We start from the raw sequence: 57,262 nt of genomic DNA on the forward strand, positions 1-57,262 counted from the left end.
CGCGGGCCAGCGCGTTGGCGTGGTAGTTCGCCGACGCGGGACGCGCATCGTCGATCGGCGTCTGCTTGGTCCGGCGCGGCGTTGCGGCCACCTGATCTGCCTCCTGCTCGGGCGTTCGTGGGATGGGCGACGGTGCTTCCGTTCAGGGAAGCACCGTGCCGTCATTCTCCGGGAAATGACACGCGCTGGCGTGGCCATCGCCCGCTTGGCCGGCCAGCACGGGCGGATCGGTGGCGCAGATGTCGCGCGCCTTCCAGCAACGCGTACGGAACCGGCAGCCCGAAGGAGGGTCGCCGGGGCCCGGCACGTCACCGGTCAGCGTGATGCGCTCGCGCTCACCGCGCAACTCCGGGTCCGGGATCGGGATCGCGGACAGCAGGGCACGCGTGTACGGGTGCCGCGGTGCCTTGAAGATCTGGTCCCGGGTGCCGACCTCGATGATGGCGCCGAGGTACATCACCGCGATCCGGTGCGAGATGTGCCGCACGATCGACAGGTCGTGGGAGATGAAGACGTAGGCCAGCCCGAGCGTCTGCTGCAGGCGGCGCATCTGGTTGACCACCTGGGCGCGGATCGACACGTCCAGCGCGCTGACCGGCTCGTCCAGCACGAGCAGCTTGGGGTCCAGCGCGAGCGCGCGGGCCAGCCCGACGCGCTGCCGCTGGCCGCCGGAGAACTCATGGGCGTAGCGGTTCTCATAGCCGGCCGACAGGCCCACCAGGTCGAGCAGCTCACGTACGCGCGCCGGCCCGCCATCGCGGTAGCGGCTGTGCACCCGCAGGGGCTCGGCCACGATGTCGTGCACGGTCATCCGCGGCGACAGCGAGGAGTACGGGTCCTGGAACATGATCTGGATCTCGCCGCGCAGCTCGCGCAGGCGGCCGCCGCGCGCCGCGGACAGGTCCTCGCCCTGGTACAGGATGCGGCCGCTCGTGGGTTCGAGCAGCCGGACGATCATCCGGCCCGTCGTGGACTTCCCGCAGCCGGACTCCCCCACGATGCTCAACGTCTCTCCCGCGTCGAGGGAGAAGCTCACGCCGTCGACCGCGTGGATCGCGCCGTGCTGCCGGCGCAGTACGCCGCGCCGGATCGGGAAGTGCTTGGTGAGGTCCTCGACCCGCAAGAGCGCCGGGGCGCCGCCGGACCCGTCGCTCACCGCGGTCTCCGTCGCCGTGCTCACCCGGCCGCCTCCTCTGCTGAGAACAGGGCCGAGCCCTCGTCGAGCTCGTCCGCGAAGTGACACGCGCTGCGCCGGCCGTCGCCGAGGTCGCGCAGCTCGGGCCGGTCCGTACGGCACCGGTCCCGCGCCATCGGGCAGCGCGGGTGGAACGCGCAACCGCCCGGTGGGTCGATCATGTTGGGCGGGCTGCCCGGGATGGACAGCAGCTCGCCGTCCAGGTCCGGGCGCGGCACGCTCGCCAGGAGTCCCGCCGTGTACGGGTGCCGGGGCCGGGCGAACAGCGAGCGTACGTCGGCCTCCTCCGCCACCCGGCCGCCGTACATGACGACGACGCGGTCGGCGAGCTCGGCGACGACGCCGAGGTCGTGGGTGATGAGGATGGTCGCCGCCCGGGTCTCGCGCTGCGCGGTGCGCAGCAGGTCGAGCACCTGGGCCTGGATCGTGACGTCGAGCGCGGTCGTCGGCTCGTCGGCGATGAGCAGGTCCGGGTCGTTGGCGACGGCCATCGCGATCATCGCCCGCTGGCGCATGCCGCCGGAGAACTCGTGCGGGTACTGCCGGTAGCGCTGCTCCGCGTCGGGCACGCCGACCTTGCGCAGCAGCTCGACCACACGGGCGCGGGCGGTGTCCGCGCTCAGGTCCCGGTCGTGCAGCCGGAGCGCCTCGGCGATCTGCTGCCCGACCGTCATGACCGGGTTGAGCGCGGTCATCGGGTCCTGGAAGATCATCGCGACCTCTCCGCCGCGGATCTCGCGGAGGCGTTCGCCGCTGACCGCGCGCAGGTCCTCGCCGCGCAGCAGGATCCGGCCGTCCCGGATCACGCCGGGCGGGGTGCGGACCAGGCCGAGGATCGACATCGCGGTCACGCTCTTGCCCGACCCCGACTCGCCGACCACGGCGACGATCTCACCGGCGCGGACGGTGAGGCTCACGCCGTCGACGGCGTGCACGAGACCGTCGTCCGTGGCGAAGTCCACGACGAGGTTCTCGATCGACAGAAGCGGAGCTTCGGTCATGGGCGTCCTCCTCAGGTTCGCCGGGGGTCGACGGCGTCACGCAGCCCGTCGCCGATGAAGTTCACCGCGAGGACCGTGATGGCGACGGCGAGGCCGGGCGGAAGCCACAGCCAGGGCATCGTCTTGATCACGGTGAGACTCTGGGCGTCGGTGAGCATGTTCCCCCAGCTCGCGGCGGGCGGCTGCACGCCGATGCCGAGGAAGGACATGGTGGCCTCCAGGCCGATCGCCTGGGCCACCGCGATCGTGGCGACCACGCTCACCGGCGGCAGCGCCGCGGGCACGATGTGACGGCGCATCAGCCACAGCGGGCCCGCGCCGGCGGCCCGCGCGGCCTGGACGTACTCCTGCTCGCGTACCGAGAGCGTCACGCCGCGGACGAGCCGCCCGCTCTGGGGCCACTGGAACAGGCCGATGGCGACGACCATCGCGGTGACGCTGGGCCCGATGACGCCCGCGATCACCACCATGACCACCACGGACGGGAAGGACATGAACACGTCCGCGAGCCGCATCGCCGTCTGGTCGAACCAGCCGCCCAGCAGCCCGGACAGGCTGCCCACGATCGTGCCGACGAGGACCGACAGGAGCGCGGCGGCGATACCGACACCGAGCGAGATCCGGCCGGCGAACAGCAGGCGGGCGAGCACGTCGCGGCCGGTGGAGTCCGTGCCGAGCCAGTGGTCGCCCGAAGGCCCGGCACGGGTGGCGAACAGGTCGGTGGCGTCCGGGTCGTGCCCGGAGATCTGGCGGGCGAACACGGCCGCCAGCACGATCAGCACGAGCACGACCGCGCTGACCACGGCCATGCGGTGGCGCAGGAACCGGCGCAGGGCCCGCCGGCCCGGCGACCGGCGCCCCGTCTCGGGCGCCGCCGCTTCGAGCTCGATCGCGCTCATCCCAGCCTCACCCTCGGGTCGACCAGTGTGTACAGGATGTCGGCGAGCAGGCTGGACACCAGCACCATGACCGCGATGATCAGGGCGAACCCGATGATCACCGAGTAGTCGTGCCGGCCCACCGAGCCGATCGCGAGCTGTCCCATCCCCGGCCAGGCGAAGACCTGCTCGATGACGACCGCGCCCGCGAGCTGCTGCGGCACGTTCGCGGCGATGTAGGTGAGCACCGGGATCAGCGAGTTGCGCAGCGTGTGCCGCACAACGACGCGCCGGCGCGTCGCGCCCTTCGCCTCGGCGGTGCGGACGTAGTCGGCGCCCAGCTCGGTGATCATGCTGCTACGGACGTAGCGCATGTACGGCCCGGAGTTCGCGATCCCGAGGATGAGCGCCGGCAGGACCAGGTGCCGGAGCGAGTCCGCCAGGCCCGGCGCGGTCGGGTCGGAGATGCCCGACGACGGCAGGATGGGGAACTTCACGGTGAAGACGTAGATGGCGATCAGCGCCATGAAGAAGGCGGGGATCGACACCGAGCCCAGGCTGACCATGGTCGCCGCGTAGTCGACCCGGGTGTTGCGCCGCAGCGCGGCGATGATCCCGAGCGGGAACGCGATCACCAGCGACAGCAGCAGCCCCGTCCCCATCAGCTCGATCGTCGGGCCGAAGCGCTCGCCGAGCAGCGAGGTCACCGAGCGGCCGTTGACGAGGGAGTAACCGAAGTCGCCGTGCAGCGCGTTCACCAGCCAGTGCCAGTACTGCAGGATCAGCGGCTGGTCCAGGCCCAGCTCGTGCCGCTTGGCCGCGATGAAGGCCGCGCTGCCGGAGTTGAGCTGGTCCGCGGGCACCATCATGGCGACGGGGTCGCCGGGCGCCTTGTGCACCAGCCAGAAGATGACGACGGTGATGAGGAAGAACACCAGGACGTTGATCAGCAGGCGGCGCGTGATGTAGGCACCCATGGCACTCCCTTCAGCCGCTCGCCGGGCCGCACGGCACGATGACCGTGCGGCCCAGAGGGTTCGGCGCGTCCGTCACAGTGACCAGCCGGCCGGGTTCCAGAAGGCGCTGTCCTGCGAGCCCGCCGCCTGGAATCCCTTGATTCTCCTGTTCACCGCCCACAGCCCCGTGGGGTCGTAGAGCCACATCAGGTCGGCCTGGGAGTTCTCCTCCAGGACGGCCTGGTCGTACAGCGCCTTGCGCTGCGTGGCGTCCGCGGTGGAGTTCGCCTTGATCAGCTGGTCGTCGAGCTTCTTGTCGCAGAACCAGCCGATGTTGCCGCCCTTGGGGTACTGCTGGGCGCAGGCGGCGATGACGTTGACGTTCCACGAGTCGACGGCGTAGTTGCCGCCGCCGTAGAGCGTCATGTCGTAGGACTTCTTGTCGTAGGTTCCGGCGATCTGCGCGGCCTGGACCTGCTTGAGCTTCACCTTCACGCCGACCGCGGCGAGCTGGCTCTGCACGATGGTGGTGGTCGCGTCACGGTCGCGCTGGCCGGGCACCCACTGCAGCTCGACGGTCTGCCCGGGGTCCCAGCCGGCCGCCGCGAGCAGCGACTTGGCCTTCTGCGGGTCGTAGGCGTACTCGTTGATGCCGGGCGGGGTGTTCGCGGAGAAGAAGTCGGAGTTCTGGACCGTCGCCTTCCCCCCGAGGACCTTGTCGACGAGCGACTTGCGGTCGATCGCGTACAGGAACGCCTGCCGCACCCGTACGTCCTTGAAGTAGGACTTGGACTGGTTGAGCGCGATGCGGACGAACCCGGCGCCCGCCTTCTCCTGGATGGCGATCTTGTCGAAGCCCTGGACGGTCTTCAGGTCCGCCGGGGAGAACGAGGCGATGTCCATGCCGCCGTTGCCGAGCTGGGCGGTGGCCACGTCCGAGCCCATGGGCTTGAGGTAGACGTCCTTGATCTTGGCCGGGGTGGGGAAGCCCGGGTTGGCCGTCACGTGGACGTACTGGTTGGTCTTGTAGTCGACGAACTTGTACGGCCCGAGCGTCACCGTCGGACCGCGGAAGTAGGCGTTCTTGGCCACCTCGGCGACCGGCACGCCGCCCAGGACGTGCTTGGGCATGACGTACGCGACGCCGACCTGGGCGAGCAGCCCGATGTCGGGCTTGGACGCCTTGATGACGAAGGTGGTGTCATCCGGCGCGCTGAAGCCGGAGATCGTCTTGGCCTTGCCCGAGACGAAGTCGTCGACGCCCTCCACGGCAGAGTAGCTGCCCGCCGTGGCGCTCGTGCTCTTGGGGTCGGCCAGGAGCTGGTAGCTGAACAGGACGTCCTGGGCGGTGAAGGGCTGCCCGTCGCTCCACGTCAGCCCGGGGCGGAGGTGGAACGTGAAGGTCTTGGCGTCCGGGGACACGTCGTACTTCTCGGCGAGCTGCGGCTGCAGCTTGTAATTCGGATCCACGGCCAGCAGGCTCTGGTCGAGCATCGACATCACCTGGTTGTCCGGGCCGCTGGACGGTGCCAGCGGGCTGAAGATCCCGGCCGGCTCCTGGTAGAGGTAGACGTTGATCGCGCTCTTCGTGGCACCACCGGTGTCGGAGTCCGACGCCGGGCCCGTGCACGCCGCGGCCGACACGGCCGCGAGAACGGCCACGCCGAAGGCGCCGTATCTGAACCGTCTTGCCATCGCAACCTCACATAGTCGGTCTGGTCTTAAGGGGAGGGAACCGGGGGGCTCCGTGACATCCAGGTGCACATGGAACAAAATTTCATGTACACAATGGAGGCGCGGAGTCCCCCACGTCAAGGGGCATCGTGGCCGTTCAGCGGGTTTTTCGACCCGATCAGCCGGCCGGCGGCACCCAATACGAGTAGAGATCGGTACCGGAGAGGTGGAAGCGGAACTGGACCTGGCGGCCGGACAGCGCCGCCAGGGACCTGCCGCCCTTCCACCGGACCGCCGCCTGGTACTGGTCCCCCGTCACCGGGACGGCGTCCTTCGCCGTGTAGCCGGGGATCGGGTTGCCGTCGGTCGCGTCGAGCACCTCGACGGTGAGCGAGCCGTGCCCGTGGACGACGGCGTTCACCCGCAGCGTGCGGCCGTGGAAGACCACCGGTCTGGTGGTGACCTGACCGGGGTCACCGGACCCCGGCGTCGAGGCGTTGGTGAGCGAGACGAAGCCGTCGCGCCGCCAGGTGGCCATCCCGGTCTGGCCGAGATAGGTGTCCGGGTCCGGCGCGGTGGCGTCCTGGCCGCCGTGCCCGGCGTTGAAGCCGCCGTAGTACATGGTGATGGTCTTGTCGGTCACCAGCGCGTTGGAGGAGGTGTAGAGGGCGCCGTCGTCCCAGGCCCCGGGGTCGCCGGGCTTCAGGACGGGGTCGCGCACGGGGCGGCTCCAGTCGACCAGGTCGCGCGATGAGGCGACCTCCGGCAGCACCGGCCCGGCGCCGGCCGAGGACTGGGATCCCGTGGTGTAGTCGGTGGTGAGGAACACCCACGGGATGCCGATGTAGGTGCTCTCGTACGGCAGCACCGGCATGCCGTAGATCTGGCCTTCGAGCCCGTTCAGGGCCTCGGCGGCGCCGTCGTCGGCGTAGTCGCCGCCCACCGCGAGCTGGGGTGTGCTCCAGGTGAGGAAGTCCTTGCTGGTGGAGACGAACGCGGCGCGGTCGTAGATGCCCGGCGTTCGCGAGGTGAACATCCGCTTCTTGACGGTGGCGATGTAGAGCCTCTGACGCGGGTCCCACGTCACCTGCGAGACGTCGCCGTCGAGGAGCGCGGGCTTGTCCTCGCCCAGCGTCCACGTGTAGCCGTCGGGTGAGAAGTACACGTAGTAGCCGAGCGTCTGGTTGACCACGCCCGAGTGGAACTGCATCAGCGCGAAACGCCGGTCCGGGCTCGCGCCGGGGTTGTACGCGATGGTGCCGCCGCCGGCGATGATCAGGTTGGTCTTCGCGGCGGGGATGTCCTTGTAGCCGACGTTGCCCCGCCCGAGCGGCTTGGTCCACTTCCTGCCGTCGTGACTCTCGGCGTAACAGAGGTAGTAGCCCGGCGCGACGTCGTTGTTGCAGTCGTACCAGAGCCGGTAGACGCCACCGATCTTGAAGACCGAACCGTAGGTGTACGCCGCGCTCTCCCACGGCTTGTCGGGCCGGATGACCGGCTCGGGGAGCTTGTGCGCCGCGTGCACGACCCGGCCGACGTCCTTGGACGAGGCGATCCGGTAGTCGTCGAGGAAGAGCTCCCGCGCTCCCCCCAGGTCCGGGTCGTAGGCCTGCGGCGCCTCGGCGAGGTTCACCTCGTCCCAGTAGGACACCCCCGAGTCGCCCGCGCGGATCCGCACGGTGACGTTGGCGGTGCCGGCCGGCGCGGTGCCGGACACGGTGACGGTCCGCCAGTCCGTGCCGGACTCCGGCGTCGCCACGTGCTCGCCGAGGTCGGCGCCGTCGAACCCCGTGAAGTCGAGCGAGAGCGCGGCCGGCTTGCCGCTCTTGCCCTTCTCCTTCGCGCTCAGCCGGTACTCTCGGCCGGCGGCGGCGACGATCCGGTCGCTGGAGACCGTCACCGCGTCGCCGCTCTCGTCGACCTCCAGCGAACCGAGGCCCGCCGTACGGTAGGCGGACAGGTTGACGATGTTCGCGCCGGCCTCGTCGCCCTCGACGGACCAGCCGATCGGATGGCCGGCGCGGTCGCCCGCGTCGAAGCCGGCGTTCGGCACGAGCGTCGTGCTCTTGCCGGGATCGGTGCCGGGGGGCGTCTGACCGCCCGCCGTGAGTGGCCGGTACGCCACGAACGTGCCGAGCAGGACCGTCACCAGGACGGCCGGTGTGACACGCCGCCGTACGGCCGACCGTCTATCGCGTTGATCCATCCACGACCTCCCATAGCCGGAATCCGGGGCGCTCACTGTCGTGTGGAACTTCATTCCATGTCAAGGCTTCGAGGGTTGACATGGAATGGCTTTTCATGGAGAAACGGTGCACCCGGCGTGATCAAGGTCGCCGGGTTCCCCGACCGAAGCGCAGGTGAAGCATGGTGCGTACGTCCCGGACCTCCCGGATCGGCCTTGGGCTGGCGATCGTCTGTTGCTACGTCGCCGCATTACCGGCCACCTCCTCGGCCGCGTCCTGGACGGCGGCGCGGCTGGTCCCCGACGCCGGCTTCGAGGAGAGCTCCTCCTCGGCGGCCCGCTGGACGACCGAGGGTCCGGCCGGCGCCGTCTCCGTGGTCTCCTCGCCGGTCCACGGCGGCCAGGGCGCCGCGCGGCTCGCCGACACCTCGGCGACCGACGGCGTGAGCCTGCGCGGCGAGCACCTCGCGGCCTCCCCCGGTGAGGAGCTCACCGCGAGCGCCTGGACGGACCGGGTCTCCGGCCAGGGCGGTTACCTCTACCTGGAGTTCTGGAACGCCGCCGGCGCCCGCGTCGCCGCGTTCTCCACCGCCGCCGGGACGAGCACCGGCTGGCAGCAGGTGACCGTGCGCGGAGTGGTCCCGGACGACGCCGTGACCGCGACGGTCCTCGCGTACAGCGACGTCGCCGACCAGGGCACGACGGTCTGGGACGACGTCGCCGTCGCCACGCTCCCGCCGCCGTCGCGGCGGGTGCCGAACGCCGGGTTCGAGGAGCCCCGCGAGGGCACGCGCCCGACGGAGTGGACGGTCTCGGCGCCGGGCGGGTCGGCGACCGTGGTCACCTCGGGCGCGCACTCCGGGAAGCGTGCGCTGAAGATCGCCGACACGTCGTCGAGCGACGAGGTCTCCGCGCTCAGCCGCGCGGTCCCGGTCACGGCCGGCGAGACCGTCACCGCCTCGGCCTGGGTCTCCGGCACGAACGGCACGCTCTACCTGGAGTACCGCCGCTCGGACGGCACCCGCATCGAACCGCCGACGGCGGTGAACGTCGGCACGGCCGGCGGGTGGAAGAAGGTGACCGCCGCCGCGGTCGTGCCCTCCGGCGCGACCACCACGACCGTGCGGCTCTACAGCACCCAGACCGGCACGGGCACGACGACCTGGGACGACGTCGTCCTCCGCTCCAGCCAGGACCCGGGGTACGCCGAGGCCGTCGGCACCGGCCCGGTGCTGTTCGTCGGCGACCAGCGCGTCGAGTCCTCCACCGGCCTGACCCGTACGGTGCATCCCGGCACCAAGACCGGCGACCCGGCGCTCGCGAGCGTCGGCGCGGGCGTGGTCCTGGACGGCGGCTCCTGGGACAAGAACCCCCGGCTGAGCGGCACGGTCCTGCCCGCGCCGGGCGGCGGCTACCGGATGTGGTACACCGCCGCCGACACGGACTGCGGCTACTGCACCGGCTACGCCGAGAGCACCGACGGCGTCCACTGGGACCGGTCGGCGGAGACCCACTCGGTGTACTCCTACGCGCCTGGCGGCGTCGTGGCCGACCCCGCCCCGACCGGCCCGCGCTACTACATGCTTCACTCGCACGGCCCCGGCAGCCCCCAGTCGAACCACTACTACGCGGCGCAGTCCACCGATGGGAAGACCTGGACCGAGCTGAACTCCGGCAATCCGGTGATCAACGGCTGGGACGTCGTCAACGTGACCTACGACCCGGACACCTCCCGGTTCGTCGCGATGACCAAGCAGTATCCGGTCGACTACGCCGCGAACACGCGTCCCGCCGGGCCGCGTACGGTCTGGATGTCGACGAGCACCGACTTCGTCCACTGGACCTCGCCGAAGCCGTCCTTCGCCGCCGACCTGCGCGACGACGCGGCGATCACCGATCCGGCGCCGTCCGGGCACGCGCGCTGGTCGGAGGTCTACGGCATGCCGGCGATCCGGTACGGCGAGCAGTACCTCGGGCTGCCGTGGGTCTTCGACATCACCGACAGCCCGACGACGCTCGCCGACCCCGGCCCGGACAAGGGACGCCAGCACGTCGGGCTCGCCTCCTCCCAGGACCTGCTCACCTGGAGCCGGCCGAGCCTGGGCGACGTGGTCGCGCCCGGCGCGGCCGGCACCTGGGACTGGGGCTGGGACATGACCGGCACGACCCTGCTGACCGTCGGGGACCAGGTCCGGCTCTACTACGCCGCGTTCGCGGGCCAGCACAGCTGCTCCGACACCGACGTCACCGCCGGGCTGTGCACGAAGCCGTTCGGCAACTCCCGCGTCGGCCTCGTGACCTGGCCGAAGGACAGGTTCGAGTCCTTCCACGCGGGTACGGGCGGCGGCAGTGTCACGACGCGTACGCTCAGCCCGGCAGGGACCGGGCTGACCGTCAACGTCGCGCCCGGCTCGGGCTCGCTCAAGGTCGAGGTGCTCGACGCCGGCGGGAACCCGGTGCCCGGGTACACCGCCGACGACGCGACGCCGGTCACCTCGGACACGCTCGGCACCGCGGTGCGATGGGGCACCAGGACGACCCTGCCCGCCGGGCCGCTCCGGCTCCGGTTCGACCTCACGGCGGGCGATCTCTACTCCTACACGATCAGCTGAGGTGACCGCTGTGCTGCGCCCCGCCGGCATCGGATTCGACCCGGGAACCAGGACCTGGATCCTGCACACGCCGAACACCACGTACGCGTTCCGCCTGGCCGGCGGCCGGCCGGCGCACGTGTACTGGGGCGCCGCACTCACCGACGCGGAGGTGACCTCGCTGCCGGTACGGGCCGAGTCCGGCGCCCGGCAGCGGGGCAGCACCAGCTTCGAGGCCCCCTACGACGGGACCGAGGAGTACGCCTGGGACGGCGGCGTGCGTTACGGCGTGCCGTCGTTGCAGGTGCGGTTCGCCGACGGCACCCGCGGCCTCGATCTCGACCTCGTCGGCGACGAGGTCGCCGGCGACACGTCGATGATCCGGCTGCGCGACCGGCACTACCCGCTGGAGGTGACCCTGCGCCACCGCCTGCGCGCCGGCACCGACGTGATCGAACGCTCGGTCACGCTGGCCAACCTCGGCGACGCCGAGGAGATCGAGGTGCTGCGGCTCGACTCGGCCGCCTGGTCGCTCCCCCACCGCGAGGACTACCGGCTGTCCCACGTCATCGGGATGTGGGGCGCCGAGACCCAGCTGCGGCGCGAGACGGCCCCCGCCGGCGAGACCGTGTTCACCAGCCGCCGCGGCATCACGAGCCACCACGCGAACCCCTGGGTCATGGTGGACGACGGTTCGGCCACCGAGGAGCACGGCGAGGTGTGGAGCGCCGCCCTCGCGTGGAGCGGCTCGTGGCGGATGACCGTGCAGCGGACGCCGCTGAACCGGCTCGCCGTCACGACCGGCTTCGGGCACGACGGGATCTCCTGGCGGCTCGCCCCCGGCGAGTCGCTGGAGACTCCGGTGAGCGCCGGGACGTACACGACCGGCGGGTTCGGCGCCGCGAGCCGCGCCTGGCACACCTACGTCCGGGGGCACGTCCTGCCGCGGCCGGAGGAGGAGCGGCCCATCCTGTACAACTCCTGGGAGGCGACGTTCTTCGACATCGACGCCGGGCGGCAGGCCGCGCTGGCCTCACGGGCGGCCGAGCTCGGCGTCGAGCTGTTCGTCGTGGACGACGGCTGGTTCCGGCCGTACAAGGACGACCGGGCCGGCCTCGGCGACTGGCGGATCAACCCGGACGTCTTCCCCGAGGGCCTCACGCCGCTGATCGAGCACGTGCACGGGCTCGGCATGGCGTTCGGGATCTGGGTGGAGCCGGAGATGGTGAACCCGGACAGCGACCTGTACCGGAGCCGTCCCGGCTGGGTGCTGCACCAGCCGCACCGCGCCCGTACGGAGCTGCGCAACCAGCTCGTGCTGAACTTCGGCCGCGACGACGTGCGCGCCTGGGCCTTCGAGTGGCTGAACCGGCTGGTCGCGCCGGGCGTGGCGTTCCTGAAGTGGGACATGAACCGTACGTTCAGCGAGGCCGGCTGGCCGGACGCGCCCGACCCCGAGCGCCTGTGGATCGAGCACACGCGCGGCGTCCACCAGGTCATGGACCGGCTGCGCGCGCGGAACCCCGGGCTGCGCGTCGAGTCGTGCAGCGGCGGCGGGGGCCGGCTCGACCTGGCCATCCTGGCGCGCACCGACCAGGTGTGGGCCTCCGACAACACCGACGCCGCGGACCGGCTGCGGATCCAGCACGGCTACACCCAGCTCTACCCGCCGGGAACGCTGGAGGCGTGGGTGACCGACAGCCCCAACACGGTGACCGGGCGCCGTACGCCGCTCGCGTTCCGGTTCCACGTCGCGATGACGGGCGTGCTCGGGCTCGGCGGCGACCTGGCCGCCTGGACGGAGGCGGAACGGGAGGAGGCCGCCGAGCTGGTCGCGCTCTACAAGCGGATCCGCCCGCTCGTGCAGCACGGGCGGCAGTATCGCCTGCGCCCGCCGTGCGCCGACGGGCTCAGCGCGGTGCAGTTCGCCGACCGGGACGTCGTCGTCTTCGGCTTCCGCGAGACGCCCCGGATGGGCTTCGGCGTGCCGCCGCTGCCGCTGGCCGGCCTCCCCCGGGAGGCGCGGTATCGCGACACGCGGACCGGCGCGGTGCACGAGGCGGGCGTGCTCACCCACCACGGGCTCGCGCTCGACCTGCCGCGCGGGGAGTACGCGAGCGCCGTCGTCCACCTCGAACGGCTGGACTGACGCTCAGTCGTCGTCCTTGTCGCCCTTGTCGTCCTTCTCCTTGTCGGCGTGGGCGAGCTCCTCGACGGCGACGGCGACCGCGATGACCAGCGGCACGTCGGGGTGGTCGATCTCGATGCCGTACGTCTCGCGGATGCGGAACCACTTGCGCGAGGTGTGGGCGACCGTGCCCTCCTCGCCCTTGATCTCGTAGTTCTTCTCGATGATGTCGCCCTCGGCCTCCCACTCCTCGCCGCCGTCGAGCTCGACCACCATCTTGTGGCGGAGCGGGCTGAACAGCTTCTTGTGGACCTTGGCCACGGTGTCGCCGTCACGCTCGACGATCATCGTGTCGCGGACGCTGAGGACCTTCTTCTTGATGACGGCGAGGACCTCGCCCTCGGTGTCCTTCAGCTCGAACGTCTGGCGCAGCCGCAGCGCCTTGCCGTCGACCAGGAAGGCCCGGTCCCCGTTCTCATCCTCGATCCAGTAGTCGTCGCCGATACTGAACATTCGCTCACGCATCTGGAACTTCATGACCCCAGCAGACCGCACGCGGGGTGGAGCCGCAACTCACCCGGTTTCGGCGGAGGTGAGCGGGACGTACTCGATGGTCTGGTCGGCGATCCGGCGCGCCCGTTCCTCGTAGCGGCGGCGCAGCTTCATCAGTACCTCCTGCCCGCGTACGGCCGGCCAGTCGACGGGCAGCCGCTCGACCGGCAGCCGGGGGTCGGCGCGTACGAGCTGGAGCCACTCGGTGGTCGTCCAGAGGTAGCGGGTGAGGTCGTCCGGCGCGGCCGGGGCGGGGTGGGGGCGGTCCCAGCGCTCCAGAAACGCCCGGTAGCCGGCGGCGAGGGTGTCGAGGTCGAAGGCCTCGCGGATCATCCCCGCCACGTCCGTGGGCGCCTCGGCCGTGCCGGAGAAGACCTTGACGTGCTCGTTCAGGCCGAGCTCGGCGACGATCGGGGCGATGTCCACGCCGGACGGGGCGATCCACATCCCGTTGCCGAGCGACCCGAAGCCGGCCCAGGTCAGCCGGGCGCGCAGGTCGTGCCGTACGCGCTGCCAGGACTCGGGCATCGAGAACGTCAGCACGGTCCACCGGCCGTCCCAGTCGGTGTTGACCGCGCCGAGTCGCCAGACGCGCCGCTCGCCGTCCTGGAGGATCTCCTCCGAGCGCGGGGTGAGGCCGAAGTGCATGCGCCTCCCCCGCCGGTGCCGGGAGAGCAGGTCGCGGCCCACCATGCGGGTGAGAGTGGAGCGCACCGCGTGCTCGCCGACGCCGAGCCGGGCGAACAGGTCGATGAAGCTGCCGGAGAAGACCGCGATGTCGCGGCCGAGCACGTAGTTGCCGAGGACGGTGAGCATCAGCGACTGCGGCCGCAGCCGCGGGGACGGGCCGTCGCCGAGCGATTCGGTACCGGAGAGCTCACTCACCGGTCGCCCCCCATCTCGCCGGCGTGCCGACGTGTCGCGTGCGGCCGGTGCGTACCGGCCGCGGCCCAACCTTGGGCAGATTATTGACTGCCGTCATTAATAAGCATAACTTCATGGCTGTCTTCCCGACGCGACGGGCCTCGGGCGGCGCGGGGGCACCGGATGGGGCCCGGCGTGGACGTCCGGATGGTCCGGTCGCCGTGGCCGGACGCCGCCCCCCATCTCAGGAGGCCTCCTGTGCGCAGGCTCACCCCGCTCCTGGCCGCCGTGGTGCTGACCGCCGCCGCGTGCAACGGCGCCAAAGACGACTCCACGATAAAGATCGGCTTCATCGAGTCCCTGACGGGCAACTACGCTCCGCTCGGCGGCGAGGCCAAGAAGACCGTCGACCTGGCGGTCGAGCAGATCAACGCGGCGGGCGGCGTCGCGGGCCGCAAGCTCAAGCTGACGACGTTAGACGACCGGACCGCCCCCGACCAGGGCGTTCTTCACTTCAACAAGCTCCGGTCGCAGAAGGTCACCGCGATCCTCGGCTCGACGTTCTCCAACGTCGACCTCGCCGTCGAGCCGCTCGCCGAGCGCGAGAAGATCCCCTACATCTCGCTCGCCCCGGCCGACGAGCAGGTCAAGCCGATCCGCAAGTACACGTTCGTCGTCCCGGCGATCTCCTCGACGTACGCCGAGGCGATGCTGCAGTACTTCCAGGCGCACTCCATCACCCGGGTCGCGGTCGCCTACGACACCAAGAGCGCCTACTCCAAGGCCGGGTTCGCCGGGATGCAGCGCCTCTCCTCCCGGTACGGGGTGCAGATCGTCCGGTCCGAGCCGTACGAGACGACCGCCACCGACTTCAGCCCGGTGTTCACGCACGTGCGCGGCTCCGGCGCGCAGGCCATGGTCGCCTGGGCCAGCGGCGCGCCCGGCGTCACCATCGCCAAGCAGTACCCGACCGCCGGGCTCGGCATCCCGCTGTACATGACCGCCTCCCAGGCCAGCAAGCTGTGGCTCGCGCCGGTGGGCAAGGCCGGCGAGGGCGTGTACGTGCAGAGCTCCATCGGCGTGGTCGGCTCGTACCTGCCGGATGGGAAGCTCAAGCAGGCGATCCAGCAGATGTCCGGGCCGTTCATCCAAAAGTACGGGTACGAGCCACCGCAGTTCGCCCAGGACGGCTACTCCGGGGTCAAGCTGCTCGCCGCGGCGATCCAGAAGGCCGGCGGCACCGACCAGAAGAAGATCCGCGACGCGCTGGAGACGCTGACCCTGGTCACCCCGTGCGGCAAGTACACCTACTCGGCGACGGACCACTCGGGGCTGCGCGCGACCGACATCTCGATGAACCGTGTCAAGGACGGCAAGCTCGTCCCGACGGACTGGGCGCGCGAGCGGATCGCCCAGACCGCACGGGCGGCCGGGTGAGCCCCCTGCTCACGATCGACTCGCTCAGCCGGTCGTTCGGCGGCGTGTACGCGCTGCGCGACGTCGGCCTGACCGTCGCCGAGGGAGAGACCCGCGGCGTCATCGGCCCGAACGGCGCGGGCAAGTCGACCCTGTTCAACCTCATCGGCGGCCATCTCACGCCGGAGAGCGGCACGCTGCGGTACGCCGGGCGGGACCTGGGCCGCCTCACCCCGCACGTACGCGCGCGGCTCGGCATCGCGATCGTCTTCCAGGGCGCGCGGCTGTTCCGCGGCATGACCGCGCTGGAGAACGTCATGGTCGGCGCGCACGCCCGTACGCGGCACGGCTTCCTCGCCGGCGCGCTGCGCCTCCCCCGCCACCGGCGGGAGGAGGCGCGGATCCGGGCCGACGCGCTGGCCGCGCTGGAGCGAGTCGGCCTGGCCGGCTGGGCGGACCGCGCCGCCGACGTGCTCCCGCTCGGGCAGCAGCGCGCTCTGCAGGTGGCGCGCGCGCTGTGCGCGCGGCCCCGGCTCCTGCTGCTCGACGAGCCCGCGTCCGGGCTGCGCGCCGGCGAGCGCGAGGCGCTGGGCGGGCTCATCGAGGACCTGCGCGCCGAGGGCCTGACGATGATGCTCATCGAGCACGACGTGGCGTTCGTCGCGCGGCTCGCCGACCGGGTCAGCGTGCTCGACCTCGGCCGGCACATCGCCGAGGGCACTCCCGCGGAGATCCGCGAGGACGAGGCCGTCATCGCCGCCTACCTCGGGCAGGCCGCCGGATGAGCGGCCCGCTGATCGAGGTGACCGACCTCGTGGTCCGCTACGGCGCCGCGACCGCCCTGGACCGGGTCGGCCTGACCGTCGCCGCAGGTGAGTTCGTCGCCCTGATCGGGCCGAACGGCGCCGGCAAGTCCTCGCTGGTCAACGCCATCATGGGCATCGTGGCCCCGGCGTCGGGCAGCGCCGTCCTGCGCGGCCGCGCGGCGCTGGTGCCCGAGGGCCGGCAGATGTTCGGCGAGCTGAGCGTCGAGGACAACCTCGCGCTCGGCGCGTGGCGCCGCCGGCGCAGGTCCGGGGCGCGCGACACGGCACGGGTGTACGAGGTACTGCCCCGGCTCGCGGGCCTGCGGGACCGGCGGGCCGGCACGCTGTCGGGCGGCGAGCAGCAGATGGTCGCGTTCGGCCGGGCGCTGATGGCCGAGCCGGAGGTCATCGTCGTGGACGAGCTGTCGCTGGGGCTCGCGCCGATGGTCACCGCCGACCTCGCCGGGCACCTGCGCGAGATCAACGCCGGGCAGGGCGTCGCGGTGCTGCTCATCGAGCAGAACGCCCGGCTGGCGCTCGACCTGTGCGAGCGCGGCTACGTGCTCGAGGCCGGGCGGATCCGGGCCGAGGGCGACGCGGCCGAGCTGGCCGGCAGCGCCGACCTCGCCGCCGCCTACCTCGGAGGTGACCCGTGAGCGCCCTCATCGAGTACCTGTTGTCCGGGGTGGCGGTCGGGTGCGGTTTCGCGCTGGTCGCGAGCGGCCTGGTGGTGATCCACCGGGTGACCCAGGTGGTGAACATCGCGCAGGGCATGTTCGCCGTGGTCGCGGGGCTGACGGCCGGTTCGCTGCTGGCGTCCGGCCTGCCGCACGGTGTCGCCGAGGCCGCCGCGGTGCTCGTCGCGGGCGCGGCCGGCCTGCTCGTCGGCGTCGCGGCGACCGGGAAGCCCGGCACGGCCCCGCTGTCCGCGCTGATCGTCACGCTCGGGCTCGGCTTCATCGCGTACGCGGTCGAGATCATGGTGTGGGACGACAACCCGCACTCCTTCGCCGGGCTCGGCGGCGCCGTGACGATCGCGGGCGCCCGCATCCAGAAACAGTCGTTCCTGGTCATCGTCGTCGCCGCCGCGGTGTTCGTCCTGCTGGCGCTGTTCTTCGGCCGGACGTACCTGGGCAAGGCGCTGACCGCGTGCGCGGACAACCCGTACGCCGCGCGGGCCGTGGGCATGAACGTCACCCGGATGGGCCTGGTCGCCTTCGCGCTCGGGGGCCTGCTCGGCGGCACCGCGGGTGTGCTGCTCACCCCCCTGCAGCCCATCTCGTACAACAGCGACGTCCTGCTCATCACCAACGGGTTCGCCGCGGCCGTGCTGGGCGGGCTCACCCGGCCGGGCGTCGCGCTCGGCGGCGCGCTGACGCTCGGCGTGGCCGAGGCCCTGGTCGCCGGCTACTACGAGGCGTCCTACCAGACCGTCGTCGCCCTCGCCCTCATGCTGACGATCATGGTGTGGCGCGCCTCGCGCCGGACCACGCTCCAGGAAGAGGCCGCACGGTGAAACAGCCCCTGTCCTCCCGGATCTCCGCGCGGTTCGTCACCACCACCGTGGTGGCGGTGGCCGCGCTGCTCGCGCCCCTCGTGCTCACCGGGTCCCAGGTCTCGGTGTACGTCCTCCTGCTGCTCGCGGCGACGGTGGCCACCGGCCTCTCCATGCTGATGGGGTACGCCGGGCAGGTCTCCCTGGGCCAGGCGTCGTTCTACCTGATCGGGGGGTACACGGCGGCGCTGATGGCCACGCACGGGCTGCCGACGTGGCTGGGGCTGCTGGCCGCCCCGGTGGCCGCCGCCGGGATCGCCGCGCTGGTGGGCATCCCGCTGCTGCGGCTGCGCGGGCACCAGCTCGCCTTCGCCACGCTGGCCATCCAGCTCATCCTGCTCAGTCTGGCCGGCCGGCAGGAGTGGGCCGGCGGCGACATCGGCCTGCAGGGCGTGCCGCGCCTGGAGATCGCCGGGTATGAGTTCGCCGGCGACGTCTCCTACGCCTACCTCGCCCTCGCCGCGCTGGCCCTGGTCGTGCTCGTCACCCGCAACGTCGTGGCGTCGCGGCCGGGACGCGGCCTGCGCGCGCTCGCCACCAGCGAGGTCGCCGCGGCGTCGTCCGGCGTGCCGGTGCCGGCGTACAAGCAGGCGGTGTTCAGCCTGTCGGCCGGCTACGCCGGGCTGGCCGGCGGCATCTACGCCTTCTACATCGGCTACGTCGCGCCCGGGTCCTTCCCGGTGCTGCAGTCGTTCGAGTACGTCGTGATGGTCGCGGTCGGCGGCGCGGGCACGGTCTGGGGCGCGCTGGCCGGCGCGACCGCGATCACGCTGCTCGTCCAGGTGCTGAACAACGTCGGGACGATGGGCGGAATGCCCGCCGAGGCCCCGACCATCCTGTCGTACGCGGTCTACGGCGTGCTCCTCGTGCTGGTCGTGCTCTTCCTGCCCCGCGGGCTCGCGCCGAGCGTCGCCGGATGGTGGGGACGCCGCGCCGCGCGCCGCCGCCCGCCCCCGGGTGACCCGTCCGCTCCCGCCCCCGCCGATCTCACCGGCACCGCGATCACCTGAGAGGAACCCCAGCGAAATGACACAGCCCATCACCGTCGACCTGACCGGGAAGTCCGCCGTCGTCACCGGCGCCGGTCGTGGCCTCGGCCTGGCGTACGCGACGGCGCTGGCGCGGGCCGGCGCCTCGGTCGTGGTCAACGACGTCGACGGCGCGGCCGCCCAGGACGCGGCGAAGGGCATCCGCGCGGCCGGTGGCGAGGCCGTGGCCGAGGCCGGCCCGGTCGGCTCCGCCGAGGTCGCCGACCGCCTGGTCGCGCGGGCCGTCGAGGCGTACGGCCGGCTCGACGTCATGGTCACCAACGCGGGCATCCTGCGCGACCACGTCCTGTGGAAGATGACGGACGAGGAGTTCGACGCGGTCATCGGCGTGCACCTGCGCGGCACCTTCACGTGTGCGCGCGCCGCCGCCGTACGGCTGCGCGAGCAGGGCGAGGGCGGCACGCTCATCCTCGTCGGCTCTCCTGCCGGGCAGCGCGGCAACTTCGGCCAGACCAACTACTCCGCTGCCAAGGCCGGCATCGCGGCGATGGCCCGTACCTGGTCGATGGAGCTGGCGCGGGCGAACGTCACGGTGAACGCGATCGTCCCGGTGGCCGCCACGGCGATGACCGAGACGATCCCGGCGTTCGCCCCCTACGTCGAGGCCCACCGGCACGGCGCCGAGCTCCCGGACTTCCTGCGCAAGGGCGAGGGGTTCGGCACCGCCGAGGACTGCGCCGTCCTGGTGCCCTTCCTCGCCTCGGACGCCGCCCGCGAGATCACCGGGCAGTGCGTCGGGATCGGCGGCGACAAGCTCGCGCTGTGGTCGCATCCGCAGGAGGTGTCGATCGCGTACGCCGACGGCGGGTGGACACCGGAGTCCATCGCCGCTGCGTGGCCCACCTCGGTCGGCCGCGAGCCGGAGACCGTCGGCATCCCCGCTCCGGGGGCGTGAATGGACGTCGCCGGACTGACCGCGATCGACGTGCACACCCACGCGGAGGTCTCCTCTCGCGGCGGCGCGTCCCTCGACGACGCGCTGCACGACGCCTCCAGCGCGTACTTCAAGGTCGACAAGGGGGCGCGCAAGCCGACCCTGGAGGAGATGGCGGCCTACTACCGCGAGCGGAAGATGGCCGCGGTGGTGTTCACCGTGGACGCCGAGCACGCCACCGGTACCCCGCCGGTGCCGAACGAGGAGGTCGCCGAGGCCGCCGCCGCCAACCCCGACGTGCTCATCCCGTTCGCCTCGATCGACCCGTTCCGCGGCAAGGCCGGCGTACGGCAGGCGCGCCGCCTGGTCGAGGAGTACGGCGTCAAGGGATTCAAGTTCCACCCGAACATCCAGGGCTTCTTCCCCGACGACCGCCTCGCGTACGGGCTGTACGAGGCGATCGAGGAGCTCGGCGCGATCGCGCTGTTCCACACCGGGCAGACCGGCATCGGCGCGGGCCTTCCCGGCGGCGGGGGCATCCGGCTGAAGTACTCCGACCCGATGCGCGTGGACGACGTCGCGGTCGACTTCCCCGCGATGCCGATCATCCTCGCCCATCCGTCCTTCCCCTGGCAGGACGCGGCGCTGAGCGTCGCCACCCACAAGCCGACGGTGTACATCGACCTGTCCGGCTGGTCGCCGAAGTACTTCCCGCCCCAGCTCGTGCGGTACGCCAACAGCCTGCTGCAGGACAAGGTGCTGTTCGGCTCGGACTATCCGGTGATCAGCCCGGACCGCTGGCTCAAGGACTTCGCCGCGCTGCCGATGAAGGACGAGGTCCGTCCCAAGATTCTCAAGCACAACGCGGCACGACTGCTCGGCCTGCTCCCCGACCGGCCGACCTCCTGAGACAGGTACACGATGCGCAACCAAGGCCTCGGCTCGTGGCCCGTACGACGAGCCCGCAAGACCCCCCGTCACACCGCGCTGATCCAGGACGGCACGCCCCTCACGTACGCGGGGCTGCGCGACCGCGTCGTCCGCCTCGCGCACGCGCTGCGGGGGCTGGGCGTCGAGCCCGGCGACCGGGTCGCCTACCTCGGCTTCAACCATCCGTCGTTCCTGGAGACGCTGTTCGCCACCGGGATGCTGGGCGGGGTGTTCGTCCCGCTCAACGCGCGGCTGGCCGGCCCGGAGATCGCCTACCAGCTCACCGACTCCGGCGCGTCGGTGCTCATCCACGCCCCGACCCACGCCGAGCTGGTGGCCGGCGTGACGGGGCCGAGGAAGATCGCTATGGAGGAGTACGAGCGGCTGCCGTGCGCGCGGGACGGCGAGCCGATCGACGTGCCGGTGACGCTCGACGACCCCTGCATGATCATGTACACGTCCGGGACCACCGGGCGGCCCAAGGGCGCGGTCCTCACCCACGGCAACATCACGTGGAACGCCGTCAACGTCCTGATCGACCACGACCTGATCGCGGGCGAGGTCGCGCTCGTGTCCGCGCCGCTGTTCCACACCGCCGGGCTCAACATGCTCACGCTGCCGGTGCTGCTCAAGGGCGGCACCTGCGTGCTGACCTCCGGTTTCGACCCCGACGCCACCTTCGACCTGATCGAACGGCACCGGGTCACCTTCATGTTCGGGGTGCCGGCGATGTTCCAGGCCGTGGCGCGCTCCTCCCGGTGGCAGGCGGCGGACCTGTCCTCGCTGCGGCTGCTGACCTGCGGCGGCTCCCCGGTCCCCGCGTCGCTCATCGCCGCCTACCAGGAGCGTGGCCTGACGTTCCTGCAGGGCTACGGCATGACCGAGGCCGCGCCCGGCACGCTCTTCCTCGACGCGGCGCACGCGGTGTCGAAGGCGGGCTCGGCCGGCGTGCCGCACTTCTTCACCGACGTCAGGGTGGTCGGGCCGGACCTGGAGGAGGTGCCGACCGGCGAGCCCGGCGAGGTCGTGGTCAAGGGGCCGCACGTCATGCCCGGCTACTGGGGCCTGCCGGAGGAGACCGCGCGGTCCTTCACCGACGGATGGTTCCGTACGGGCGACGCCGCTCGCCTCGACGCGGATGGGTACGCCTACATCGTCGACCGGATCAAGGACGTGATCATCTCCGGCGGGGAGAACGTCTACCCCGCCGAGGTGGAGAACGCCCTGCTCGCCGACCCCGACGTCCTGGAGTGCGCGGTCATCGGCGTCCCGGACGAGCGCTGGGGCGAGACCGGCCGCGCCATCGTCGTGCCCCGCCCCGGTTCGGGGCTGACCGCCGAGCGCGTCCTCGGCGGGCTGTCGGGCCGGCTCGCCAAGTACAAGGTCCCCGCGTCGGTCGTCTTCGCCGACGCGATCCCCCGCAACGGGACCGGCAAGATCCTCAAGGCGCGCCTGCGCGAGATGTACGGAACGGAGCCATCATGAAGGTGCACATCGACGAACTCGCCGGGCTCGTGGGCAAGGATCTGGGCGACAGCAACTGGATCACCGTCTCCCAGGGACGGATCGACACCTTCGCCGACGCGACCGATGACCACCAGTGGATCCACGTGGACGCCGGGAAGGCCGCGCAGGGTCCGTTCGGCGGCACGATCGCGCACGGATACCTCACCCTGTCGCTGTTCATCCCGCTGTTCTCCGGCCTGCTCGACGTCTCCGGCGTCACGACGAAGGTCAACTACGGGCTCAACAAGGTGCGCTTCCCCGCTCCCGTGCCGGCCGGCGCCCGGATCCGCCTCACCGCCGTGATCGCCTCCGTGGAGGAGGTGGCCGGCGACGGGACGCAGGTCACGCTCGACGGCGTCATCGAGATCGAGGGCCGGGACAAACCGGCGTGCGTCCTGCAGAGCGTGCTGCGGTTCTACCGCTGAGGCCGCGTCAGGCCCTGGTCAGGGCGCCGGGCGGGCGCCGGCGCCGGTCAGGTAGGCGACGGTCATCTCGCCGACCATGGTCCGGTGCCGGGCGCGGTGCTCGGGCGCGGTCAGGTCGCGGCCGAACAGGGCGCCGAAGGTGTGCTGGTTGGAGATGCGGAAGAAACAGAACGAGCTGATCATCATGTGCACGTCGATCGCGTCGGCGCCGGTGACGAAGTCCCCGCTCGCGCGCCCGGCGTCGAGGATGCGGGAGATCAGGTCGGTGACGGGCGCGCCGAGGTTCACCAGGGCCTCGGAGCGGCGGAGGCGCTCGGCCCGGTGGATGTTCTCGATGCTGACCAGCTTGATGAAGTCCTGGTGGGCGTCGTGGTGGTCGAAGGTCAGCTCGGCGAGCGTGCGGATCGCCTCGACCGGCGCCAGGTGCTCCACGTCGATGGTCGCCTCCGCGGCGCGTACCTCGGCGTAGGCCTTCTCCAGCACCGCGACGTAGAGGTTCTCCTTGCCACCGAAGTAGTAGTAGATCATCCGCTTGGTCGTGCGCATGAGCGCGGCGATCTCGTCGACGCGGGCGCCGGCGTACCCCTGCCGCGCGAACTCCCGCCGGGCCACCTCGAGGATCTCCGCCTTGGTGCGGTCGGCGTCGCGGCGGCGTTCCTCCGACGCGGGAGTGGCGGGCTGGGAGGACATGGGACTCCACAGAGGCAGCGGGTCACGGGCGGTACATCATCCTATTCGCCCGGCCCCACCCCGGGTCAGGCGACGGCCAGCGCGCGGCGGAGGAACGCGATGGCCTGGCCGATCGCCTCCTCGGCGGCGAGGGTGTTCCGCAGCGGGTTCAGGCCGACGAAGTCGTGGATGATCCCGGCGTAACGCACGGTCGTGACGGGCACCCCGGCCTGGCGGAGCCTGGCCGCGTACGCCTCGCCCTCGTCGCGGAGAACGTCCGCCTCCGCGACGATCACGAGCGCCCGCGGCAGGCCGGCGAGCTGCTCGAGGTCCGCGCGGAGCGGGGACGCGGTGATCTGGGCGCGCTGGTCCGGGTCGGTCGTGTACTGGTCCCAGAACCACCGCATCGCCTCGCGGGCGAGGAAGTAGCCTTCCGCGAACCGCTCGTAGGAGCCGGTGTCGAACGCCGCGTTCGTCACGGGGTAGAAGAGCACCTGGGCGCGGAAGGACACGCCGCCCCGCTGCTTGGCGAGCAGGGTGGTGACCGTGGCCATGTTCCCGCCGACGGAGTCGCCGGCCACCGCGACGCGCGTGGTGTCGAGCCCGTGCTCCCCGCCGCTCGCCGCGATCCACCGGGCGACCGCGAAGACCTCCTCGATCGCCGTCGGGTACTTCGCCTCCGGAGAGAGGCTGTAGTCGGGGAAGACCACCGCGGCACCGGTGCCGGCGGCGATCTCCCGTACGAGCCGGTCGTGGGTCTGCGGGCCGCCGAAGACCCAGCCGAGCCCGTGCACGTAGAGGACCACGGGCAGGACGCCGATGGCACCCTCGGGCCGGATGATCCGCACCCGTACCCGCCCGCCGGGCCCGCCGGGGACGGTCAGGTCGGCGACGCCGGCCTTGGCGGGCGCCGGCTGCGGGTCGGCCTGCAACTGGTCGACGATCGCGCGGCCCTCGGCCGGGGTCAGCTGGTGCAGGAAGGGCGGCCGGGCGTTCGCGTCGGCGAACGCCCGCGCCGCCTCCTCGAGAACGACAGGGGCAGGGTCGGACATCTGACGACCTTTCGACGAATGGCTTGATCAGTGCCCTGACCAGCGAAGACGGCCGGGCTCACCAGCGAAGGTACGACACGGCGACGGCGCCCGGACGCCGATCGCCCGACGCCACGCGGTCAGCGCGGCCGGGGCAGCAGGCGGTCCGCGCGCGGTCGCGCCGGCGTGCCTCGACGCCTCCGCGTACGCGGCCTCGCCGACCAGATGGAGCGGCGTGCGTGTCGCCGGCTCGACGCCGGGCGCGCGAGCGGGGACTTCGTCGACGGACGCCGGCGCGATAGGCCGGACGCCGACCGGGCCCGGCGCCGCGATCCGCTCCCGGCCCGCCGGGCCGGTCACCGGGAGACGGTCGCGGCGGATCTTACGGATCCCGGCGCGGAGCAGGACGCGTGCTCGCGGGTTCTCCGCCAGGCGGGCCGATGGGAGCGGCTTGGCCCGGCGGCCCATCTCCGGGGCCGGTTCCGGCCGGGCGCCGGCGAGCGGTATCTCGCCACCGAGTGCGGCCAGATGGCCGGCGACGGCCGTCTCCTCCCGGTCCGCGCCGCCGGTGCCCGCGAGGTCTGGGCCGAGGCCGAGCGCCCCAGATGACGCACCGCTCCGGCGGCTCCTCGCCGAGCCGCGGCCACTCCCGCAGCGCGCCGACGTGCGGCAGATTCATGCCCTCGACCCCGGGGACGCGGACGAGCCCGCCGGTGGCGATCACGATCGCGCCGGCGTCGCTCTCCTCGGTCAGGCGGCCGCCCGCCTCGTCCCCGGCCGCGCGGGAGGACCGGCGGCTCCGCCGGTTCCTCCGCGCACCAGCCGAGGATCCGGCGGCGGACCGGGAACGCGGTCATCTTCGCGGCACCGCGGAACCACCCGCCGATCCACGGCTCCCGGTCGCCTGGTGCCGGTACTACGACGGCGGGCGCGTGGTTCACCGCGCTCGGGCACGGCGCGAAGGCCCACCCCGGCGGCGGCTCGGGCTTCGCCGGGGCGCCGCGGTTCCAGCACCTCCTCGTGGGCGGCATCGAGTCGGCCATTGGCGCCGGGCCCTTCCGCCGCTGACGCCCTCCGGCGGCCGGGCCCCGGCCGCCGGAGGCTAGAGCCCCAGGTAGATGCGCCGGACGCGGACGTCGTCGCGGAGTTCGGCGGAGGTGCCGGTCATGGCGACCTCGCCGTTCTCCATGACGAGGCAGTCGCTGGTGGCCTCGAAGGTGAGCTTGGCGTTCTGCTCCACCAGCAGCAGGCTCAGCCCGTCGGCGCGCAGGCGCTGCAGGACGCCGAGAATGTCCTCCACCAGCTTGGGTGACAGGCCCATCGACGGCTCGTCCAGGAGCATCAGCCGCGGCCGGGCCATCAGGGCGCGCCCGACCGCCAGCATCTGCTGCTGGCCGCCGGACAGCGCGCCGGCCAGCCGGCCGCGCATCTCGGCCAGCACCGGGAACAGCGCGTACACCTCGGCGAGGCCGTCGCGTGTCTGTTCCCCGCGCCAGGAGCGGGCGTACGCCCCGAGCAGGAGGTTCTTCTCGACCGTCAGCCCGGGGAAGACGTGCCGGCCCTCGGGGACGTACCCGATGCCGTGGCGGACCACGTCGCGCGCCTTCACCCTGGTCAGGTCGGTCCCGCCGAAGCTGATCCGGCCGCCGCTGCGCGGCACCAGGCCCATCAGCGCCTTGAGCGTGGAGGTCTTGCCCGCGCCGTTGGCGCCGATGATGCCCACCGCCTGCCCCGGGGCCACGGTGAACCCGATCGACCGCACCGCGCAGACCCCGCCGTAGTGCACCGACAGGTCCTCCACGGTGAGCGTGTCGCCCGTCGCGGACACCGGCTCCTCACCGGTCACGGCCGCCGGCTCGTTCACTGCGTCACCTCCGGCAGGGGCAGGTCGGCCATCGCCGAGTCGCCGAGATAGGCCTCGATCACCGCGGCGTCGCCGGCCACCTCGGCCGGCGTGCCCTCGGCGATCACCGTGCCGCCCGCCAGGACGGTCACGCGCTCGCACAGCGACATGACCAGGCCCATGTTGTGCTCGATGAGGACCACGGTCACGCCGCTGTCGCGGATCGAGCGCACGATCTCGGCGAGCTGGCGCACCTCCTCCCCGTTGAGCCCGGCGGCGGGCTCGTCCAGCAGCAGGAGCCGCGGCGACCCCGCCATCGCGCGGGCGATCTCGATGCGGCGCTGGATCCCGTACGGCAGTGAGCCCGGCGGCGCGCCGGCGAACTCGGTCAGCCCGAAGCGGGCGAGCAGGGCGTCCGCCTGGTGGTTCAGCCGGTGTTCCTGCCGCCAGATCGCCACCGGCCACAGCACGTACCGCCAGATCGCGTGGGCGCGGGTCCGGTCCAGCGCGACGAGCACGTTGTCCTTGACCGTCAGGTCGGCGAAGAGCCGGAGGTTCTGGAAGGTGCGCGCGAGGCCGAGCAGGGACAGGCGGTACGGGCGGACGCCGGAGACGGTGCGCCCGGCGAGGGCGATTCGGCCGCCCGACGCCCGGTAGAACCCGCTGACCACGTTGAACAGCGTGGTCTTGCCCGAGCCGTTGGGGCCGACGATGCCCCGGATCTCCCCGGGGTTCACGGTCAGCGACACGTCCTTCAGCGCCCGCAGCCCGCGGAAGTGCTTGCTCACCTCGCGGACCTCCAGCATCGGCGGCCCGTCCTCCTCACCCGCCCGCTCGGCGGCCTCGTACGGCTGGAACGGCCGCAGCGCCGCCCGCTCGGACGAACCGCGCCGCCGCTCCAGCACGCCGCGCACCCGCGCCGGGATGCCCGCCAGGCCGGTGGGCGCGAAGACCACCATGAGCACGACGACGACGCCGAAGCCGAGCTGGGCGTACGTCGGGTAGTCCACGAGCTGCTCGCGGACCAGCGACAGGCCGGCGGCGCCGATGACGCAGCCGACCAGGCTCTGCCGCCCGCCGATGACGACCATGGCCAGCAGCAGGAACATGTTGGCGATGTTGAACGTGTCGGGTGCGACGAAACGGATGAGGCCCGCGTACAGCACGCCGGCCACGCCGCCGTACAGGCTGGAGAGCAGGAAGGCGGTCATCCGCAGCAGCGGGATCTCCGCGCCGATGGCCCCGGCCGCGAGCGGGTCGTCGCGCATGGCCCGCATCCGGCGGCCGAGCGAGGTGCGGACCACGAACAGGCCGAAGGCCAGCGCGGCCGCGAACACCACGACCTCGAGGTAGTAGTAGAGGTACTCGCTCGACAGGTCGACGCCGAACATCGGGGGCACGGGGATCGCGGAGATGCCGTCGGCCCCGCCGGCGAGCCCGGCGTTCGTGGTCCAGTTGATGAAGCCGAGCGCCAGGCCGAGCGTCACGATGCCCAGATAGTGCGACTGCATGCGGAGCGCCGGGATCGCGACCAGCAGGCCGATCAGCGCGGCGGCGACCACGGCCAGCGCCGCCGCCGGCCAGAAGCCCAGGCCGTTGTGCGTCGTGAGGATCGCGGTCGTGTAGGCGCCCACGCCGAAGAAGGCGATCTGCGCCAGGTTGATCTGGCCGGCGATGCCCATGGCCAGGCCCATGCCGATGGCCAGCAGCGCGAAGACCAGCGCGATGTCGACGACGTGGATCGCGTAACCGCCCAGCCCGTACGGCAGCGCCCAGGCCGCGACGAGGAGCGCCACGAGCGTCGCGGGCCGTACGAGGCGGCGGTCCTTCAGGCTCATGCGCGGCTCACCGTCGTCTCGCCGAACAGGCCGGTCGGGCGGATCATGATGATCACGGTGAAGACGAGGAAGACGACCAGCTCGGAGTAGCCCTGGAAGTGACCGGCGGCGTAGGAGTCCAGCACCCCGATGGCCAGGCCGCCGACGACCGCGCCGGGGATGTTGCCGCAGCCGCCGAGCATGGCGGCGGCGAACCCCTTGATGCCGAGCGTGCCGCCCATCGTCGGGTTGACGTACAGCATCGGGCCGACCAGGCCGCCGGCGAGCGCCGCCAGCCCGGCGCCGATGGCGAACGCGATGGCGTTGCTGCGCCCCACATGGATGCCCACCGCGGTGGCCGCCTCGTGGTCCATCGCGACCGCCTGCATCGCGGCGCCGCGCTTGGTGCGCTGCAGGAACGCCACGAGCAGCACGACCGCGACGGCGGCGATGGCCACCACGACCAGGTCGTAGGTGCGGATCCGCAGACCGAGGAACTCCAGCGGAGCGGCTTTGACCGGTGACGGGACGGCCCGCCCGGTCGCGCCCCAGATGAGGATGGCGACCGCCTGCAGGACCATGCCGAAGCCGATCGTGCCGATCAGCATGAGGGTGACGTCCTTGTTCTCCAGCGGACGCAGCACCCGTTCGATGACGAGGCCGATCAGGCCGGTGACCGCGATGGCCGACACCATCGCGACCGCGAAGGGCAGCTTGGTGGAGGTGTAGAACGTCGAGGCGGTGTACGCGCCGATCATCAAGACGTCGGCGTGCGCGAAGTTGACCAGGCCCATGGTGCGGTAGACCAGGGAGAACCCCATCGCGACCAGGGCGTAGACCGCGCCGAGGCTCAGCCCGCCGATCAGTGTCTGAAGGAAGACCTGCATGGTTCTCTTTCTGCCGCGGGCCGGATGCGGTACCGGCCGGAGAAAAGGGCGGCGCCGCCGGACCCAGAGGTCCGGCGGCCGTGGTTCGTCCTGGGCACGGGCTCAGCTCTCGGCCTTGATCAGCTCGCCCTTCTTGATGATCCCGATGGAGGTGGCGGAGATGCCCACCCCGGTGGCGTCGAAGGCGAAGTTCCCCATCAGGCCCTCGTACTTCACCGCGCGGATCGCGTCGGCCAGCTTCTTGCCGGTCGCGACGCCGGAGTTCTTCATCGCGGTCAGCATGATCTGCGTGCCGTCGTAGGCCTTGGCGCCGTGCAGCTCCGCGTCCTCGCCGTACGCGGCCTTGTACGCGGCGGCGAACTTCTTGGTCGCGTCGCTGGTGTCGTTGCTGAGGTAGGGCGAGCTGACGATGGTGCCCTCGACGTTGGCCGTCCCCGCCGTGTCGCGGAACACCGGCGTGCCCTGCGGCGCCGCGCCGGCGAACGGCGCGCTGATGCCCAGGTCGCGGGCCTGCTTCACGATCAGGCCGGACTCGACCTCCTCCGAGCCGATGAAGACCGCCTGCGGCTGCTTCTGGCGGATCTTCGTCAGCTGCGCGCTGAAGTCCTTCTGGTCGGTCGTGACCACCTCGTCGGCGACCGGCGTGATCCCCCGGCCGGACAGCGCCTTGAGGAAGGCGTCGTGCTCGCCCTTGCCGTACGCGCCGTTGTTGCTGATCAGCGCGATCTTCTTCATCTTCTTGCCGTCGATGAGGTACTCGGCGAGCGTCTCGTCATAGGTCGTGCTGGTCGGCCCGTTGAGGAACAGGAACGGGCTCTTCAGCGCCACCATGCCCGGCGACTGGCCCGAGGCGATGTTGGGGATCTCCGCCTGGCGCAGCGTGGGGGCCATGGCGATCGTGACGGCGCTCTCCGCCGTGCCGATCATCGCGATGTACTTCTGGCTGTCGATCTTGCGGGCGAGGTTGGTCCCCACGGTCGGGTCGCCCTGGTCGTCGAAGACGGTGAGCTGGACCTTGCGGCCGTTGATGCCGCCGGCCTTGTTCCACTCGTCGACGGCGAGCTTGGCGCCCTTGTACTCCCACTTGCCCAGCGAGCTGAGCTGCCCGCTCTGCGCGTCGACGAGGGCGATCTTGATGGGGCCGGACCCGCTGGAGCCGGAGTCCTTGGACTCGCCGGGGGCCGAGCAGGCACCGGCGAGGATCACGGTGAGGACGCCGGCGGCGAGCGCGCCGGCACGGAGCCTGGGAAGGTCGGGCATTGGAGGTCACCTCTGTGGGGGGATCGGGCGGGGATCGGCTGCGGCGCGAGATCAGCGGTGGGTCACGCCTCGGGGAAGACACCCTGGTAGATGTCCTTGATGTTCCAGTGCCCTGGTGCCGGCACCGGTTCGTTGACCATCGGCACGTCGAGCACGGCGGGCCGCCGGCGGGCGATGGCCGAGCGCAGCGCCGGCAGCAGGTCACCGGGCCCGGCGACCGGGTAGCCGTCGGCTCCGCACGATTCGGCGAACGCGGCGAAGTCGGGGCTGTACGCCCGGCCGTCCGGATCGCGGAACTCACAGCCGTACGTGCCGCCGAAGTTGGCCGCCTGCAGGTCGGCGATGGTGCCGTGGGCGCGGTTGTTCATCACCACGAAGATCACCGGCAGGCCCCGCTCGACCGCCATGGGCACGGCGGGGAGCTGGGCGCTCATGCCGCCGTCGCCGACCAGGGCCACCACGACGCGGCCGGGCCAGGCGATCTGGACGCCGACGGCGGCGGCCGGCCCGAAGCCCATCGTCGAGGCGCCGCCGGGGGTGATGAACCGTCCCTCGGGCGGCAGCTCGTAGCACTGGGCGACGCCGTTCTTGTTCCAGCCGACGTCGGTGACCAGCACGGCCTCGGCCGGCAGCGCGTCGCGCAGGTCGTTCAGGATGCGCTCGGGGCGGAGCGGGAAGTCCCCGGCGCGGCCGCGTTCGCGGCTGCCGGCGAACAATGCGGTGCGGGCGGCGCGGATCCGGTCGCGCAGCTCGGGCCGGGCGACCGGGTCCGCCTCCCGTACGGCGCGGGCGATCGCCTGGACCGCGAGCGTCACGTCGGCGACCGCGCCGATCTCCACCGGGTAGTTGCGGCCGATCTCGGCGGGGTCGATGTCGATCTGGATGAGCCGCGACCCCGGCGCCTCCAGGTTCCAGGTGTGGCCCGGGTCCCAGGAGCTGGCATCGGTCTCGGCGAAGCGCGTGGCCAGCGCCAGGACGACGTCGGCCTCGCGCGCGTAGTCGTTGGTGGTCTCCAGCCCCCAGAACCCGGGCATGCCCAGCAGCAGCGGATGCCGGTCGGGGACCGCGCCCTTGCCCATCAGCGAGTGCACGATCGGGATGTCCAGGTGCTCGGCGATCTCCAGCAGCGCGTCGCGGCCGGCGCCCTCCCGCAGGCCCCCGCCGAGGTAGATCAGCGGCCGGTCCGCCCCGGCCAGCAGCGTCGCGATCCTCGCGGCGGACGACGCCGGCAGGTCCGGCGCGGGGGTCTCGGCCGGCAGCGGATGGGCCGTCCGCGCCACCGGGCGCGAGAACAGGTCCATCGGGACGTTGAGCAGGACCGCGCCCGGCCGGCCCGAGGTCGCGGTCCAGAACGCCCGCTCGGCGAACCGGCCCAGGTCCTCCGCGCGGTGGACGTGCCAGGCGCGCTTGACGAAGGGCCGGTAGATCGCGGCCTGGTCGGCGTCGGCGTGGAGGTTGACCTCCTGGTGCGGATGCCGGCCGTGGTAGTAGGACGGCACGTCGCCCGAGATCGCGACGAGCGGCACCGAGTCCATGGCGGCGGTGGCCACCCCGGTCACCGCGTTCATCATCCCGGGGCCCACGTGGGCCAGCAGCACGCCGGGCCGTCCCGAGGCGCGGGCGTAGCCGTCCGCCGCGTGCGCGGCGGCCTGCTCGTGGCGTGCGATGACGAAGCCGATCGAGCTGCCGCTCAGGGCGTCCAGCAGCGCGATGTTGGTGTGCCCGCAGGTGCCGAAGACGTACTCCACGCCGTAGGCCTCGAGCTGCTCCACGAGCGCGTGCGCCGCCGACACGGAGTGTTCGATCGAGGTGTCCACGCTCATGAGGCCATCTCCTCGGTGCGGGGCAGGCTGATCCAGGACTTGCCGGGGACGCGGGAGGCCTGGGCGAACGCGGCCGGGGCCTGGCTGAGTTCGAACCGCTCGCGCAGCACCCGGCCGGGCCGCAGGTCGTGGCTCCGCAGCATCGCGATCGTCTGGGCGAAGCCCACGGGGTGGTCGTAGATGAGGCAGCCCCGCAGGGTGAGCCGCCGCTGGACGAGGGTGAACGTGGGCAGGCGCGCGGGCCGGGTGCTCAGCCCGACCGCGACGAGGCAGCCGCCGTGGGCGACGCGCTCGACCGCGTCCTCGAACGCCTCGGGGACGCCGGAGGTCTCGATGACGGCGGGGAACGCCGTCCGCGCGCCGGCGCTCCGCGCGCCGACCTGTTCGGCGAGGGCCCGGCGGCCCTCGTGGGGCTCGATGACGTACGGCACGCCGCCGGCCTGGCGTACCGCCAGGCACACGAGCAGGCCCTGGGCCCCGGCCCCGACGACCAGGCACGGGTCGCCCTCGTGCAGGCCGCTCGCGTGGACCGCGCCCACCGCGACCGTGAGCGGCTCGACGCAGACGACGTCGGCCTCGTCCCAGGAGTCGGGTACGGGCCAGGTGAACCGGGCCGGCACCGCGACGCGCTCGGCCAGCAGCCCGTGCTCGGAGATGCCGGCGGCGCGGCGCGCCGTACAGCCGGCGGTGGCGCCGGACCGGCAGGGGCCGCAGGTCAGGCAGGCGTAGTTCGGTTCGACGACCACGCGCTGGCCCGGACGCCGGTCGGTGACGTCGCGGCCGGCGGCGAGGATCACGCCGAACGCCTCGTGGCCGAGCACCCAGGGCAGCGTGGGCACCGGGCGGCGCCCGGAGGCGACGGCCAGGTCGGACCCGCACAGGCCGACGCCGTGGACGGCGACGATCACCTCGCCGGGCCCGCAGGAGGGCTCCGGCCAGTCGTCCACGACGGCCACGGTGTCCGGCGAGACCAGGGTGACCGCCCTCACGCGCGGTCGCCCCACAGCGAGGTGCCGCGCAGCAGCAGCGTCTTGACCACCGTGTAGTCCTCGATCATCCAGCGCGGCGACTCGCGCCCGAAGCCGGAGTCCTTGACCCCGCCGAACGGCACGTGGTCCAGCCGGAAGTTGGAGGAGCCGTTGACCACCAGGCCGCCGACCTCCAGGTCGCGCCAGGCGGTGATGACGCGGTCGAGGTCGCGGGTGAACAATCCGGCCTGCAGCCCGAACCGGCCGGCGTTGAGACGGCCGATCACCTCGGGCATTTCGTCGTAGGCCAGCACCGCGACCAGGGCGCCGAAGACCTCGCGGGTGACGACCGCGGCGTCCGGCGGCGGCTCCGCGACGATGGTCGGCGCGGCCGTGGCGCCGTCTCTGGTGCCGCCGAGCACGACCCGCGCGCCGGCCTCCGCGGCCTCCGCGCTCCACCGTACGACCCGCTCCGCCGCGTGCTCGTCGACCATCGAGCCGACGTCCGTCCCGGGGTCGGACGGGTCGCCGACGGTCAGCGCGGCCGCGGCGGAGGTGAAGTGCTCCAGGAACTCGGCGAACCGGGAGCGGTGCACGTACACCCGCTGCACCGAGATGCAGCTCTGCCCGGAGTTGGTGTAGCCGGTCCGCGCGCAAACTCGGGCCGCCTCGGCGACGTCCGCGTCCTCGCAGACGATGGTGGCGGCGTTGCCGCCCAGCTCCAGCACCAGCCGCTTGGCCCCCGCGGACCGGGCGACGGCGTCGCCGGTCTCGGCGGCTCCGGTGAAGCTGATCACGCCGACCTCCTCGGCGGCGCACAGCGCGGCGCCGACCTCGCCCCCGCCGTGGAGCAGTTGGACGGCCTCATACGGCATCCCGGCCTCGACCAGCAGCGCGACGATCGCGGCGGAGGCGGCGGGCGCCTGCGGCGGTGCCTTGACGATCGTGGTGTTGCCCGCGGCGAAGGAGGCGCCCAGCTTGTGCGCCAGGAGGTTCGCCGGCGCGTTGAACGGGGTGATGGCCAGGGTCACGCCCACCGGCGCGCGGTAGGTGAAGGCGGTGTTGCCGACGCCCCGCGCCCAGCCCGCGACCGGCAGCGTCTCCCCGCCGATCCGGCGTGCCTCGGCCGCGCACACCGCGAAGGTGTCGGCGACCCGGTCGATCTCTCCGCGGCCGTCCTTGACCGGCTTGCCGAGTTCGAGCGCGAGGAGCCGGGCGAGGGCGTCGCGGTTGCCCGCGGCCGCCGCCGAGGCGCGCTCCAGGATCTCGGCCCGCGCGGCCGGGGACAGCCGGGCCACGTCCGGGGCGGCGTCCCTGGCGTAGGCGCGTACGGCGGCGATCTCCGATGGGCCGGCGACGGGAGCCCGGCTGACCGGGCGGCGCACGAACGGCCCGACCCGTTCGCTTCGCTCGCCCTCGGTGATCCACCGGCCGCCCACGAGCGCGGCGGCCCGTGTGACCGCGACGCCGGGCTCGAGGATCGTCTCCAGCATCACATTCCTCCCGGACCGTTCAGCGGTCCAGATGTGCTGCTGTACGGACTTCGGGTCAACGTACGGTCCCTCCGTGCGCGCTGGCAATAGCCGTCAACCGGAAGTTGTGCGCCACGCCGGACGGCGGTACTCCGCCACGAGCTCACATCGGCTCCTAATGTTCGAACCAGTGAGTTAGTTATAGGTGACGTGCCTCACAGAGGGGAAGCCCCTCACCGGACTTTTCTGGATCCCTCAGTCGGACCACTGAATGGACCGTCTCGACCGCTGTATGGACGCCGTGTAACGTACGGACCGGCAAAGAACTCGGGGAGTGACCACCAGTGAGTCCAGCGAACTCCAGATCCGGCTCCGCGCCCGACGCGTCGGGCGTGCGCAGCGTCCAGCGAGCACTGGACATCCTGGCGCTGCTGAGCGAAGAGCGGCCCGCGGTGTCGATCCGCGAGATCGTCGAGGCGACCGGCCTGGCCAAGACCACGGCCATCCGGCTCGTCCAGACGCTGGAGCAGAACGGCCTGCTGTGGGCGGCGCCGGGCGGCTATCTCGCCGGGCCGGGGCTGTGGCGCTGGGCGCACCTGGCGCGCAGCAGCTGGGAGCTCCCGCCCGAGACGCAGAGGCTCATGCGCGACCTCGGCGCGCGCCGGCGCGAGACCGTCAACCTCTACATGCTCCGCGACATCCACCGCGTGTGCGTGGCGCAGCAGGAGAGCCCGCAGCCGCTCCGCCACGTGGTGCACGTCGGCGACGAGCTTCCGCTCTGGGCCGGCGCCGCGTCCAAGGTCCTGCTCCGCGACGCGCCGGAGAGCCTGCTGACGCGGGTCGCCCGCAGCTCGCCGTACGGCGAGGGCCACGTGAAACGGCTGACCGAGTGGATCGGGGAGGCGGCCCACCAGGGCTGGGCGGTCAGCCACGGCGAGCGCGAGGACGGCCTGTCCGCCGTCGCGGTCCCGGTGACCGGGCGTTCCGGCGCGGTCGTCGCCGCGCTGTCGCTGAGCGGTCCCACCGTGCGGTTCTCCGACGACCACGTCGAGCAGTTCTCCGCGGACCTGCGGCAGGCCGCCCGGCAGATGTCCGAACGGGGCTTCGACCACCCTCTCAGCCCGGCGATCTGACACGCGGCGCGGACCCGTCGAAGGAGTCAACGAATGCAGGAACGACCGCTCAGCGGAGTCCGGGTCCTCGACCTGACCAACGTGCTCGCCGGGCCGTACTGCGGCTACCAGCTCATGCTGCTCGGCGCGGAGGTCGTCAAGATCGAGGTGCCCGGCCAGGGCGACCTGGCCCGGCGGCTCGGGCCGGACCCGGCGCTCAACGGCGCCGGGCTGGGCACGTCCTTCCTCGCCCAGAACGCCGGTAAGAAGTCCGTCGAGCTCGACCTCAAGGACCCCGCGGGCCGGGACACGTTCACCGACCTGCTCCGGGGCGCCGACGTGCTCCTGGAGAACTTCCGCGCCGGCACGCTCGCCCGTCTCGGTTTCGGCTGGCCGCGCCTGCACGAGATCAACCCGCGTCTCGTCTACTGCGCCATCTCCGGTTTCGGGCAGACCGGCCCGATGAGCCAGGCTCCGGCGTACGACCAGATCATCCAGGGGCTGTCCGGGATGATGAGCGTCACCGGGACGCCGGAGACGGCCCCCCTGCGCGTCGGGTTCCCCGTCTGCGACACGGTCGGCGGCCTGGCCGCGGCCCTGCACGTCGCCGCCGCGCTGGCCGGCCGGTCGGTGACCGGTGAGGGGACCTTCCTCGACGTCTCCATGCTGGAGGCCGCGATCTCGGCCATGGGGTGGACGGTCTCGAACTACCTGGTCAGCGGGGTCGCACCGGAGCCGACGGGCGACCAGAACGCGACGGCGGCCCCGTCAGGCACGTTCGATGCCGCCGACGGGCCGCTGAACATCGCGGCCAACCAGCAGCGGCAGTTCGAGACGCTCTGCGCGCTCGTCGGCCGGCCCGAGCTGGCAGCCGACCCGCGGTTCGCCGAGCGGGAGGCGCGCAAGCGCCACCGCGCGGAGCTCAACGACGAGCTCAACGCAGCGCTGCGCCTCCGGACCGCCGGGGAGTGGGAACGCATCCTCGTGCCGGCGGGGGTGCCGGCCGCCCGGATCGTCACGGTGCCGCAGGCGCTCGAACTCGACCAGCTCGGCCACCGCGGGTTCGTCACCGACCTGCCCTTCCCCGGCAGCCCCGCCCGTACGCTGCGCGTCGCGGGCAGCGGGGTGCTGCACGACGGCGAGCCGCTGCGCCCCGCCGCGCCGCCGCCGCTCCTCGGCCAGGACAACGGCGAGCGGGAGGCTCTCGTGGCCCGGTGGACCGCCTCCGCCGACGTCGTGAGCCCGCGAGCGGAGACCGCGTGAACGCGATCGACCCGACCGGAGCCGTCGCCGGCTGGTGGGCGACCTCCGTGTCCCGGATGGAACCCGGCGTCGTCGAGCTGCGCGGCCGTCCCGTACAGGACCTCATCGGGAACATCGGCCTCACCGCGATGATCTGGCTGATGCTGCGCGGGGAGATGCCCGCCCCCGCACAGACCGCCCTGCTGGAGGCGGCGCTGGTCGCCGGGGTCGACCACGGGCCGCAGGCGCCCTCGATCGCCGTCGCGCGGATGGCGGCGACCTGCGGGGTCGGCCTGAACAACGCCATGGCCAGCGCGGTCAACACGCTCGGCGACTCGCACGGCGGGGCCGGCGAGCAGTGCGTCGAGCTGCTCGCCGAGGTGCTGGAGGCGGAGGCCTCGGGCGTCGACGCCGAGACCGCGGCCGAGCGGGTCATCGCGTCGCGCCCGCGCTACCTGCCCGGCTACGGCCACCGGTTCCATCCCGTCGACCCACGGCGCGACCCGCTGCTGTCCCTGGTGGACGCGGCCGTGGCCGGCGGCGTCGTCGCCGGTGACCACCTGCGCGCCGGCCGCGCGGTCGAGACCGTGCTGAACCGCTCGCGCAGCAGGCCCGTGCCGATGAACATCGACGGTGCGACCGCCATCGTCTACGCCGAGCTCGGCTTCGCGGCCCCGCTGGCGCGCGGCCTGTTCGTCCTCAGCCGGAGCGTCGGCATCCTCGCGCACGCGTGGGAGGAGACGCAGCAGGGCACGCGCAACAAGGGCCCGATCCCCCGCTCGATCCTGCCCGCCCACATCCCCTGAGCGGCTCAGCCCACGCCGGGCCGCGCGTGCTGGGCGGCCAGGCGGATCGGCGCGTTGACCGCCCCGTACCCCTCGTATCCGCCGAAGCGCTGGACGATCTCGAAGAAGACGCGCCCGGTCGTCCGCGTGTAGAGGTGCAGGAACTCCCCGCGGTCGTCCCGGTCGTACAGCAGCCCGAGCTCCCGTAGCGTGCGGTGGCGCTCGGCTCCCAGGTCGTGGCGGGCCTCGAGGTCGTCGTAGTAGTTGTCCGGGATCGGCAGCAGGAGGTCCGGGGCGGCGCGCAGCCGGCGGGCGGTCGCGACGATGTCCCGGGTGCCCAGCGCGACGTGCTGCCAGGGCACATCGACGGCGCCGGGCCGCGAGCCGACGTAGGCGACGTTGAGCGCCACGCGTACGGCGCCGTCCGGGCTGGAGACCGCCCGGCTGCGGAGCAGGCCGTAAGGGTCGGCGAGTTCCAGGCTCTCGTGCGGCCGCAGCCCCAGCACGCTGCGGTAGAACAGCGACGCCTCGTCGAAGTAGTGCCACGGCTGGGTGAGGGCGACATGGTCGATGCGGGTGATCCCGGACGACCCGGCCACGTCGCCGGGGACCGTGGTGAAGTCGTCGCGCCAGCTCGGATGGTCCGGCTTGGCCGTACGGCAGAAGAACAGCTCCGTGCCGTCGGGCGCGGCGACCGCGTCCAGCGGCGCCTCGTGCGGGGCGCGCGAGCGCGGCAGGACCGGGGCGAGCAGCGTCTCTGCGCGCTTGACCGAGCCCGCCGGGTCCGGGGTCTCCAGTCCGATGGCGGACAGGGCCGGGCCGGCCGCGCTGCCCGGCCCGCCGGTGTTCAGCAGGATCCGGGCCTGGCCCTGCTCCCACAGCTCGACCGGCTTGCCGGGGTGTCCGCCCTTACGGGTGAAGCCGAGCGCGGTGAGCAGGCCGCTCAGCCGGCCGGTGTCGGGGGTGGCCAGCTCGGCGAAGGCGAACCCGGACGGGATCACCGGGCGGGGCGTGAGGGTCGCGTTCCGCGGCCCCGGCGGGAGGGACTCCTCCAGCGCGATCAGGGACCGCATGGCGTCCTTGGCGGTACGGGCGGCGTCGGCCTGGCGGAAGACGTCGTTGAAGACCTCCAGCGACAGCGGCCCGCGGTAACCGGCCGCCAGGACGTGGCCGACCAGTCCCGCCACGTCGAAGTCGCCCTGCCCCGGGAAGCAGCGGTGGTGCCGGCTCCACTGCAGGACGTCCATGGACATCGGCGGCGCGTCGGCGAGCTGGAGGAAGAAGATCTTCTCGGCCGGGATGTCCTCGATGCCGCGCGGGTCGGAGCCGCGGGACAGGATGTGGAAGCTGTCCAGGCAGGTGCCGAGCGCGGGATGGCCGGCCAGCTCCACGATCCTCCAGGCGTGGCGGTAGTCGTCGACGTGGCGGCCCCAGGCGAGGGCCTCGTAGGCGATCCGGATGCCGCGGTCGGCCGCCCGCCCGGCGAGGATGCCGAGTTGCGCGGCGGCGAGCGCGTCGTCGCCGATGGCGTCCGGGGAGACGTTCGAGCAGACGAGCAGCTGCGTGGCGCCGAGGCGTTCCATCACGTCGAACTTGGCCTCGGCGCGGCGCAGGTTGCGTTCGAGGACGCCGTCCGGGACCCCTTCGAAGTCGCGGAACGGCTGGTAGAGGTCGATGCTCAGGCCGAGATCGGCCGCCCGGCGGCGCACCTCCTCCGGGCTCAGCGGACTGGCGAGCAGGTCGTTCTCGAAGATCTCCACGCCGTCGAACCCGGCCTCGGCGACCGCGGTCAGCTTGCCGGCCAGGGGCCCGCTGAGCGAGACCGTGGCGATGGACTTCCGCATGTTCCCCCCGTTCGCTCGGCGAGGTCGAATGCCCCGGTGGAGGCGGCGAGGACCATGATGGCGCTTATGTACGGACCGGTACGTTACTTCAGCGTCGAAGCGAGGGGAAGACCTGACGCGATCCCCGGCGGTCAGTTCTCGCGCGCGAGAACTGACCGTTCGGCGACGAGGTGGGCGAGTTCGGTCCGCGACGCGATGTGCAGCTTGGCGAAGATCTTGGACAGGTGGAACTTGATCGTGTGCGGCGAGATGAACATCCGCGTCGCGACCTGGCGGTTCGTCAGGCCCTGGGCGACCAGGAGGGCGACCTTCTGTTCCGTCGCGGTCAGGGCGGCCCATCCGGTGGCCGGTCGCTGGGTCGTGGACCAGTGGCGGCGTCGTACGCCGAGTGCGCGCAGCCTCGCCCGTACCCGGGCCGCGTCGCGCCGCGCGCCGATCCGCCGGTAGCCGTCCAGGGCCCGGTCGAGGATCTCGACGGCGGCCTGGCGATCGTCATCGGTCTCCGCGACCAGGACGCCCAGGTCCTCGGCGGCGGACGCGGCCGCCCACGGGTCGGCGAACCCGGCCTCCGCCTCGGCCAGGGAGGCGGCGTCCCGGCCGAGAAGGCCGCGGGCGTGGGCGGCCGCGGCGGCCAGGACCGGGAACTCCCGGTTGTTCACCGCGAGGAGCTCCGCCGTCTCGACGACCCTCTCGGCGCGCGTACGGCGGCCGTCGGCCAGCGCGATGCGGGTCATCCACGCGGCCAGGATCGGCTCCGTCGCGAGGACCCAGCACCGTACACCCGGGTCGCCGTAGCCGTAGCCGAGCGTCTCCCCCGCCTGTTCGAGGTCCCCTTCGGCCTCGCCGACCAGCGCCACCGACCAGGCGCCCCACATCACGTCGAAGTCCTTGCGTTCGGCCTGGTGACGCCGTGCGTACCGGGCCGCGAGCTCCATGTCGCCGTGTCTCAGCGCGACGACGATGAGCGCGGTGAGGCCCCAGAGCATGTAGTAGTTGCACCCGCCGAACTCATCGGCGATGGCGAGCCCCGCCTCGGCCTCGGCGGCGGCGTCGTCCAGCGCTCCGGCGGCCAACCGCACGCGGGCCCGGGTCAGCGACGGGCGGGCCGCGTGCGTCGTGTGCCCGAAGGCCTCGACCTCGTCCTCGACGGCCTGGATCAGCGTCTCGGCCTCCTCCAGCTCCCGCACGGCGGTGAGGCAGCCGGCCAGGAGCAGGCGCGGCGGGGTACGGTGCGGTGCCCCGACCGGGCCGTGGCCCGCGATCCTGACCGCCCGGCGGATGTGGGCGAGCCCGTCGGCGATCCGCCCCTCCGACCACGCCACGCACATCAGCAGCATGAGCGCGCCGACCACCGAGGCGTCGCAGTGCTCGCCCGGGGCGGCCACGATCTCCTCCGCGCGCCGCCGGCCCGCGCCGAAGTCATACATCGCGATCAGGCCCTCGAACCAGGCCAGTTCGACGACGCCGCGGGCCTCTCCGGTGAGGTCCGGCCCGGCAAGGACGCACGTGGCCTCCTTCACCGCCTCGGTCGGCCGGCCGCTCAGCAGGAGCATCGCGGCGAGCGCGCCGTGCAGCCGGCCCGCCTCGCCGGGCGGGGCGTGGCCGAGCGCGGAGCGGGCGAGCTCGGCGGCCTCGCCCAGCCGCCCGGCGGACGTCAGGGCCTCGACCGCCGCCGCCATGCGCGCGTGGCGGCCGGGCGCCGTCGGCGCGGTGAGTTCCAGGGCACGTACGGCCAGGTCGGCGGCGGTCTGCGGGGCGGACCTCAGGACCTCGTCCGCCGCCCGGTCGAGCGCGATCAGCGTCGCCGGGCTGTCGGACCGGGCCGAGTGCATGAGGTGGGTGGCGGCCGGGACGGCCGAACCGCCCCGGTTCAGCAGCATCTCGCCGGCCTGCCGGTGCAGCGCCAGCCGTACGGGGGTGTCCAGGGTCTCGGCCACGGCCCGCCGCAGGAGCTCGTGCCGGAAGACCAGTGTGTCCCCGGCGGAGACGATGATGCCGGCCGCGCTCGCCTCCTTGAGCTGCGGCAGCAGGCGGCTGGGCAGCTCGCCGAGCATCTCGGCGAGGTCGTCCACGGGGAACGCGCGCCCCAGCACCGCCGCCACCTGGAGCAGCCGCTGGGCCGGGGAGGACAGGTGCTCCAGCCGCCGGCGCGCGATCGCGCGCACCTGGGGCAGCCGGGCGATGTCGAGCCGCGCCCAGCCGTCGACGATCTTGACCAGGCCCTCGGAGTCGATCTCCTGCAGCAGTTCGACGAGCCGGAAGGGGTTCCCTCGCGCGGCGGAGGCCACGGCGAGCACGCCGGGCGCCGCGCCCGCGCCCAGCACATCGGCGGCGATCTCCGCCACCGCGCCTTCGTCCAGCTCCTCCAGCGTGATCCGGGTGGCACCGTCGCGCTCCAGCGTGTCGAACAGCCGGTCCCGGGCCGAATCGCGCCCGGTACGGGCCAGCATCCACACCAGCGGGTACGAGACGAGATCGGGGATCAGCGACCGGAGCGCCAGGCAGGTCGTGGGATCGGCCCACTGGAGATCGTCCAGTGTCACCAGCAGGGGTCCCGCGCCGAGCCGGTCCTCCAGCCGTACGCGCACCGCGTCGATCAGCAGCGACCGTAGATCGACGATCTCCGGGCGCCCGCTACGGTCCGCGAGCAGGGTGCCGGCGGACTCCCCCAGCGCCGACGTCAGCGGGGCGAGCGGCGTGAGCTGGCCGAGCTCGTCCGCCTCGCCCTGGATCACCCCGAGCCCGGCGTGTTCCGCGAGGTCGGCGGCCCGGCGCAGCAGGCGGGTCTTGCCCATGCCCTCCGCGCCCTCGATCAGCAGCACGCCGCCCCGGCCGCCCTCGGCCGCGCCGAGCAGGCAGACGACGGTGCTCCATTCGCCGGGGCGGCCGCGCCAGCCGGGCCATGAGGGCACGCCGGCGGTCGTGACGTCCGGGTAGGGCCGCATTCCTCCATGAGACACCCCGGTCTCACCGCCTGGCAACGCACCCCATGAGCTGCGCGAACGGCTCGCGGGGGCCTGCCGAGACCCCGACCGGCCCCCTGGTTCGGACCGGGGCCTCGGCGGCCCGCCGTCACCGGCAGGACGAAGCGATGACGGCGATGGTGACGCGGATGATCGCGCCGGTCTCCCGGTTCCCCCCATCGGGTCCCGGCACGACCGGCCACCTCACCACAGGCTTCGAACGGCGACAGTCACCATGGTCCCCGCGATCGGCCGCCCGCATATCACCCATCCGGGCAGGCCCGTACGGCCGGTGAGCGGGGGGGATGGCTCACCGGCCGTACGGCTCAGGTGTGGTTCGGCTGAAGCTGAGGTTCGGCGCCCGGGGCCGCCGGCTCGTCGGCCGGTTCGACGGACAGGTGCGGGAGGACGCGGTCCAGCCACGTGGGCAGCCACCAGTTGGCCGGGCCGAACAGGTGCATCACCGCGGGCACCAGGACGGTCCGGAGGACGAACGCGTCCAGGGCGACGGCGGCCGACAGGCCGATGCCGAACTCAGCGATCACCCGCTGGCCGCCGAAGACGAACGCCACGAACACGGCGATCATGATGGTGGCGGCGGCCGTGATGACCCGGCCCGTCTGCGCCTGGCCGACGTTGACCGCCCGCGCGTTGTCCCCGCTGTGCACCCATTCCTCGTGCATCCGGCTGACCAGGAACACCTGGTAGTCCATCGACAGCCCGAACAGGATGGAGAGCATGATCACGGGCAGGAAGGCCTCGACCGGCCCGGCGGCGCCCACTCCGAGGGGGTCCGAGCCCCAGCCCCACTCGAAGAACGCCACGATCACGCCGAAGGACGCGCCCGCGGCCAGGATGTTCATCACCGCCGCGACGGCCGGGACCAGCAGGCTGCGGAACGCGATCAGCAGCAGGATGAAGCCCAGCCCGATGATCACGCCGAGGAACAGCGGCAGCTTGCCGGTCAGCACGACGGCGAAGTCGTCGAAGATCGCGGTCTGCCCGCCGACGTACACCCTCATCGTCGTCCCGCGTTCCGCCGGGGGCACGACGTCGCGGCGCAGCCGGTCGATCAGGTCGGAGGTCTGCTCCGACTGCGGCGACGTGGTCGGGATCACCTGGATGATGCCGAGCCTGGAGCCGGCCGGCATCGGCATCGCCGCGGCGCCCGCCACCCCCCTGACCCGCCGTACCTGATCGGCCAGGCGGCCGAACGCCTGCTGGTCCGCCGCGGCCGGCGTCTCGGCGACGAGCTGGAGCGGGCCGTTGAAGCCGGGGCCGAACCCGGTGGCGAGCATGTCGTACGCCTGCCGGGTGGTGGTCGAGGACGGGTTGTTGCCCGCGTCGGAGGAACCGAGGCGGAGCGAGGCCACCGGCAGCGTCAGCACTCCGATGAGCACGACCGCGACGGCGGACAGCAGGCCGGGCCGGCGCTCGACCACGCCCGCCCAGCGCTGCCACACAGTGCCGTCGTTCGCCGTGCCGGAGGCCAGCCGGCGGCGTTCGCGGCGGCTCAGCGTCCGCATCCCGAGGATGCCGAGCATGGCCGGCAGCAGTGTGATCGCGGCGAGGACGGTGGCGATGACCGTGGTGGCGGACGCGATGGCCATGCCGTTCAGGAAGGTCATGCCGAGCACGAACATGCCGAGCAGGGCGATCACGACGGTGCCGCCGGCGAACAGCACGGCCCGCCCGGACGTGTCGACCGCCTTGACCACCGACTCCTCGACGGTCAGCCCCGCCCGCAGGCCGCTGCGGTGCCGCGTGACGATGAACAGGGCGTAGTCGATGCCGACGCCCAGGCCGATCAGGGCGCCCAGGATCGGGCCGATCTGGCCGATGTCCAGCACGTGCGTGAGCAGGCCCACCGAGATGAGCCCACCGCCGACGCCGGCGATCGCGGTCACGATCGGCAGCAGCATCGCGAACAGCGAGCCGAACGCGAGGAACAGCACGATGGCGGCGGCCAGCACGCCGATCGCCTCACTGCTGGAGGGCGGGACGCGTTCGGCGCCGCTGATCGGGTTGCCGCCGAGCTCGACCCGCAGCCCGGGCGTACGCGCCTGCTCGGCGGTGTCGACCACCCGCTGCACGTCGGCCTTCGGCAGCTTGTTCGCCAGCTCGCCGAAGGAGATCTGGGCGTAGGCGGTACGGCCGTCCTCGCTGATCTGCCGGGCGCCCGCCGGGTCGTACGGGCTGGTCACCCCGGTGACCGACGGCGACTTGGCGATCTTGTCCAGGACGGGTGCCATCCGCTGCCGCACGGCGGGGTCCCGTACGGTGCCCCGGCTCGTCCGCCACACCACCGTGGCGCTGTCACCGCCCTGGGCCGGCAGGGACTTCTGCAGGAGGTGCAGGGCCGTGGTGGACTCGGTGCCGGGCAGGGAGAAGTTGTCGCTGTAGGCCGAGCCGACGGCCTTCGAGACGACGCCCAGTCCGCCGACGGCGACCAGCCACAGCAGTACGACGATGAGCCGGTGCCGATAGCACCAGCGGGCGAGCGCGGACAAGATGAAACCCCCACAGGTCGGTTAGGACAGAAATGATGGCGGCCCCCGGGGGCGCGGCCGTCCGCCTCGCGTAGGGTCTTGCGGCTACCGCGCCCGCAGTAGTCGCGGGCCGGTCTACTGCGCGGAGTGCCCGGCGGGGCGCACGAGCCCGGTCTCGTACGCCATGATCACGAGCTGCGCCCGGTCGTGCGCGCCCACCTTCGTCATGGCCCGGTTGACGTGCGTCTTGGCGGTGAAGGGGCTGATCCGCAGCCGCTCGGCGATCTCGTCGTTCGTCCGCCCGGCGGCCACCATGATCATCACGTCGCGCTCGCGGTCGGTCAGCGCGGCCAGCCGTTCGTCGGCGTGGTCGGTCATCTCGAGGGTGCCGCTGAGGAAACGGGCGATGAGCCCGCGCGTCGCGACCGGGGACAGCAGCGCCTCGCCGCGCGCGATCACCCGGATGGCCTCCTGGAGCTCCTCGGCCTCGACGCCCTTGCCCAGGAACCCGCTGGCGCCGGCCCGGAGCGCGGCGAAGACGTACTCATCGATCTCGAACGTCGTCAGCACCAGCACGCGTACGGCGGCCAGGGTCTCGTCGGCGGTGATCTGCCGGGTGGCGGCCAGCCCGTCCATGTCCGGCATCCGGACGTCCATCAGCACGACGTCCGGTTTCGTCTCCCGGGTCAGCGCCACGATCTCCTGGCCGTTCGCGGCCTCCCCGACCACCTCGAGGTCGGGGGCGGAGTTCACGAGGACGCGGAAGCCCGCGCGTACGAGGGACTGGTCGTCGGCCAGCGCCACCCGGACCGTCACGCGGGGTCCAGCGTGAGCGGGGACGCGACGGCCGGCGAGGGCAGCGCGGCGGTGACGCGGAACCCGCCACCGGGCTCGGCGTCCGCACTGAAGCTGCCGCCGAGCGACAGCGCGCGCTCGCGCATCCCGAGCAGGCCGTGCCCGGTCCCGTCCGCTCGCGGCGGGGCGTTCGTCCCGGTGTCGGTCACCCTGACGCGGAGCTCGCTGGGCAGGTACGTGAGGCGTACGACGGCGCCGGCGCCGGGCGCGTGCTTGCGCACGTTGGTCAGGGCCTCCTGGACGATGCGGTATCCGGCGAGGTCGACGGTGGCGGGCAGCTCACGCGGCTCGCCCTCGACCTGCTGCTCGATCGTCAGGCCGGTGGCGGTGAGGGCGGCGATGAGCTGCGGGAGCCGGTCGAGTCCCGGCATCGGTTCGGGCGCCCAGCCGGCGTCCGGCGGCCGGGTGTCCGGCTGGCGTAGGAGGCCGACGGTGGTCCGCAGCTCGTCCAGCGCCGACCGGCCCGCCCGCCGGATGTGGGCCAGCGCCTCCCGCGCCTGGACCGGCTCGGTCTCCATGACGTGCGCCGCGACGCCCGCCTGCACGTTGATCAGCGCGATGTGGTGGGCGAGCACGTCGTGCAGCTCCCGCGCGATGCGCAGGCGTTCTTCCATGACGCGACGGGCGGCCTCCTCCTCGCGGGTGCGCTCGGCGCGGTGCGCGCGCTCCCTGATCGCCGCGACGTTGCTGCGCTTGCCGCGCACCACCTCGCCCGCCACCGCCGCCAGCGCCGTCTCGGCGATGACGGTCAGGATCACGTTGTCGAGCAGGGAGCGGCCGCCGAACGCCACCCCGGCGGCGGCCAGGATCGCCGCCGTGGCGCAGGTGACCGCCACACCGGCCCGCCGGGAGCACCCGAGCACGACGGTGTAGACGGCGGCCATGCTGACGAACAGCAGCGGGCTCTTGCCGCCGCCGATCGCGAGGTAGAGGGCCGTCCCGGCCGTCGTGAACGCCAGGACCGCGCGCGGCCACCGCCGCCGGAGGACGAGCGCGCCCGCGGTCAGCGCCCCGACCGCGATCGCCGGTTCGTCCAGGGGCCCGACGCCGTATCCGCCCGACACCTTCGGGGCCGCGAGCGCCATGGCGAACAGGCCGACGGCGAGGACACCGTCGGCGGCGAGCGTATGGCGCCGGACGGCCCGCCTCACCTCGCTCAGCCGGCTCACCTCATCACCGTAGGCGCCGCCGGGCGCCGCGCCGTTCTCCCCAGGGAGGAGAGTGCGGCTACTGCGCTCGCAGTAGCCGCCTCTCGCGTCAGTTGGCGTGCAGGACGCTGTTGAGCTCGATCCCGACGCCGACGCGCGGGACCGCCTCCACCGCGCCGGTCAGCGAGTTGCGGCGCAGCAGCAGCCCCGGCTGCCCGGACAGCTCCGCGGCCTTGACCACGTCCGAGCCGGGGAGCACGACCTTGGTGCCCGCGGTGACGTACAGCCCGGCCTCGACCACGCAGTCGTCGCCGAGGCAGATGCCGACGCCGGAGTTCGCGCCGAGCAGGCAGCGCTCGCCGATCGAGATGACCCGCGTGCCGCCGCCGGACAGCGTGCCCATGATCGACGCGCCGCCGCCGACGTCGGAGTTGGCGCCCACCACCACGCCGGCGGAGATCCGGCCCTCGACCATGGAGGGGCCGAGCGTGCCGGCGTTGTAGTTGACGAAGCCCTCGTGCATGACCGTGGTGCCCGGTGCCAGGTGCGCGCCGAGCCGGACCCGTGAGGCGTCGGCGACGCGCACTCCGGACGGCAGGACGTAGTCGGTCATCCGGGGGAACTTGTCCACGCCGTCCACGGTGACCGGGCCGCGGGCGCGCAGCCGCATGCGTACCTGCTCGAAGCCCTCCACCGCGCACGGCCCGGCACTGGTCCACACGACGTTGGCCAGCAGTCCGAAGATGCCGTCCAGGTTGACGCCGTGCGGGCGGACCAGCCGGTGCGACAGCAGGTGCAGGCGCAGGTAGACGTCGTGGGCGTCGGCCGGCGGGTCGCCGAGACGGGCGATGTCCACCCGGACCGGGGCGGTCTCCACGCCGCGGAGCTCGTCCCTGCCGTACGTCATGTGCTCGCCGAGCACCGCGGCGGCCTCGTCCGCGGGCAGGCGCCGCGACCCGCTCTCGGTGGTCGTGTCCAGTCTGGGGGCGGGAAACCAGGTGTCGAGCACCGTCCCGTCGTCGGCGACGGTGGCGATGCCCTCCCCGACCGCCCCGGAGGCGGCGAATCCAGTCTCAGTCACACCGTAAACAGTAGCGACGCCGGGCGACGCCCGACGTCACCGTCCCACCATGTGGGTCACTCCACTCTCGTAACGGCGGATCTCAGGCGCGGCTCTCGTTCCGCAGCACGGCGATGGCGGCTTGGTCCAGGGCCTTGGACACCCAGAAGGCCAGGTCGGCGCCGGCCCTCTCCGCCGCCTGTTCCCACCGCCGCTGCCGCTCCTGGTCGATGTTCATCCTCAGCACGAACGTCGACCCCCGGCCGCGGGGCGACGTACGGCCGCCCTTGAGCTGCCGCCGGAGCTCGGTGACCGACCAGCCGTGGTGTTCGGCGCGGTCGAGCCACTCGTCCTGTTCGTCGTCGACCAGCGTGACGACCTCGGCGTGGTGCTGCATGCTCAGCCTGTCCCGTCGACGGGACATCGGGAACGCGCGGGCGATCCAGGCGTAGTTCCGCAGCGTCTGGTACGACAGGCCCGTCCGGTCGACCGCGTGCCGATAGCGATCGGGGTAGGCCTCCCGCCCGTAGATCAGCCAGTCGGCCAGCCACCACGCGGACGCGTCGGAGATGACCGCGATCTCCTGACCGACGCTCACCCACGAGTCCAGCGGCATCGCGTCGGGAAGGGTCAGACTCGTCCGCCGGGTCAAGGCACGCTTGTCCAGCGAGAGCCGCTTGTCAGTGTTCGCAGCAACTGTCATCGCCATCTTCCTTCTCGTAACTGATCACGCGCGACAGATGTACGGACGCGCCCGGACCGGTGAGCGTGGCATCGCTCGTGCCCGCCCTCGGTCGCGGCGGCCGGTGCGGGCCGCGGGCGACGGTGTGTCATCCCTGTTCAGCACGTGAAACAGCGGAGCCCCCTGCGCCGGCCGCATCCCGGCCGGCGAGCCGAACGATCACGGAGTGAGGACCCGGTCGCCGAGGAGCGCCGCCGTCCCGCGTGGGGACCGAACCCTTCGGGCGTCCTCTCCGAGATCGCGTTCCGAAGTGCGCCACGCCCCCTCCTCCATGATCCTCAAGTAGGGATTCTGGTCCTCGCGTCTGCACCGTTCCAAGTCCTGTCAGGCGTTGCATGAGAGTTGCAGCGCACCGAACGGGCTTCTAACTTGACCCGGATGGACGGCACATCGATGGCCCGGAACCGTGAGATCGCCCTGGCCGGGGGCGACGCCCGCGGTGTGCGCGAGACCATCCGGGACTCATGGCAGCGTTCGCGGCGCCACGGCATCCGGCCCGACCGGCACCTGCCGCCGATCGAGCTCCAGGAGGACCGGGTCGGCGACCTGCGCCGGGAGCATCCGCTGGTACGCGTCTGGCCGCTGCTGTGCGACACCATGCGCTCGGTGACCTCCGAGCCGGGCAACCTGATCTTCGCGAGCGACGCCGACGGCCGCCTCCTGTGGATGGACGGGTCAAAGGCCGACCTGCGCCGGGCCGAGCGGGTGAACCTCGTCCTGGGCGCGCGGTGGAGCGAGGAGGCCGCCGGCACGAGTGGCGTCGGCACCGCGCTGGCGCTGCGCCGCCCGTTCCAGGTGCAGGGCGCCGAGCACTACCTGTCCGCCGTCACCTCCTACACCTGCACGGCCGCGCCGATCCGCGACCCGATGACCGGGGCGCCGCTCGGGACCATCGACCTCACGCACGCGACGCGGCAGTCCGACGCGGTGGTGCTGTCCCTGATGGCGACCGCGGCCAAGCTCGCCGAGGCCGAGCTGCGCACGGTCGCCCTCCAGCAGCAGGCCCGCATCCACGCGCGGTACGGCGAGCGTCTCTCCCGCCGGTCCGGCACGCACAGCGCCCTCGTCACCGCGGAGGGGCTCGTCGTGCACTCGGCCCCGCAGGGCTGGCTCCCCCCGCGCGTGCCGGGCGCGCTCGACGACGGGCCGGTCGTCCTCCCGACGGGCCAGTCCGTGATCGTCGAACGCCTCGCCCCGACCGGCCCGTTCCTCCTCGTCGGCCAGGCCGCGAGCGCCGATCAGGTCCTGTCGGTGGAGGCGCTCGGCCGCGACCGGGCCCGGCTGCGGGTCGCGGGCATGACGCACGAGCTCGGCGGGCGCCACGGCGAGCTGGTCACCGTGCTGCTCGCCAACCCGGGCGGCCTGACCGCCGACGAGCTCCGGCGCGAGGTGTACGGGCCGGCGGGCAAGGCGGTGACGCTACGGGCCGAGCTCACCCGGCTCCGCTCGATCCTGGGCCACCGGCTGGCGTCCGAGCCGTACCGGCTCACGGGCGAGGTCGCCGCGGACTTCCTCGACCTGGGCGCCGACGTCGTCGCGGGCTCCCCGTCCGCTCTCCTCGACCGCTATCCCGGCCCGCTCCTGCCGAAGTCGGCGGCCCCGGGCGTGACCATGCTCCGCGACCGCCTCCACGAACGCCTCCGTGCCCGCCTGCTGGCCGCGGGCGACGTCGACAGCCTGCTCCGCTGGCTCAACACCCGCCACGGCCGCTCCGACGCGAGCGTCATCCGGTCCCTGGACCGCCTCCATGAGTAGCGCCGCTCACCGCACGTCCACGACCACACAGGTGACGTTGTCGGGTCCCCCGGCATCGTCGGCCCTCTCCACGAGCAGCGCGGCGGCGCGCGCGGGGTCCTCGACGGTGCTGAGCCTGCCGCGGACGCCCCGCGCGTCCACGACCGAGAGCCCGTCCGTGCACAGGAGGTAGCGTCTCCGGTCCGCGCCTCACGGATCGACGGCTCCGGCACGTGTTCGACGCTTCGCCGAGACAGGCGGTGAGCAGGAACCGCTCCCGGCTCTCGGCGGCCTCCTCCTCGGTCAGCCGACCGGCCTCGCCCCTGAGCCCAGGCCGGACACGAGACGATCGAACCACGCTCCCCGCCTCAGGTGCCGGGTTCCGGCTCCCACTCGGCGCCGAGGTAGGCCACGCGCATGCGCGGGTCGGCGGTGAGTTCGGTGGCGGTGCCCGCGAGGACGATCTGGCCCAGTTCGAGGACGTAGCCGCGGTGGGCGATCTCCAGTGCCGCGCCCGCGTCCTGTTCGACCAGCAGGACGCCCGTGCCGCTCTCGGCGATGCCGGTCAGCCGCACCAGGATCTCGTCCACGATGACCGGCGCCAGGCCCAGGGACAGCTCGTCGATGAGCAACAGCCGCGGCCGGCCCATCAGTGCCCGCGCGATGGCGCACATCTGCTGTTCCCCGCCGGACAGGTTCCCGGCGACCTGGTCGAGCCGCCCGGCCAGCGCCGGGAACAGGTCCAGTACGCCGGTGAGGTCCTTGTTGCGGCCGAGCCACCCGCCCAGGCGCAGGTTGTCCCGTACGGTCAGGCCGGGGAACAGCCGGCGGCCCTCGGGCACGTGCGCGACCCCCGCGGCGGCGATCGCCTCGACGCTCGCGCCGATCAGTTCGCGGCCGTCCACGGTCACCGAGCCGGCCCGGTCGGGGATCATCGCGGTGACCGCCCGCAGCAGCGTGGACTTGCCGGCGCCGTTGGGGCCGACGAGCGCGACGATCTCCGCCGCGTCGACCGTGAGCGCGACCTCGTGCAGCACCCGTACCCGCCCGTACCCGGCGGTGAGCCCCTCGACCGAGAGCATCATGAGCGGTTCTTCCTGGTGTAGCGGCGGCCGAGGTAGGCCTCGATGACCCGCTCGTCGCTCAGCACCCGCTCCGGCGGGCCCTGGGTCAGGACGCGGCCGTGGTGCAGGACGAGGATCTCGTCCGAGATCGCGGAGATGGCCCGTACGACGTGCTCGATGATCAGCAGCGTCAGCCCGTCGTTCTTCAGCTCGTCGATGAGCCGCAGCGCGGGGTCGATCTCGGCCGGGCGCAGTCCGGCGAGCACCTCGTCGAGCAGGAGCAGGCGCGGGCGCAGCGCCAGCGCCTTGGCGAGTTCGAGGCGGCGCGCGTCGGCGACCGAGAGTTCGGCCGGCGACAGCGCGTCCTTGCCGCCGAGCCCGACCCGGTCCAGCACCTCCGCCGCTTCCCGGCGGGCGCGCGCCGGCGACCGTACGGCGGCGGGCCCGAACATCGCGGCCACCGCCACGTTGTCGGCGACGGTGAGCCCGCGGAACGGCTTGACGATCTGGAACGTACGGCCCACGCCCGCATGCGCGATCCGCCACGGCCGCGCCCCGGTCAGGTCCATGCCGTCGATCACGACGGACCCGGTGCTCGGCTTGAGGTGGCCGCTGATGAGGTTGACCAGTGTGCTCTTGCCCGCGCCGTTGGGGCCGATCACGCCGAGCGTACGGCCCGCGGGCAGGGTCAGGTCGACGCCGGCCAGGGCGACCAGGCCGCCGAAGCGGCGCCCGAGCCCCTTCGTCCTCAGGATGGGCACGTCGGAGTTCACAGCCGGTACCTCCGGACGTTGGCGAGGAGGAAGAAGTCCCGGGTCCGCACGGCGTCCCGGACGAAGTTGACCACTCCCTGGGGCAGGAGGATCACCGCCACGATGATCAGCACGCCGAGCGTGAGGGTGTGGACCTCGGTGAAGTGCTGCCGCAGGTATTCCGACACGATGGCGATGGCCGCGGCGCCGAGGATCGGCCCGCTGATCGTGCCCGCTCCGCCGATCACCACCATCACGACCATCAGCACCGTGATGTTCACGTCGAACAGGCGCTCGGGATAGATGGTGACCTGCTGGAACGCGTACGCCGCCCCGGCCGCGCCGGTGAGCGCGGCCGAGACGCCGAACGCGACCGTCTTCACCCAGGTGGTGTTGACGCCCATCGCCGCGGCGGCGTCCTCGTCCTGGTTGATGGCGCGCAGCGCGTACCCGGTGCGGCTCCGCGCGATCAGCGCGACGACCACCGCCGACACCACGGCCAGGGCGAGGAAGAGGAGGTAGAAACCGTCGTTGCCGAGCCACAGGGTCGGCGCGCGGTCGCCGGTCGAGGGGATCGTGACGCCCGCTCCCCCGCCGGTCCAGCGCGGCACGTTGGTCACCAGCTCGCGCAGTCCCTCGGCGACGCCGAGCGTCGCGACCGCGAAATAGTGCCCCTTGAGCCGCAGCAGCGGGAGCCCGATCAGCGCGGCGAACGCCGCCGCGACAACGGCCGCCGCCGGCAGCGCGAGCCAGAACGACAGGCCGCCGTGGACGACGAGGACGACCGTCGTGTACGCGCCGAGGCCGAAGAAGCCCACCTGCCCGAAGCACGCGTATCCGGTGTAGCCGCCGATGAGGTTCCACGAGACCGCGAGCGTGACGAACATGAAGACCGTCGTGACCGTACGCTCCTGGCCCGTGTAGAGCTGGCTCTGCAGGCCCAGGCAGGCCAGGGCGGCCGCGAGCCCTGCCGCCCACGGCAGCCAAGCTGTAGGACGAGGTGTCACCGTCACACCTCCACCCGCGCCGAGTAGAACGCCCGCCCGGCGATGCCCTGCGGGCGTACGGCCAAGACGACGACGAGCACCGCGAACGCGACGGCGTTGACCAGGGTGCCGGGCAGCAACTGCCCGCCCCACCCCTCGACCAGGCCGAGCACGAGGCCGCCCAGCAGCGCGCCGTACATGTTGCCGAGGCCGCCGAGCACGGCCGCCACGAAGCTGAACAGCGTGAAGCGCCCGGCGTCGGCGGGGCTGAACGTGCCGACCGTGGCGACCGCCGAGCCCGCCACCCCGGCGAGGGCGGCGGCGATGCCGAAGGTCAGCGCGTACACGTGCCGCGCCCGGATGCCCATCAGCCGTGCCGCGCCGCGGTCCATGCCGGTGGCAAGGATCGCCAGGCCGGTACGGGTGTGGCGCATCACCGCGACGAGCGCGAGCGTGAGGGCCAGCGCGACGATCGCCGCCAGCAGCCGGCCGACCGGCACCCGCACGCCGGCGAACAGCGGGAGGCTGTCGCCGGCGTAGCCGGTCGGGACGGAACGGTAGTCGCCGGAGTAGACCAGGATCAGGCCGTTGACCAGCAGCAGGTCCAGCCCGAAGGTCAGCAGCAGCGTGATGAAGATGGGCGCCTTGACCACGAGGTTGATCAGCCCGCGCTGCACGACGTAGCCGGCGGCGAACAGCGCGACGGCCACCGGGACCATCGCGGCGAAGGGGTCCAGGCCGAGCCGCCGGTGCAGCTCGAAGGCGAGGTACGCGCCGATGAGGACGAACGACCCGTGCGCCAGGTTGATGACGTTCATCACGCCCCAGACGAGCGAGAAGCCGACCGCGATCAGCGCCAGCAGGCCGCCCTGCAGCAGTCCGTAGACGGTCGCCTGAAGGAGCTGGCTCATTTCCCGGTGCCCGGCCAGACCAGTTTGGCCTCGGCGATGTCCTTGGGCCACACGGCGACCGGCTTGCCGTTCTGCACCTGGATGACCTGCATCGTCTTGGTCAGGTTCTGGCCCTGGGCGGTGAACTTCAGCGGCCCGAAGAACGTCTGCTCGTCGAGGGTGGCGAGCGCGTCCCGTACCTTGTCCGCGTTCGTGCTCCCGGCCTTCTCCACCGCGTCGACCAGCGCGAGGCAGGCCGCGGTCGCCTCCGCGCCGTGGTACTCCGGCGCGCGTCCGCCGAACGCGGCGCCGAACAGCGCCTTGTAGTCGGCGGCCGTGCCGATCCACTTGTCCTTGCCGACTGTCTTGTCCGTCCACTGCGTGGAGCCGAGCACGCCCTCGGCGTCGGTCCCGAGCGACGTGGCGAAGTCGGGCGTCGGCGGGGCGACGGTCTCGGCGAAGCCGCCGGCGGGCCGGACGCCGAGCTCCTTGGCCTGCTTGATGATCGCGATGCCCTCGACGACGTGCACCGACCCGACGATCACTTCGGGCTTCAGCGACTTGACCTTGGTGAGGGCGGAGGAGACGTCCGAGGTGCCGTTGGGGAAGTACTCGGTGGCCACGACCTTGAACCCGAGCCGGCGCGCCTCGGCCGAGCCGGCCTCGGCCACCGTCTTGGAGAACCCGTCGTCGGCGGACAGGAACGCCACCGTGCTCGGCTTCGGGTCGGCCAGCTCGGCGATCGCCTGGATCATGGACGCCGCGTAGAAGCGGGCCGGGGACAGGGCGGCGAAGGTCCGCTTGTACCCCTTTTGGAAGATCTTGTCGTCGGCGCCGGAGCTGTCGGCCATCACCTGCCCGTTGCGCTCGATGACGGCCGCGGCGGCCTCGGTGGTGGCCGAGCCGTACGGGCCGAGGATCAGCTTCACGCCCTTGTCGTTGAACTGGTCGACCAGCTGGGCGGCGGTGTCGGGCTTGGAGGTGTCGTCCTGGTACTGGACGGCGAGCTTGAGGCGCTTGCCGCCGACCTGGACCCCGCCCTTGGCGTTCACCGCCTGCTGGCAGAGCTGGTACCCCTCCTTGGTCAGCCCGCCCTCGCGGGCCAGCGACCCGGTCAGCGACATCGAGGCGCCGAACCTCAGCGTGTCGCCGCCGTCGCTCGCCTCGCGCTCGCCCTTCGAACCGCACCCGGCCACCGTCAGCGCCGCCGCCGCGGCCAGCGCCGTCATCCGCTTGGCATGCATCTCGATACGCCCGCTCTCCTCGTTCCAGGCCGGGCCGCCATCCGCCCCGAATCGGAGGCGCCAACCCCGCGGGCGCCGGGGCGGCGCTCGCGCAACCGCAACGTAGGCGGGGTCCGGCACGGTCACGAAGAGCCGAAGGTGAGATTTGATGATTCTCTAGGGTCCGCGCCGTAGGCACGGACCGCCGTGATTCCTACGCTGATGGGCGATGCGGATCCTTCTCGTCGAGGACGACAACCGGTTCGCCGACGCTCTGATGGTGGCGCTGCGCCGGCAGAGCTTCGACGTGTCCCGCGCGGCGACGGCGGCGGCGGCGCTCGCCGTCCCTCCCGCCGACCTCGTGCTGCTCGACCTGGGCCTGCCCGACATGGACGGCATCGAGGTCTGCCGCCGGATGCGCGCCGGCGGCGAGGTGGCGATCATCGCCATCACCGCGCGCGGGGACGAGCGCGACCGCGTCATCGGCCTGCGTTCGGGGGCCGACGACTACCTGGTCAAGCCGTTCGGCATCGCCGAGCTGCGCGCCCGCATCGACGCGGTCATGCGCCGCGTACGGCCGGTGGCGCGTCCGGCCGTGGCCGCCGGCGGCCTGCGCATCGACGTCGCCCGGCACCTGGTCACCTCCGGCGACGGGTCGGTCATCGCGCTGACGCGCAAGGAGTTCGAGCTGCTCGCCGCGCTCGCGCGCCGGCCCGGCCTGGTCGTCTCGCGCGAGCGGCTCCTCATCGAGGTGTGGCACAGCCCCTGGCCCGGCGGGCAGCGCACCCTGGACGTGCACATGGCGACGTTACGCGCCAAGCTCGGCGAGCCGAAGGTGATCCAGACCGTACGCGGCGTGGGCTACCGGCTCGTCGCCGACGGCACGTGAGCACGCCGCGTACCGGGAGGTGAGGGATGCTGCGCCGTCTGCTCGTGGTGTACGCCTCCCTGCTGCTCCTCGTGCTGGCCGCGCTGGAGATCCCGCTGGCGGTCGCGGTCGCCGCCCGCGACACCCAGACGCTGTTCATCGATCAGCTCAACGACACCGCGCGGTTCGCCTCCCTGGCCGAGCCGGCGCTGCGCACCGGCGAGCCGGCGACGCTGCGCGCCGAGCTCACCCGCTACGACGGCCTGTACGGCATCGCGGCGGCCATCGTCGACCAAGACGGGCGGATCGTCGTCTCCTCGCGCCCGGGGCTGCGGCTCGGCGGGGCCGCGCGGGCGCGGCTGCGCGCGGCGCTGTCCGGCGACCGCTCCGGCATCCAGGAGGTGGTGTGGCCCTGGCGGCGCGCACCGCTCGTCGTCGCCGAACCGGTCGGCCGCGGCGGCGAGGTCGTCGCCACCGCCATCACGATCTCCCCCACCGACGCCGTACGCTCCCGCATCACCACCCGGTGGACCGAACTCGCCGCCGCCGGGCTCGCGGCCATGCTCGGCTTCGGCCTGGCCGCCATCCCGCTCACCCGCTGGGTGCTGCGCCCGGTCCGCGAGCTGGACGAGGTCACCGGCGAGCTGTCCGCCGGCCAGTGGCAGGCGCGCGTACCGGGCACCACGGGCCCGGCCGAACTGCGCCGGCTCGGGGAGCACTTCAACACGATGGCCGCCGCGATGAGCCGCGTCCTCGAACAGCAGAAGGCGTTCGTCTCCTACGCCGGGCACCAGTTGCGCAACCCGCTCGGCACGCTGCGGCTGCGCGTGGAGAATCTGGCGCCGCACCTGCCGCCCGCCGGGGAGCGCGACCTCGCGCTCGCCATCGACGAGGCCACCCGGCTGGGCCGCATCCTGGACGAGATCCTCGCGCTCGTACGCGCGGAGGGCGGCAACTACCGGATCTGCGTCGTCGACTGCGGCCGGGTGGCGCGCGAACGCGTGTCCGCCTGGCGGCACGAGTCCTCAGGCGTACGGCTGCGGTGCCGGGGCGCGAACCACGCCGCCGCCCTGGCGGTCCAGGGCGGCCTCGGGCAGATCCTGGACGCGCTCATCGACAACGCGGTGAAGTTCGCCGGCCCGGACGCGAC

General features: G+C 72.6%; 48 protein-coding genes (1 of these 48 cut by a window edge). 18 read left to right on the forward strand and 30 right to left on the reverse strand.

All coding sequences use genetic code 11. The annotated features are described in order from the left end of the window. Positions 1–142: 142 nt before the first annotated feature. The 6 genes from QWU11_RS33300 to QWU11_RS33325 form a co-directional block, all read right to left on the reverse strand. Positions 143–1,180: an oligopeptide/dipeptide ABC transporter ATP-binding protein gene (locus QWU11_RS33300; RefSeq protein WP_290118462.1), complete on the reverse strand. Its 1,038-nt coding sequence runs from the start codon at positions 1,178–1,180 to the stop codon at positions 143–145. Beyond that, complete coding sequence (locus QWU11_RS33305) at positions 1,177–2,196, reverse strand: ABC transporter ATP-binding protein (protein WP_290118463.1); 1,020 nt, start codon at positions 2,194–2,196, stop codon at positions 1,177–1,179. The genes QWU11_RS33300 and QWU11_RS33305 overlap by 4 nt, the downstream gene beginning before the upstream one ends. Positions 2,197–2,207: 11 nt before the next feature. Next, a complete protein-coding gene (locus tag QWU11_RS33310) occupies positions 2,208–3,095 on the reverse strand; it encodes an ABC transporter permease (RefSeq protein ID WP_290118464.1) in 888 nt (295 codons plus the stop codon). Beyond that, positions 3,092–4,051, reverse strand: a complete 960-nt coding sequence (locus tag QWU11_RS33315; RefSeq protein ID WP_290118465.1) for an ABC transporter permease — start codon at positions 4,049–4,051, stop codon at positions 3,092–3,094. Before QWU11_RS33315 ends, QWU11_RS33310 begins: the two co-directional genes overlap by 4 nt. Positions 4,052–4,123: 72 nt before the next feature. Next, the gene (locus QWU11_RS33320) at positions 4,124–5,725 is read right to left on the reverse strand and encodes an ABC transporter substrate-binding protein (RefSeq protein ID WP_290118466.1); all 1,602 of its coding nucleotides are present in this window, start codon (positions 5,723–5,725) and stop codon (positions 4,124–4,126) included. A 157-nt stretch (positions 5,726–5,882) separates the two neighbouring features. Further along, positions 5,883–7,910, reverse strand: coding sequence for a hypothetical protein (locus QWU11_RS33325; RefSeq protein ID WP_290118467.1), 2,028 nt, complete (start codon positions 7,908–7,910; stop codon positions 5,883–5,885). Positions 7,911–8,071: 161 nt separating this feature from the next. Here QWU11_RS33325 and QWU11_RS33330 point away from each other — a divergent pair, with 161 nt between their 5' ends. Next, positions 8,072–10,501 carry a carbohydrate binding domain-containing protein gene (locus QWU11_RS33330; protein ID WP_290118468.1) on the forward strand — a complete coding sequence of 810 codons (2,430 nt, stop codon included), beginning with the start codon at positions 8,072–8,074 and terminating at the stop codon, positions 10,499–10,501. Between the two features lies 1 nt (position 10,502). Continuing rightward, the gene (locus QWU11_RS33335) at positions 10,503–12,629 is read left to right on the forward strand and encodes an alpha-galactosidase (protein WP_290118469.1); all 2,127 of its coding nucleotides are present in this window, start codon (positions 10,503–10,505) and stop codon (positions 12,627–12,629) included. Between the two features lie 3 nt (positions 12,630–12,632). On the opposite strand, the gene QWU11_RS33340 is transcribed toward QWU11_RS33335, so the two are convergent. Both QWU11_RS33340 and QWU11_RS33345 read right to left on the reverse strand, forming a co-directional pair. Continuing rightward, positions 12,633–13,145 (reverse strand): LURP-one-related family protein, encoded by a 513-nt coding sequence (locus QWU11_RS33340; RefSeq protein ID WP_290118470.1) that lies wholly within the window; start codon positions 13,143–13,145, stop codon positions 12,633–12,635. Positions 13,146–13,181: 36 nt separating this feature from the next. After that, positions 13,182–14,045 carry a PaaX family transcriptional regulator C-terminal domain-containing protein gene (locus QWU11_RS33345; protein ID WP_290118471.1) on the reverse strand — a complete coding sequence of 288 codons (864 nt, stop codon included), beginning with the start codon at positions 14,043–14,045 and terminating at the stop codon, positions 13,182–13,184. Positions 14,046–14,282: 237 nt separating this feature from the next. On the opposite strand from QWU11_RS33345, the gene QWU11_RS33350 reads away from it, so the two are divergent. Genes QWU11_RS33350 through QWU11_RS33390 form a run of 9 tightly spaced genes read left to right on the forward strand, consistent with a single transcriptional unit; the run spans position 14,283 to position 22,585 of the window. Continuing rightward, the gene (locus QWU11_RS33350; RefSeq protein WP_290118472.1) at positions 14,283–15,461 is read left to right on the forward strand and encodes an ABC transporter substrate-binding protein; all 1,179 of its coding nucleotides are present in this window, start codon (positions 14,283–14,285) and stop codon (positions 15,459–15,461) included. Beyond that, positions 15,458–16,225 (forward strand): ABC transporter ATP-binding protein, encoded by a 768-nt coding sequence (locus QWU11_RS33355; RefSeq protein WP_290118473.1) that lies wholly within the window; start codon positions 15,458–15,460, stop codon positions 16,223–16,225. The genes QWU11_RS33350 and QWU11_RS33355 overlap by 4 nt, the downstream gene beginning before the upstream one ends. After that, the gene (locus QWU11_RS33360) at positions 16,222–16,902 is read left to right on the forward strand and encodes an ABC transporter ATP-binding protein (protein WP_290118474.1); all 681 of its coding nucleotides are present in this window, start codon (positions 16,222–16,224) and stop codon (positions 16,900–16,902) included. The genes QWU11_RS33355 and QWU11_RS33360 overlap by 4 nt, the downstream gene beginning before the upstream one ends. After that, complete coding sequence (locus QWU11_RS33365; protein ID WP_290118475.1) at positions 16,899–17,762, forward strand: branched-chain amino acid ABC transporter permease; 864 nt, start codon at positions 16,899–16,901, stop codon at positions 17,760–17,762. Before QWU11_RS33360 ends, QWU11_RS33365 begins: the two co-directional genes overlap by 4 nt. After that, entirely contained in the window at positions 17,759–18,811 is a 1,053-nt protein-coding gene (locus tag QWU11_RS33370; RefSeq protein ID WP_290118476.1) for a branched-chain amino acid ABC transporter permease, read from the forward strand. The genes QWU11_RS33365 and QWU11_RS33370 overlap by 4 nt, the downstream gene beginning before the upstream one ends. Before the next feature lie 16 nt (positions 18,812–18,827). After that, positions 18,828–19,745, forward strand: coding sequence for an SDR family NAD(P)-dependent oxidoreductase (locus tag QWU11_RS33375; RefSeq protein WP_290118477.1), 918 nt, complete (start codon positions 18,828–18,830; stop codon positions 19,743–19,745). Beyond that, on the forward strand, positions 19,746–20,633 hold the full coding sequence (locus QWU11_RS33380; RefSeq protein WP_290118478.1) for an amidohydrolase family protein: 888 nt from the start codon (positions 19,746–19,748) through the stop codon (positions 20,631–20,633). A 12-nt stretch (positions 20,634–20,645) separates the two neighbouring features. Then, positions 20,646–22,139: a long-chain fatty acid--CoA ligase gene (locus QWU11_RS33385; RefSeq protein ID WP_290118479.1), complete on the forward strand. Its 1,494-nt coding sequence runs from the start codon at positions 20,646–20,648 to the stop codon at positions 22,137–22,139. Next, on the forward strand, positions 22,136–22,585 hold the full coding sequence (locus QWU11_RS33390) for a MaoC family dehydratase (protein ID WP_290118480.1): 450 nt from the start codon (positions 22,136–22,138) through the stop codon (positions 22,583–22,585). Before QWU11_RS33385 ends, QWU11_RS33390 begins: the two co-directional genes overlap by 4 nt. Positions 22,586–22,603: 18 nt before the next feature. Here the strand turns inward: QWU11_RS33390 and QWU11_RS33395 are convergent, their stop codons facing one another. Both QWU11_RS33395 and QWU11_RS33400 read right to left on the reverse strand, forming a co-directional pair. Next, complete coding sequence (locus QWU11_RS33395) at positions 22,604–23,275, reverse strand: TetR/AcrR family transcriptional regulator (protein WP_290118481.1); 672 nt, start codon at positions 23,273–23,275, stop codon at positions 22,604–22,606. A 65-nt stretch (positions 23,276–23,340) separates the two neighbouring features. Then, positions 23,341–24,306, reverse strand: a complete 966-nt coding sequence (locus QWU11_RS33400) for an alpha/beta hydrolase (RefSeq protein ID WP_290118482.1) — start codon at positions 24,304–24,306, stop codon at positions 23,341–23,343. A 165-nt stretch (positions 24,307–24,471) separates the two neighbouring features. Here QWU11_RS33400 and QWU11_RS33405 point away from each other — a divergent pair, with 165 nt between their 5' ends. Continuing rightward, a complete protein-coding gene (locus QWU11_RS33405; protein ID WP_290118483.1) occupies positions 24,472–24,894 on the forward strand; it encodes a hypothetical protein in 423 nt (140 codons plus the stop codon). A gap of 493 nt (positions 24,895–25,387) precedes the next feature. Here QWU11_RS33405 and QWU11_RS33410 read toward each other — a convergent pair whose 3' ends face one another. From QWU11_RS33410 to QWU11_RS33440, 7 genes are all read right to left on the reverse strand, one after another. Then, positions 25,388–26,149: an ABC transporter ATP-binding protein gene (locus QWU11_RS33410; protein WP_290118484.1), complete on the reverse strand. Its 762-nt coding sequence runs from the start codon at positions 26,147–26,149 to the stop codon at positions 25,388–25,390. Then, positions 26,146–27,966, reverse strand: coding sequence for a branched-chain amino acid ABC transporter ATP-binding protein/permease (locus QWU11_RS33415; RefSeq protein WP_290118485.1), 1,821 nt, complete (start codon positions 27,964–27,966; stop codon positions 26,146–26,148). Before QWU11_RS33415 ends, QWU11_RS33410 begins: the two co-directional genes overlap by 4 nt. After that, positions 27,963–28,832, reverse strand: coding sequence for a branched-chain amino acid ABC transporter permease (locus tag QWU11_RS33420; RefSeq protein ID WP_290118486.1), 870 nt, complete (start codon positions 28,830–28,832; stop codon positions 27,963–27,965). The genes QWU11_RS33415 and QWU11_RS33420 overlap by 4 nt, the downstream gene beginning before the upstream one ends. A gap of 102 nt (positions 28,833–28,934) precedes the next feature. Next, positions 28,935–30,092 (reverse strand): ABC transporter substrate-binding protein, encoded by a 1,158-nt coding sequence (locus QWU11_RS33425; RefSeq protein ID WP_290118487.1) that lies wholly within the window; start codon positions 30,090–30,092, stop codon positions 28,935–28,937. Positions 30,093–30,154: 62 nt separating this feature from the next. After that, on the reverse strand, positions 30,155–31,915 hold the full coding sequence (locus QWU11_RS33430; RefSeq protein ID WP_290118488.1) for a thiamine pyrophosphate-binding protein: 1,761 nt from the start codon (positions 31,913–31,915) through the stop codon (positions 30,155–30,157). Next, the gene (locus tag QWU11_RS33435; RefSeq protein WP_290118489.1) at positions 31,912–32,904 is read right to left on the reverse strand and encodes an alcohol dehydrogenase catalytic domain-containing protein; all 993 of its coding nucleotides are present in this window, start codon (positions 32,902–32,904) and stop codon (positions 31,912–31,914) included. The genes QWU11_RS33430 and QWU11_RS33435 overlap by 4 nt, the downstream gene beginning before the upstream one ends. Beyond that, complete coding sequence (locus tag QWU11_RS33440) at positions 32,901–34,376, reverse strand: aldehyde dehydrogenase family protein (RefSeq protein ID WP_290118490.1); 1,476 nt, start codon at positions 34,374–34,376, stop codon at positions 32,901–32,903. Before QWU11_RS33440 ends, QWU11_RS33435 begins: the two co-directional genes overlap by 4 nt. Before the next feature lie 323 nt (positions 34,377–34,699). On the opposite strand from QWU11_RS33440, the gene QWU11_RS33445 reads away from it, so the two are divergent. From QWU11_RS33445 to QWU11_RS33455, 3 genes are read left to right on the forward strand one after another with little or no spacing between them, the layout of a single operon-like run. After that, complete coding sequence (locus QWU11_RS33445; RefSeq protein ID WP_290118491.1) at positions 34,700–35,488, forward strand: IclR family transcriptional regulator; 789 nt, start codon at positions 34,700–34,702, stop codon at positions 35,486–35,488. Positions 35,489–35,521: 33 nt separating this feature from the next. Next, positions 35,522–36,730, forward strand: coding sequence for a CoA transferase (locus tag QWU11_RS33450; protein ID WP_290118492.1), 1,209 nt, complete (start codon positions 35,522–35,524; stop codon positions 36,728–36,730). Further along, positions 36,727–37,515, forward strand: coding sequence for a citryl-CoA lyase (locus tag QWU11_RS33455; protein WP_290118493.1), 789 nt, complete (start codon positions 36,727–36,729; stop codon positions 37,513–37,515). Before QWU11_RS33450 ends, QWU11_RS33455 begins: the two co-directional genes overlap by 4 nt. Before the next feature lie 5 nt (positions 37,516–37,520). On the opposite strand, the gene QWU11_RS33460 is transcribed toward QWU11_RS33455, so the two are convergent. From QWU11_RS33460 to QWU11_RS33490, 7 genes are all read right to left on the reverse strand, one after another. Then, positions 37,521–39,338 (reverse strand): sugar phosphate isomerase/epimerase and 4-hydroxyphenylpyruvate domain-containing protein, encoded by a 1,818-nt coding sequence (locus tag QWU11_RS33460; RefSeq protein WP_290118494.1) that lies wholly within the window; start codon positions 39,336–39,338, stop codon positions 37,521–37,523. 131 nt (positions 39,339–39,469) lie between these two features. After that, positions 39,470–42,283: a LuxR family transcriptional regulator gene (locus tag QWU11_RS33465; protein ID WP_290118495.1), complete on the reverse strand. Its 2,814-nt coding sequence runs from the start codon at positions 42,281–42,283 to the stop codon at positions 39,470–39,472. Between the two features lie 344 nt (positions 42,284–42,627). Further along, the gene (locus tag QWU11_RS33470; protein ID WP_290118496.1) at positions 42,628–44,811 is read right to left on the reverse strand and encodes an MMPL family transporter; all 2,184 of its coding nucleotides are present in this window, start codon (positions 44,809–44,811) and stop codon (positions 42,628–42,630) included. Between the two features lie 114 nt (positions 44,812–44,925). After that, a complete protein-coding gene (locus QWU11_RS33475) occupies positions 44,926–45,606 on the reverse strand; it encodes a response regulator transcription factor (protein ID WP_290118497.1) in 681 nt (226 codons plus the stop codon). After that, the gene (locus QWU11_RS33480; protein ID WP_290118498.1) at positions 45,603–46,814 is read right to left on the reverse strand and encodes a sensor histidine kinase; all 1,212 of its coding nucleotides are present in this window, start codon (positions 46,812–46,814) and stop codon (positions 45,603–45,605) included. The genes QWU11_RS33475 and QWU11_RS33480 overlap by 4 nt, the downstream gene beginning before the upstream one ends. Before the next feature lie 88 nt (positions 46,815–46,902). After that, positions 46,903–47,874 (reverse strand): 2,3,4,5-tetrahydropyridine-2,6-dicarboxylate N-succinyltransferase, encoded by a 972-nt coding sequence (gene dapD / locus QWU11_RS33485; RefSeq protein WP_290118499.1) that lies wholly within the window; start codon positions 47,872–47,874, stop codon positions 46,903–46,905. 82 nt (positions 47,875–47,956) lie between these two features. Further along, positions 47,957–48,556 (reverse strand): LmbU family transcriptional regulator, encoded by a 600-nt coding sequence (locus QWU11_RS33490; RefSeq protein ID WP_290118500.1) that lies wholly within the window; start codon positions 48,554–48,556, stop codon positions 47,957–47,959. Between the two features lie 417 nt (positions 48,557–48,973). Here QWU11_RS33490 and QWU11_RS33495 point away from each other — a divergent pair, with 417 nt between their 5' ends. After that, positions 48,974–50,350 carry a GAF domain-containing protein gene (locus QWU11_RS33495; protein ID WP_290118501.1) on the forward strand — a complete coding sequence of 459 codons (1,377 nt, stop codon included), beginning with the start codon at positions 48,974–48,976 and terminating at the stop codon, positions 50,348–50,350. Between the two features lie 6 nt (positions 50,351–50,356). Here QWU11_RS33495 and QWU11_RS33500 read toward each other — a convergent pair whose 3' ends face one another. From QWU11_RS33500 to QWU11_RS33525, 6 genes are all read right to left on the reverse strand, one after another. Beyond that, a complete protein-coding gene (locus QWU11_RS33500) occupies positions 50,357–50,491 on the reverse strand; it encodes a hypothetical protein (RefSeq protein ID WP_290118502.1) in 135 nt (44 codons plus the stop codon). Between the two features lie 206 nt (positions 50,492–50,697). Next, complete coding sequence (locus tag QWU11_RS33505) at positions 50,698–51,414, reverse strand: ABC transporter ATP-binding protein (RefSeq protein WP_354670925.1); 717 nt, start codon at positions 51,412–51,414, stop codon at positions 50,698–50,700. After that, the gene (locus QWU11_RS33510; RefSeq protein WP_290118503.1) at positions 51,411–52,166 is read right to left on the reverse strand and encodes an ATP-binding cassette domain-containing protein; all 756 of its coding nucleotides are present in this window, start codon (positions 52,164–52,166) and stop codon (positions 51,411–51,413) included. Before QWU11_RS33510 ends, QWU11_RS33505 begins: the two co-directional genes overlap by 4 nt. Next, positions 52,163–53,152 carry a branched-chain amino acid ABC transporter permease gene (locus QWU11_RS33515; protein ID WP_290118504.1) on the reverse strand — a complete coding sequence of 330 codons (990 nt, stop codon included), beginning with the start codon at positions 53,150–53,152 and terminating at the stop codon, positions 52,163–52,165. The genes QWU11_RS33510 and QWU11_RS33515 overlap by 4 nt, the downstream gene beginning before the upstream one ends. Before the next feature lie 2 nt (positions 53,153–53,154). Continuing rightward, positions 53,155–54,042, reverse strand: coding sequence for a branched-chain amino acid ABC transporter permease (locus tag QWU11_RS33520; RefSeq protein WP_290118505.1), 888 nt, complete (start codon positions 54,040–54,042; stop codon positions 53,155–53,157). Further along, positions 54,039–55,250 carry an amino acid ABC transporter substrate-binding protein gene (locus QWU11_RS33525; RefSeq protein WP_290118506.1) on the reverse strand — a complete coding sequence of 404 codons (1,212 nt, stop codon included), beginning with the start codon at positions 55,248–55,250 and terminating at the stop codon, positions 54,039–54,041. Before QWU11_RS33525 ends, QWU11_RS33520 begins: the two co-directional genes overlap by 4 nt. Positions 55,251–55,473: 223 nt before the next feature. On the opposite strand from QWU11_RS33525, the gene QWU11_RS33530 reads away from it, so the two are divergent. After that, positions 55,474–56,133 carry a response regulator transcription factor gene (locus QWU11_RS33530; protein WP_290118507.1) on the forward strand — a complete coding sequence of 220 codons (660 nt, stop codon included), beginning with the start codon at positions 55,474–55,476 and terminating at the stop codon, positions 56,131–56,133. Positions 56,134–56,159: 26 nt separating this feature from the next. After that, positions 56,160–57,262, forward strand: partial view of a HAMP domain-containing sensor histidine kinase gene (locus QWU11_RS33535; RefSeq protein WP_290118508.1) — the 5' portion only. 364 nt of this gene lie beyond the right edge of the window; the window shows 1,103 of its 1,467 coding nt (coding positions 1–1,103); the start codon lies at positions 56,160–56,162; its stop codon lies beyond the right edge, outside the window.

Origin of the sequence: Actinomadura sp. DC4 (assembly GCF_030406325.1) — a bacterium.
In the GTDB taxonomy this organism is placed as follows: Bacteria; Actinomycetota; Actinomycetes; order Streptosporangiales; family Streptosporangiaceae; genus Actinoallomurus.

What these genes read in the sequence shown, in the direction of transcription:
- QWU11_RS33305 (WP_290118463.1), bottom strand. Translation starts at nt 2,196, where the DNA reads ATGACCGAAGCTCCGCTTCTGTCGATCGAGAACCTCGTCGTGGACTTC.
- QWU11_RS33310 (WP_290118464.1), bottom strand. Translation starts at nt 3,095, where the DNA reads ATGAGCGCGATCGAGCTCGAAGCGGCGGCGCCCGAGACGGGGCGCCGG.
- QWU11_RS33315 (WP_290118465.1), bottom strand. Translation starts at nt 4,051, where the DNA reads ATGGGTGCCTACATCACGCGCCGCCTGCTGATCAACGTCCTGGTGTTC.
- QWU11_RS33320 (WP_290118466.1), bottom strand. Translation starts at nt 5,725, where the DNA reads ATGGCAAGACGGTTCAGATACGGCGCCTTCGGCGTGGCCGTTCTCGCG.
- QWU11_RS33325 (WP_290118467.1), bottom strand. Translation starts at nt 7,910, where the DNA reads ATGGATCAACGCGATAGACGGTCGGCCGTACGGCGGCGTGTCACACCG.
- QWU11_RS33330 (WP_290118468.1), top strand. Translation starts at nt 8,072, where the DNA reads ATGGTGCGTACGTCCCGGACCTCCCGGATCGGCCTTGGGCTGGCGATC.
- QWU11_RS33340 (WP_290118470.1), bottom strand. Translation starts at nt 13,145, where the DNA reads ATGAAGTTCCAGATGCGTGAGCGAATGTTCAGTATCGGCGACGACTAC.
- QWU11_RS33360 (WP_290118474.1), top strand. Translation starts at nt 16,222, where the DNA reads ATGAGCGGCCCGCTGATCGAGGTGACCGACCTCGTGGTCCGCTACGGC.
- QWU11_RS33375 (WP_290118477.1), top strand. Translation starts at nt 18,828, where the DNA reads ATGACACAGCCCATCACCGTCGACCTGACCGGGAAGTCCGCCGTCGTC.
- QWU11_RS33380 (WP_290118478.1), top strand. Translation starts at nt 19,746, where the DNA reads ATGGACGTCGCCGGACTGACCGCGATCGACGTGCACACCCACGCGGAG.
- QWU11_RS33385 (WP_290118479.1), top strand. Translation starts at nt 20,646, where the DNA reads ATGCGCAACCAAGGCCTCGGCTCGTGGCCCGTACGACGAGCCCGCAAG.
- QWU11_RS33390 (WP_290118480.1), top strand. Translation starts at nt 22,136, where the DNA reads ATGAAGGTGCACATCGACGAACTCGCCGGGCTCGTGGGCAAGGATCTG.
- QWU11_RS33395 (WP_290118481.1), bottom strand. Translation starts at nt 23,275, where the DNA reads ATGTCCTCCCAGCCCGCCACTCCCGCGTCGGAGGAACGCCGCCGCGAC.
- QWU11_RS33400 (WP_290118482.1), bottom strand. Translation starts at nt 24,306, where the DNA reads ATGTCCGACCCTGCCCCTGTCGTTCTCGAGGAGGCGGCGCGGGCGTTC.
- QWU11_RS33415 (WP_290118485.1), bottom strand. Translation starts at nt 27,966, where the DNA reads ATGAGCCTGAAGGACCGCCGCCTCGTACGGCCCGCGACGCTCGTGGCG.
- QWU11_RS33420 (WP_290118486.1), bottom strand. Translation starts at nt 28,832, where the DNA reads ATGCAGGTCTTCCTTCAGACACTGATCGGCGGGCTGAGCCTCGGCGCG.
- QWU11_RS33425 (WP_290118487.1), bottom strand. Translation starts at nt 30,092, where the DNA reads ATGCCCGACCTTCCCAGGCTCCGTGCCGGCGCGCTCGCCGCCGGCGTC.
- QWU11_RS33430 (WP_290118488.1), bottom strand. Translation starts at nt 31,915, where the DNA reads ATGAGCGTGGACACCTCGATCGAACACTCCGTGTCGGCGGCGCACGCG.
- QWU11_RS33440 (WP_290118490.1), bottom strand. Translation starts at nt 34,376, where the DNA reads ATGCTGGAGACGATCCTCGAGCCCGGCGTCGCGGTCACACGGGCCGCC.
- QWU11_RS33450 (WP_290118492.1), top strand. Translation starts at nt 35,522, where the DNA reads ATGCAGGAACGACCGCTCAGCGGAGTCCGGGTCCTCGACCTGACCAAC.
- QWU11_RS33460 (WP_290118494.1), bottom strand. Translation starts at nt 39,338, where the DNA reads ATGCGGAAGTCCATCGCCACGGTCTCGCTCAGCGGGCCCCTGGCCGGC.
- QWU11_RS33465 (WP_290118495.1), bottom strand. Translation starts at nt 42,283, where the DNA reads ATGCGGCCCTACCCGGACGTCACGACCGCCGGCGTGCCCTCATGGCCC.
- QWU11_RS33490 (WP_290118500.1), bottom strand. Translation starts at nt 48,556, where the DNA reads ATGACAGTTGCTGCGAACACTGACAAGCGGCTCTCGCTGGACAAGCGT.
- QWU11_RS33495 (WP_290118501.1), top strand. Translation starts at nt 48,974, where the DNA reads ATGGACGGCACATCGATGGCCCGGAACCGTGAGATCGCCCTGGCCGGG.
- QWU11_RS33505 (WP_354670925.1), bottom strand. Translation starts at nt 51,414, where the DNA reads ATGATGCTCTCGGTCGAGGGGCTCACCGCCGGGTACGGGCGGGTACGG.
- QWU11_RS33520 (WP_290118505.1), bottom strand. Translation starts at nt 54,042, where the DNA reads ATGAGCCAGCTCCTTCAGGCGACCGTCTACGGACTGCTGCAGGGCGGC.
- QWU11_RS33525 (WP_290118506.1), bottom strand. Translation starts at nt 55,250, where the DNA reads ATGACGGCGCTGGCCGCGGCGGCGGCGCTGACGGTGGCCGGGTGCGGT.
- QWU11_RS33530 (WP_290118507.1), top strand. Translation starts at nt 55,474, where the DNA reads ATGCGGATCCTTCTCGTCGAGGACGACAACCGGTTCGCCGACGCTCTG.